This is a genomic window from Rhodococcus koreensis (assembly GCF_900105905.1).
Lineage (GTDB): Bacteria > Actinomycetota > Actinomycetes > Mycobacteriales > Mycobacteriaceae > Rhodococcus_F > Rhodococcus_F koreensis.
This window is the reverse complement of record NZ_FNSV01000005.1, coordinates 4,011,017-4,067,616: the sequence shown is the minus strand read 5'-3', so window position 1 is coordinate 4,067,616 and position 56,600 is coordinate 4,011,017. Positions and strand designations below refer to the sequence as shown.

Sequence of the window (56,600 nt, the reverse complement as noted above, 5' to 3'; positions counted from 1 at the left end):
ACGCAGGACTCGCTGGAGAAGGCGGGTGTCGAGGTGGTTCTCGGCACGATGGTCACCGACATCGACGACCACGGCGCCACCCTGTCGTCGCCGAGCACCGGTTTCGAGAAGCGCCTCACGGCGGACACCATCATCTGGTCGGCGGGGATCCAGGCCAACGACTTCGCGGCAGTGCTCGCGGACCGGACCGGCTGCGAGACCGGCCGCGGCGGCCGGCTGCTGGTCGACGAGGACCTCACGGTGGGCCGCTACGACGACGTCTACGCGATCGGCGACATGGCGTCGCTGAACAACCTGCCCGCGCAGTCGCCGTTCGCGATGCAGGGTGGACGCCACGTCGCGGCCATCATCACCGGGAAACGCGCCCTCGGCACGCCGTTCACGTACCGCGACAAGGGCAGCATGGCGATCATCAACCGGTTCCGCGCGATCACCCGCGTCGGCAAGGTCGAGCTGACCGGTGTGCTCGCCTGGTTCCTGTGGCTCGCCGTGCACCTCGTCTACCTGGTCGGATTCCGCAACCGGTACGTCGCGGTGATGTCGTGGTGCGGTTCGTTCCTCGGACACCGCCGCCCGCACTTCCACTACGCCCAGGAGATCGAAACGATCGAGTTGAGCGACCAGCGGGAGGACGCCGCAGCCTAACGTGGTCCCATGACCGTCACCAGCGCTGGAGTACTCCTGTATCGCACAGACGATGCGGGGGTGCTCCAGTTGTGGATCGTGCACATGGGTGGCCCGTTCTGGGCGCGCAAGGACGACGCCGCGTGGTCGATCCCCAAGGGCGAATACGTCGAGGGCGAGGATCCGTACGCGGCCGCGCTGCGCGAGTACGAGGAAGAGATCGGCGCGCCGCCGCCCGCGGTCGAGTACGAGTTGCTCGGCGAATTCCGGCAGCCCTCACGCAAGGTGATCACCGTGTACGCGGCAGAGGTGAGCGAAGACGTCGCCTTCGTCGAGAGCAACACGTTCGAACTGGAATGGCCGCCGCGGTCCGGGAAGATTCAGCAGTTTCCCGAGGTCGACGACGCCCGCTGGTTCCCGTCGGATGTCGCCGAAACGAAGCTGGTCAAGGGGCAGCGTCCCATCGTCGAGGCACTGCTGCGGCTTCGCCGCCCGTGAGTACTTATTAACGTCGGGCGGTTAACAAGTACTCACGGGCGGCGAAGCCGCACGCCACACGGCGGCGGGGGTCATCGGGAGCCGCCGAAGCCGGGCGCCGGTGGCGTCCGCGATCGCGTTGGCCAGGGCCGGGGCGACCGGGTTGTACGGGGACTCACTCATCGACTTGGCGCCGTGCGGGCCCAGCTCGTCGTAGGTGTCCGCGAAGTAGACCTCGGTGTCCGGCACGTCCACGAGCTGCGGGATGTGATAGTTCCGCAGCTGCGGGTTGAGGACGGTCCCGGCGCCGTCGAGCAGGATCTCCTCGTACAGCGCGCTGCCGATGGCCTGCGCCACGCCGCCCTCGACCTGCCCGCGGCACTGCTGCGGGTTGAGGACCGTGCCGGCATCCGCGGCCTGGATGGACTGCAGGATCCGGACCTCCCCGGTGACGGTGTCGACCGCGACCCGGAAGGCGTGCACGTTGAACACCACCGACCGCGGGGTGCCGTCGTGGTGGCCCTCGGCCCGGAGCGGTCCCTCGGGTACCAGCTTGTCGAGTTCGACGGTCCGCCCGGCGACCACGACCGCGTCGGGTGTGAGCGCGCAGTCGCTGTCCTCGGCGGCGCCGGCGACGCGACGGGCGACCTCGAACAACAGCTCCCGCAGCCGGGTTCCGGCGAGATGTACCGCCTTCCCGGCGACGACCGTGCCTGCCGAACCGAATGCTCCGGTGTCGTGCCCGGCGACGTCGGTGTCGGATTGGATCACGGTGATCCGGTCGGCGGTGGTGCCGAGCGCGGATGCGGCGAGCTGCGCGTGCACGGTGGTGGTGCCGTTCCCGAACTCGGCTGTGCCCACCCGCAGTTCGTACCGGCTGCCCTCGACGAGGGTGCAGGACACGTCCGCGAAGTGCCCCCGCGGCGGGATGGTCGCGATCATGGACGCCGCCATGCCCTCACCGACCCGCCACTGCGGCCCGTCCGGCGGAAGCGCGTCGTTGCCGCGGCGCAGGGCGGCCTCCGCCAGGTCGAGGCACTGGTCCAGTCCGTAACTGCCGTACGTGAGGTCGCCGTGTTCGACTTCGAAATCGACGAAGTCGTCGCCCGGGACGACCACGTTGCGACGACGCAACTCGAACGGGTCGATCCCCAGCTCCGCGGCCAGCTGGTCGAGCGCGGACTCCACCGCGAAGATGATCTGCCCCAGCCCGTAGCCGCGGAACGCCCCGGACGGCAGGTTGTTGGTGTAGACGGCCTGGGCGTCCACCCGCTTGTTCGGCGACCGGTACAGCGCAACGGATTCGCTGCAACCGTGGAACATCACGCCCACCGAATGATTGCCGTACGCACCGGCATCCGACAGCACGTCGACGGCGAGTGCCGTCAGCCTTCCGTCGCCGTCGGCACCGACCTTCACCGACACCCGCATGGGATGCCGGCACGGGGCGATCGTGAACTGGTCGGAACGGGTGAACTCGTACTGCACCGGTCGGCCGGTGCGCAGCACGGCGAGGGCGACGAGGTCCTCCACCAGCATCTCCTGCTTCGCGCCGAAGCCGCCCCCGACGCGGGCCGTGAACACCCGGACCTGCGCGCGGTCGAGTGAGAACAGGTGAGCGAGTTCGTCGCGGACGAGGAAGGGCACCTGGGTGCTGCTGCGGAGGGTGAGGCGACCGTCGGAGTCGAGCCAGCCGATGGCCGAGTGGGTTTCGAGATGCGTGTGCTGCACGCGCTGGGTCTGCCACGTGCCCTCCACCACCGCACCCGTGTCCCGCGCCGCCGCCAGTCCGGCGGCGAGGTCGCCGGTCTCGCCGTGGACCTCGGCCACCAGATTCCGGGCCGGGTCCGCGATCCGGGACTCGGTGCCTTTGTCGCCGTGCAGCAGGGGTGCACCCGGGCGGCGCGCCAGGTCGGGGTCGAAGACCGGTTCGAGGACTTCGTACTCCACCTCGATCAACTGCAGTGCGCGCCGGGCGATGTCGACGGAGTCCGCGACGACCGCGGCGACGCGCTGCCCGCGGAACCGGAGGATCGTGTCGAACACGTAGGTGTCGTCGGGGTCGTCGGTGCGGAACTCGTGACGCGCGGTGGAGAAGGCCACGCCCGGACTGTCGCGGTGGGTGAGCACCGCGTGGACGCCGGGCAGTCGCTCGGCGGCGGACGTGTCGAGGCGGGTAATGCGGGCGTGCGGGTGCGGGCTGCCGAGGATCTGGATGTGGGTCAAACCGTCGACGGCCAGGTCGAGCGTGTACGGTTCCGCGCCGCACACCACCCGGGTGGCCGCGGGTGCGGGAATCGACCGTCCGAACGACTCACCGGCACTGTCCGATTCGGTGGTGCACACGCCGCCGACGGCGTCGCGGACGGAGCGATAACCGGTGCAGCGGCACAGATTCCCCTTCAGTGCGCGCGGCAGGTCGGCGCGTTGCGCGGAGTCGAGCGCGGACGCGGTCACCACCATCCCGGGTGTGCAGAACCCGCACTGGAATCCCGCCGCGTCGACGAATTGCTGCTGCACGGGATGGAGTTCGTCGGGACTGCCGAGACCGGCGGCGGTGGTGACCTCGCGGTTCTCCGCGCGATGCGCCGGCACCACACAGGAGTGCACCGGGGCGCCGTCGAGCAGCACGGAACAGGCGCCGCAATCCCCGGCGTCGCAGCCCTTCTTGACCGCGAACCGCTGCTGTTCCCGCAGGAAGGTGCGCAGACACTGACCGGGCCGTGCGTCGGCGTCCACCGACTGACCGTCGACCGTCAACTTCATTCCAGCTCCCTCCGGATCTCCTCGGCGAGGACGCCCGTGACGTGGCGACGCCAGTCCGCGGCGCCGTGCGCGTCCGTCAGGTAGGCGTCGGGGGAGATCCGTTCGGCCAGAGCGGCGCTCAACGGATCGGTGCCGGGAACGGCAGGGAAGCGCAGGACGAACGGGCGGACGGTCGACGCGGTGACGGTCAGCGTGAATCCGTCCGCGCCGACGCGTCCGGCGAGCAGGGCACCGGACCGTCCGAGCGGCGAGTACGCGATCTTCCGCAGCGACGTGCGGCCCCGCAATGCGGCGGCGGGGAGGTGGATGCTTCGGATCAGTTCACCGGCCTCCAGCGTCGTGCTGCCGGCCCCGGTCACGAACCGGTCCACCGGAACCCGGCGTTCGCCGCCGTCGGCGGTCCAGATCAGGAGTTCGGCGTCGAGCGCGCAGCACAGCGTGATCATCGCGCCGGCAGGCAGCGCCAGTGCGAGGTTGCCGCCGACGGTCGCGGTGTGCCAGATCTTCCACGACGCGACCAGCGACTCGGCGCACGGCCGGAACAGGTTCTTCGCCGACCACTCGGCGGGAAGCGGTGCATTGCAGAGGTTCTCGATGGTGCACGTCGCGGCGAGTTCGAGTTCGTCGTCGTGGACCGTGATCGCAGGCCAGTCGAGGGTGGCCAGGTCGACCAGCCGGGTGACCGTCGGTTGCGGCTCCGAATACAGCCAGGTGCCGCCCGCCAGGTACGCCGTTCCGGGTTCGGGGGCGGGCAGGTCGTCCCGGCTGCGCGGCGCCGAGATCTCCGTCACGAACGACAGATCCATGGTCTCACCCCGCCTTGCGCACCAGGGCCCGGTGGGCCTGCTCGACCTCCGCGGCGACGTCGTCCTCGTTCACGGTGATCACTCTTCCACGCTCGACGACGGCGCGCCCGTTCACCAGAAGCAACTCCAGCGGCGCCGTGGCCCCGAGAACCAAAGCCGCCACCGGGTCGGTGATGCCGGAATGTGCGAGGGTGTCGACCCGCCACAGTGCGAGGTCGGCCAGTTTGCCGGGTTCGACGGAGCCGAGTTCGTCGTCCCGGCCGAGCACCCGGGCCCCGCCGATGGTGGCGAGTTCGAGCGCGGTGCGCACCGTCATCTCGCGCGGGCCGCCGCGTGCCCGGGCGAACAGCACGGCGTGGCGGGCCTCCTCGAGCATGTTGCACGCCTCGTTGCTGGCGGCGCCGTCGACACCGAGTCCCAGCGGGACCCCGGCCGCGTGGAGGTCCCGGGCCCGGGCGATCCCGGCGCCGAGGCGGGCGTTGGACGTGGGGCAGTGGGCGACGCCCGTGCCGGTGCCGGCCAGGGTGGTGATCGCGACGTCGTCGAGGTGGACGGCGTGGGCGTACCAGACGTCGGGACCCACCCAGCCGAGTCGCTCCATGTACTGAACCGGGGTGCAGCCGAACCGGTCGAGGCAGAAGTCCTGCTCGTCAACGGTTTCCGCGAGGTGGGTGTGCAGTCGCACGCCGGCGGACCGGGCGAGGGCCGCGGCCTCGGTCAGCAGGTCGGCGGTGACGGAGAACGGGGAGCAGGGCGCCACCGCGACCCGCAGCATCGAGTCGGGCGCCGGGTCGTGCCAGCGGTCGATGACGTCCTGGGTGCCGGTGAGGACGTCGTCGAGACGCTCCACCACGGAGTCTGGTGGCAACCCGCCCCGGCTGTGGCCGAGGTCCATCGACCCCCGGCTGGGGTGGAACCGCAGCCCGACGGTCCGGGCGGCCTCGATCTCGGCACCGAATACGTCGCCGCCGTCGCGGGGCACGACGTAATGGTGGTCGGTCGTGGTCGTGCACCCGTGTTTCGCCAGCCAGGCGAGACCGCCGGTGGCCGCCGTCCGGACGGCGTCGGCGTCGATGCCCGCCCAGATCGGGTAGAGGGTGGTCAGCCAGCCGAACAGGTTGTCGTCGGCGGCGAGCCCGCGGGTGATCCACTGGTACAGGTGGTGGTGGGTGTTCACCAGTCCGGGTGTCAGCAGGCAGCCGCGTCCGTCGACGACCCGTGCGCCCTCGATCTCCGGCGCGGGACCGGCACCGACGTCGACGATGCGGTTGCCCCGGACGACGACGTAGCCGTCCGGATGCTCGGTGCCCGACGTGTCGACGGTGGCGACGTACGCACCGGAGACGACGACCGTGCCGGGGCCCTCGGACATCAGCTGAGCCACCCCGCGTACGCGGACCATGCGGGTCCGGGGTCCGGGGCGTCGGAACGCTGCACCGTGGCCTGGATCAGGCCGTACGGGCGGTCGGCGGCGTGGAAGACCTCGTTGTCGTTCTCCACGCCGAAACGGGCGAGGTCGTGGGCGAAGTGGTGCTTGTTCGGGGCGGACAGGCGCACCTCCGCGAGCACGGGGTAGCGCTCCAGGATCGCCTTGCCGATCTCGTACAGCGTCTGCTGCAGGGCGAGCGAATGGACGGTCGCGAACGTCGCGACGATCTGTTCCTTGATGCCGGCGTAGACGCTGTTCCAGTCCACGTCGGTGGTGACGAACCGCCACTGCACGACCAGCGACGTCGCCATCACCCGGTCGTGCGTCTCCTCGAGGATCGTGTACTCGTCCTTCAGGAATCCGAAGAATTCGCTGCCCGTGGACTTCAGGATCACCAGATCCTTCAGCCCGCCGACCACCCACGTGCCGTCGGCGTCGACGGTGATCGCCGCGGTGCGCACCTCCTCGCCCTTGCGCACCCAGGTGTGGTCGTGTTCCGCCCCGTCGACCACCGCGCGCTGCCACGCGTACTCCTCGATCTCGATGCGAGCGCCCACGACCGGGGCCACGTCGTCCACGAAGTGCCGTGCCAGCGTCAGCCCGTACTCCTCGATGGAGTCGAGTCCCTTCTCCTTCGCGTAGGAGTACGCCGTCTGCTTCTGGGTGTCGGTGGGCAGCACCGAACTCTGGTCGCCGGCGAGGTGCGCGGCCGAGAAGTCGCCGCGCAGGCACGTCGACACGCTCACGTCCCGGATTTCGTGTCGCGGGGTGTCGCGGTAGATCCGCACGACGCGGTTCTCGGCCTTGCCGTACTGGTGCTCGCCCAGGACGATGGCGCCGGTGAGGTCGGTCATTCTTCAGCTCCCGCGGTAGGTGGAATAGGCGAACGGGGACAACAGCAACGGGACGTGATATCCCCGCTGCGGGTCGTCGAGGACGAACGTGACGGTCACCTCCGGGTAGAACGTCTCCCGGCCGCGGGCGGCGAAGTAGTCGCCGGTGGCGAAGACCAGCGAATAGGTGGCCGCGGTCAGACCGTCCGGCGCGATCTCGGCGATGCGGCCGTCCGAATCGGTCGTCGCGCTCGCGAGGACGTCGCCGGCCGAGGACACCAGCTGCACGTGCACCCCCGTTGCGGGTGTGCCGTCGGTGGCGTCCAGTACGTGGGTGCTCAGGATCTTGGACATCAGGGGACCGTGTCTCCGATCTCGCCGAGAAGGCGTTCCAGGCGCAACCGGTTGATGGCGGCGAGTTCGGTCCGCAGGATCGTGCGTTCCGTCGCGGCGTCGTTGCCGAGACGCGCGTGCAGCACGTCGAGTAGTTCCTGCGCCGACCGACCGGACGCGCACACCAGGTAGACGTGCCCGAACTTCTGCTCGTACTCCTCGTTACCCGCCCGCAGGCGCGCGCGGACGTCGTCGTCGGCGGACGCGACCGCCGACTGTTCGCGCGCCGACGAGGGGTTGTCCGCGCGGTCGCCGATCCGCGGATGACCGGCCAGCGCCGCGTCGACCTCGGACTCGCTCAGGTCGGCCAGCACGTTGTCGGCGGCGGTGTGCAGCGCGTCGGCGGACGGGAACGGCCGCTCGGCGGCCATCCGCTTCGCCCACACCGTCGACGCGCAGCACTGCACCAGCAGGTCGACGGCCCGCGCGTCGCTCAGAGCGTTGAACGCGATCAGGCCGGGCGGTTCGGTCATGACGGCTCCTCGCTCGTGCGCCTTTTCGGTACCTCTGGCTACCACTATGGCGCACAGAGCGCAGCCATTCGGGGTCAGCGACCGAAACCCTCGAGCAGTCCGGTGTACTTCTTGGGCAGGGGAGCCGCGAACTCGCCGCGCGCGCCGGTCCGCAGACCGAGCGTCACGAGGGACTGCACCATGAGGGTCGCCGCCGCCACGCCGTCGACCACCGGCACGCCGAGTTCCGCCGAGATGACCGCGCACAGATCCGCCATGCCCGCGCAGCCCAGCACGATCGCGTCCGAACCGTCCCGGTCGAGGGCGACGCGGCAGGCCTCGGTGATCACCTTCACCGCGTCCGGGTCCCGGTCGAGGTCGAGGACCGCGATCTCGCACGCGTGCACCCCGAGGCAGAAGCGTTGCATGCCATACCGTTCGGCGAGTTCCCACGCCCGCCCCCGGGTGCGTCCCAGTGTGGTGACGACGCTGAACCCGCGGCCCAGGAAGCTCGCGGTGTGCATGGCCGCCTCGGCGATGCCGAGCACGGGGCCGGAGGCCAGTTCCCGGGCCGCGTCGAGGCCCGGATCGCCGAAGCAGGCGATCACGTACCCGTCCACGCCGGCCTCCTCGCCGCGCGCGATCTCCTCGAGAAGCCCGGGGACACTGAGTGCTTCGTCGTAGTGACTCTCGATGGAGGCGGGGCCCATCTGCGGGCTCACCGCCTCGACGAGCGTCCCGGGCCCGGCGACGGAGCGGGCGCAGTCGCCGATCTTGTCGGTCATCGCCCGGGTGGTGTTGGGATTGACGATCTTGATGTGCACGGTCCTCGACCTACGCCTCGGCCGGGGCCGTGCGGTGCGCACGACGCGCGCCGGTGGACAGTGCGAAATAGCAGAGGAATCCGATGCCCATGCCCAGGAACCACGAGTACTGGGCGGCGCCGGCCATGCCCCACACGTCGAGTCCGAACGGCTGGGCCTTGAGGATCACGGGAACCATCGCGACGATCGCGCCGACGACGGTGGAGATGATCGCGGCCGGGTTGTAACCCTTCTTGTACCAGTATGTTCCGTCGTGCGACATGGTGAACATGTCGTCGAGGATGATCCGCTGCCTGCGCACCAGGTAGTAGTCCGCGATGAGGATTCCGAACAGCGGCCCGATGAAGGCGCCGAGCGTCTCGAGCGTGTAGTGGATCACCTCCGGGTTGTTGTACAGGTTCCACGGGGTGATCAGGACCGATCCGACGGCGGCGATCATTCCGCCCGTGCGCCAGCTGATTCGCTGCGGGCTGACGTGCGAGAAGTCGAAGGCCGGGGACACGAAGTTGGCGACGATGTTGATACCGATGGTGGCGACGATGAAGGTGAGCAGGCCGAGGACGACGGCGAACAGGTTGTCCATCTGCGCGACCGTCTCGACCGGATCGGTGATCAGGCGGCCGTACACGGGCAGGGTCGCCGACGCGGTGACGACGGTGAGGATCGAGAAGAACAGGAAGTTCACCGGGAGACCGAGGAAGTTGCCGCGCTTGACCGCGGCGAACGTCTTTCCGTACCGGGAGAAGTCGCCGAAGTTGAGCATCGGGCCCGAGAAGTACGACACGACAAGGGCGATCGCGCCCAGCACCACGGGCACCGCCGACCAGCCGGTGTAGTTCACCTCGCCGAGGTTCAGGCTGATGTTCGACCAGCCGGCCTCGCTGATCAGATAGATGGCGAGCATCAACATCACGACGTAGACGGCGGGGCCGCAGAAGTCGATGAACTTGCGGATGCTTTCCATGCCGCGCCAGAAGACCAGCGCCTGCAGCACCCACATCGTCATGAACCCGGCCCAGCCGAGCGCCGACAGGCCGAGGAATCCGTGCTCGTGCACGTCCGCCCAGGGCGCCAGGCCCGGCCAGATCTTCAGGCCGAGGATCACGAGCGCGTGCGACGCCAGGTAGGTCTGGATTCCGTACCAGGCCACCGCGATGAGGCCGCGGATGACGGCCGGGACGTTCGCGCCCAGGACGCCGAAGGCGCTGCGGCACATGACCGGGTAGGGGACACCGGTGACCTGGCTGGGTTTGGCCACCAGGTTCGCGAACACGTTGACGATCGCGATGCCGACCACGAGGGCGACGAGGACCTGCCAGCTGGTCAGCCCGAGCGCGAACAGGCTGCCCGCGGTGACGTACCCGCCGACGCTGTGCACGTCGGACATCCAGAACGCGAAGATGTTGTACGACGACCACGACTGGGTCTTCAGCGGCGCGAGGTCGTCGTTGGTCAGTCGCGGGTGGTAGCCGGGTTTGATCAGCCCGGCGCCGGCCAGGTGTGCACCGGGGACGGTTTCCCCTTCGGAGGAGGAGGGCGCTGTCTGAGTCATCGTTTTGCTCCCTGGTGCAGTCCGGAGACGACTGCTTCGACGTGAGGGTGCCTCGGTGAAAAGCACACCACCGAAGCGCTGGGAGCAAAAGTAGTTTTCGGATATTTCCTGACTGTGACGGCGAAGATATATTCTCGCGGGCGCCCGATCGGGCCGAGAATATATCTTGCCGCACGGCCTACCCGGGCGTGTCCCGGAAGATCCCGGTGTCCGTGGGCAGGGCGGCGATCACCGTGTCGAGTTGTTCGTTGTGCCGATCGGTGGCCGCCTTCAGCGCCGCGGCGTCCCGGGCGAGGAACGCCGCGAGCATGTCGCGGTGCCCGAGGTGCAGGCGCAGCCGCTCCGGGGTATCGACCTGCGACATCGGCTGCACCGGCTCGGTGATGTTCCACGCCGCCTCGAACATGTGCAGCAGCCGCTGCATCCGGCACGGCGACGCCAGGGCGAGGTGGAAGTTGCGGCTCTCCCGGTGATACGCGGTCAGGTCGTCCTCGAGAACCGAGCGGTCGAGCGCCGCGTACGTCTCCCGGGCCCTCGTGTCGTCGGCCTCGTCGGCCAGGGTGATGGCCACCGAGTGCGCCGCCGACTCGAGGACGCCCCGCACCAGGTAGAGCTCCTCGAGTTCGTCGACGGTCAGCCGGGCAACCGTGTATCCGGCATTGGCCCGGTGATCGACGAGACCCTCGCCGATCAGCGTCTTCAGCGACTCCCGGATCGGGATGCGGCTGACACCGAAGTGCTCGGCCACCTCGTCCACCGGAATCGGGGTGCCCGGCGGGGCGCCGCCGCTGAGGATCACCCGGCGCAGTTCCTCCAGGATCACGGTCTGCGAGCTGCCGGGATCCCGGTTGGCCAGGTTCGTGACCAGCAAGGACGGTCTTCGCGGGGGCATCGGTCCGTCCTCAGGCGGGGTGGACGGCGCGCCAGTGGCGGGCGATCTCGATGCGCCGGGCGACCCACACGTCGTCGTGGGACTGCACGTGGTCGAGGAAACGCTCCAGCGCCGCGGTGCGGGCGGGCCTGCCGACGATGCGGCAGTGCAGACCCACGGACAGCATCTTCGGCGCCCCGGCCGTGCCCTCCGCGTACAGGACGTCGAAGGCGTCCCGCAGGTGCGCGAAGAACTGCTCGCCGCTCGGGAAACCGCCGGGGGACGCGAACCGCATGTCGTTGGTGTCGAGGGTGTACGGCACCACCAGGTGGTCGACGAGGCCCTTCCCGGGGGCGTCGACCTTCACCCAGTAGGGCAGGTCGTCGGCGTACGAGTCGGAGTCGTACTCGAAGCCGCCGTGCTCGACCACCAGTCGCCGGGTGAGCGGGGAGTCGCGGCCGGTGTACCAGCCCAGCGGGGCTTCGCCGGTGAGGTCCCGCAGGATCTCCACCGCCTCGGCCAGGTCCCTGCGTTCGGCGTCCTCGTCGGACAGCTGGTACGACTTCCACCACAGGCCGTGGCAGGCGATCTCGTGACCGAGTTCGCGAAAGGCGCTGACGGCCTCCGGGTTCCGCTGCATGGCCTTGGCCACCGCGAAGATCGTGAGCGGCAGTCCGCGCCGCTCGAACGCCCGGAGCACCCGCCACAGCCCGGCGCGGGAACCGTATTCATAGATCGATTCCATGCTCATGTGCCGATTCGGGAACGGCTGCGCACCGACCATCTCCGACAGGAACGTCTCCGACGCGTCGTCGCCGTGGAGGACGTTGTTCTCGGCGCCCTCCTCGTAGTTGAGGACGAACTGGACAGCGATCTTCGCGCCGCCCGGCCACTGCGGATCGGGCGGGTGCGGCCCGTATCCGACCAGGTCACGGGGATAGCTGTCATCGAAACCGTGAGTCATGCCGTCAACCCTGCCCGACCCGCGTCGGTCAGGGAACCCCACAACCGCAACCGCGCCATGCCGCCATCCGGGAAGATGTCGAGCCGAGCCTCCGTGACGGGCCGGTCGCTGTCGATGACGAAGCGGTGCCTCGTGTCGGGCTGCAGGCGCGTCCGCGGAAGCAGATCCGTCCACTCACCGTCGCCGTCCCGGCCAAGGAGGCTCGCCTCGCCGGGGGCATTGCCGAGGAAGTAGGAGGTGTCGAGTTCGGCCAGCGACACCGTGCCCTGGGCGGCGAGCCGGATCTCGACCCAGTCGTTGCCGTCGTCGCGGCGGCGGGACGTCTCCCAGCCGTCGCCCATCACCCGGGCGAGACCGGGGAGCAGCATGTTCTGCGGCGACCCGTAGAACATGTTGGAACAGGACCTGACTCGGGCGCCGTTCTCGAGCGCCGCGAGATCGACGGGGCCCGCGTCGAGGAAACGGGGGTCGGGACGGCCCTCGCCGTGCACCCGGAGCCGGGCGACACCGCCGTCCGGGTGCATCGTGAGCTTCACGTGCGTCCACCGAGCGCCGGAGTCGACCGCGAACGGATTCTCGGTGTCACCCTGAACGGGGCTGCGCTCGACGATCGTGGTCCAGTCGGCGCCGACCAGTTCGTCGGCGGACGGGTAGCCGTCGACGGACGCGGCCTGCACGGAGACCTCCGGTGGGTAGTTGCCCTTGAACCAGGCGGTGTCGACCACGACGCCGCGCACCACACCGGGAACCCCGAGCCGGACGATCGCCTCGTCCGTCCCCGCCACCCGGCGACGGCGGGTCTCCCAGCCGTCGTACACCTGACCCTTGTGCCCGAACGTCGCCGGCTGGTACACGGCGGCCGTCGGGCGGATGAGGTTCTCCCGCTCGGCGAACAGCTCGTCGTTGGCCCACACGACGGCGCCGCCGAGTGTGCGTACGGCCAGGTCCGGCAGACTCCGGAAGCTGGGCGGGGTCAAGGCGTTCGGGGTCACGGGCGCTGGTACCTCCTGATCGGGCGTGGGCCAAGTGTAGGACCTCGGAGGGGGTGGTGCGGGTGGTCCTCGTGGGCGGGGAGGCGGTCAGCTCTCCGGGACCACCACCCGGGTGAGGAGGTCGCGGAGCGTGTCCACCGTGCATCCGGGGGCCTGCGCGCGGACCGCGTCCTCGTCGAACGCTCCGCACGCCAGCCCCCGCAGCACCACCGTCGCGAGGGCCTGCGCGGTGGCCGGTTCGTCCATCACCCCGCCGCCCTGGCGGTCGAGGTAGGCCTGCAGGCGGGTGGCCGCGGCGGGCAGGGCGTCGCGGTAGAAGTCGAACGTCGCGAGCCAGCGGGTGATCAGATGCCCGGGATGCATATCCCACCCCTGGTAGTACCCGCGTTCGAGCGAACGGGTGACGAGCCGGTAGTGCCGGGCCAGCGCCGCGCGGATCTCCTCGTCGCTGCCCTGCGGGACCACCTGGGTGGATCCGTCGCACACCCACACCCCGGTCTGGGCCGCCGCCACCAGCATCACGGACTTGGCATGGTCGGCCACCGGGTGCTCGAGCGACTGGAACCGGGAGGCGATTCCGCAGGCCGCGCTGTAGTCGTAAGTGCCGTAGTGCAATCCGGTGCAGCGTCCCTCGGCGAGCTGGATCGCCTTCGCGACGGTCACGGTGCCGTCCGGCCCGAGGACGGCCTGCGGGCTCTCGATCTGCAACTCGAAGCGCAGCGACCCGTCAGGAAGCCCGTACGCGCTCTCCAGTTCCTCGCACAACGCGACGACGGCGGTGACCTGCTGGGCTGCACGCAGTTTCGGCACGGTGAACACGAAGCCGTCGGGAACCCCACCCGCGCCTTCGAGGACGAGTTCGAGCGTGCGGATCCCGCGGCGGCGCTCGTGCGGCGCCAGGCCCTTCGCGCGGATCCCCAGCGACCGCGGTCCGGACAGATCGGACGACAGCTGTCGCAGCGTGCGACCCGTCTCCAGTGCGGCCGCGTCCTCGACGTCGTCGCTCCGCCAGCCGAAGCCGTCCTCGAAGTCGATCCGCAGATCCTGGATCGGACTGCGCTCGAGCGTCGCGCGCACGTCGGGAAGTGCACCGGTCGTGCCGATTTCGGACAGTGCCTCGGTGTACCTGTCCAGCAGTTCGACAGCCTGCTCACCCCACACCCTCGGGGTGTCCGGGCCGGCGTCCGCCGCGCTCACGTAGACGGTGTGGATGGGCTGCGGTTGCTGCCGATCACCCGGAAACGCCGCCGCGAGGTCGCTGTCCACGGGCGCGAGGAGTGCGTCGACGCGGTCGAAACCGCTGTCGGGGAGACGGCTGAGGTACTGGGGGTTCACGTCACGATCTTCGCAGAAATGCGGGCTTCTCGTCGCCCCACTTGCCTCCTTCGGGCCGTCGCGCCGCGCAGTCGCCCTCCTCACATCTGCTTGTCGCCCGAGACTCCCCGTTCGTAGTGTCTCCTTCCGTGGATGTAGAGGTTCTGCTGGACGACGCGCAGCGCTCGGCCGCGGCTGTCCTGGACGAGACCGCCGACGGCCTGGCGCAGGGGAGACCCGGGGTTCGCGGCGTGTACCTGTGGGGGCCCGTCGGACGTGGCAAAACCTGGCTGATGGATCGCTTCCACGCGGCTTCCGAGGTCCCGAAACGGCGCGTGCACTTTCACTCGTTCTTCCGCCGCCTCCACGCCGACGCGCACGCGCTGGGGTCCATCGACCTCGCGATCGACGCGGCGCTCGGCGACGTCCGGTTGCTGTGCTTCGACGAGTTCCACCTCCACGACGTCGGGGACGCGATGCTGGTGGCGCGGCTGCTGAAGGCGCTGTTCGCCCGCGGCATCACGCTGGTGGTGACGTCGAACTATCCGCCCGAAGGACTGCTGCCCAACCCGCTATTCCATCACCTGTTCGAGCCGACGATCACCGTGCTGCAGCAGAATCTGACCGTCGTGAGGGTGGCCGGACCCGTCGACTACCGCACCGCGGGAGCGCCGGCTGCCGGATTCGCCGCCGGCCGCTTCGTCAATGCGTCCGAAGTGGAGGTTCCGGCCCTGTGCGAGCGGGTCGCCCTGACCGTCGGCACGCGGACCGTGACGGCAGCGGCGGTACGCGACCGGACGGTCTGGTTCGAGTTCGCGGCGCTGTGCGGTACCCCGACCGCGCCCGCCGACTACCTCGACCTGTCCGAGCGGTACGGCTGCTGGGTGATCACCGGTGTGCCCCGGTTGCGGGAGGCCGGCCCGGACACCGTGCGACGGTTCGCGAACGTCGTCGACGTGCTGTACGACCGCGGCACCGCGCTGACCGTCGTGGCGGACTCGCCGAGGGAGGGCATGTTCAGCGGACTCGCGGGCACCCTCGACGTCGACCGCCTGGTGAGCAGGTTGTCGACGCTGCGCCGGTGACCGCCGAGGCGGACCCGGGGGTCTGCCTCGGCACATCGATCAGACGTACCGGCTGTACGCGGGGAGGTCCAGCTGGCCGTTGCCGGACAGTCCGATGACCACGACCTCCGGTTCGGTGACCGTGCGGGCATGCGCGATGGCCGCGGCCACGCCGTGCGTGGATTCCGGAGCGGGGATGATGCCTTCGGCGCGGGCGAAGAGCAGGCCCGCGGTAAGTGCGTCGTCCTGTTCGATCGCGGTCGCCTCCATCAGTCCGAGGGCGACGGCGTGCGAGACCATCGGCGACATGCCGTGGTACCGCAGACCGCCCGCGTGGATTGCAGGCGGAACGAAGTCGTTGCCCAGCGTGTACATCTTCAACAGCGGAGTCAGACCCGCGACGTCTCCGAAGTCGTAGCGGTACTCGCCCTGTGTGAGCGACGGGCAGGCCGCCGGCTCACACGCGACGAGGCGGGTGGTGGTGCCCTCGCGCAAGTTGCGGCCGAGGAACGGGAACGTCAGGCCGGCAAGGTTGGAACCGCCGCCGGCGCAACCGAATACCGTGTGCGCGACCGGCTCGCCCGCCTCCTCCAGCTGGGCCATCGCTTCCTGGCCGATCACGGTCTGGTGGAGCATGACGTGGTTGAGGACACTGCCCAGTGAGTAGTGTGCGCGCGGGTCTTTGGCGGCAACCTCGACGGCCTCGCTGATCGCCATGCCCAGCGAACCCGTCGTGTCGGGGTGCTCGGCGAGAATCGCCCGTCCCGCCTCGGTGAGGTCGGACGGCGACGGATGGCAGATGCCGCCGTACGCCTCCATCTGGAGTCGGCGGTACGGCTTCGCGTCGTAGGACGCGCGAACCTGCCACACCTCGACGTCGAGACCGAGCAGCGCACCGGCGAACGACAACGACGCGCCCCACTGGCCGGCGCCGGTCTCGGTGGTGAGCTTGGTGGTGCCCTCGAGGGCGTTGTAGTAGGCCTGCGCGACAGCCGTATTCGGCTTGTGCGAGCCGACCGGGCTCACACCCTCGTACTTGTAAAAGATCCGTGCCGGGGTGCCGAGCACCCGCTCGAGCCGATGCGCCCGCACCAGCGGCGACGGGCGCCACATGCCGTAGATCTCCCGAACCGTCTCGGGGATCTCGATGTAGCGGTCGGTCGCGACCTCCTGCTCGATCAGGCTCGCCGGAAACAGCGGCGCCAGGTCCTCCGGTCCCAGCGGCTCGCGGGTGCCCGGATGTAGATGCGGCGGAACGGGTTCCGGAAGATCCGCCGCCAGGTTGTACCAATGCGTGGGAACGGCCGAGGGGACCGCAACCCCCAGAGGCTCCAATGAACGAGCCAGTTCGGCTCCGGTTGCCGGGGACATGGTCAAGTAACTCTCCTTCGTCGATGGGTGCGTCCGGAACGTGCTGCGCTGCAATCGTGCCCCGACGGATGAGCCTGCTGGATCACCGTGCGGGCGCCGGCCGGCACGGTGACGCGGGTGGCCGTCAGCGATAGGGCCACCAGATAGCCGCCGGCAGGTTCACAGACCAGATCGTACCCGTCGATTTGCCGCAGGGGCCGGAATGCTCATCCGGGCACCCGTGTATTCTCCCAGTGCGGCGTGCGCAGTTCCCGTTTGAGGATCTTGCCTGCCCCGGACATCGGTAGTGCGTCGACGAATTCGATGGAGCGGGGCACCTTGTAGCTCGCGATTCGTTCCCGGCAGTGCTCCCGCAATCCGTCCGGGCTCGCCTTTTCGCCGGGGTGAACCACCACGACGGCATGCACCCGCTCGCCCCAGCGGGTGTCGGGCACGCCGATCACCGCACATCCGGCCACCGCGGGGTGCTCGGCCAACGCGTTTTCCACCTCGACCGAGTAGACGTTCTCACCCCCGGTGATGATCATGTCCTTGAGACGGTCGACGACGAAGACGTATCCGCGGTCGTCCATGTATCCGCCGTCGCCGGTGTGCATCCAACCGTCCCGCACAGCGTCGGCGGTGGCCTCGGGTTTGTTCCAGTACCCGCGCATGACGTGGTCGCCGCGCGCGACGACTTCGCCGATCGTTCCCCGGGGCACCTCGTTGCCCTCGGGGTCGACGATGCGTACCTCAGCGTGGGCGACCGCGCGTCCCGTTGCGCGTGTCAAGGCCGGGTCGTCGTGGTCGGACGGTGCGAGCAGGGTGGTGATCGGCGAGAGTTCGGTCATGCCGTATGCCTGGGTGAATCGGGCGGTGGGAAAGAGTGCGCGGGCACCGTCGAGTAGTGCTTCGGAGATCGGTGAGGCGCCGTAGACGAAGTGCTCGACGCTGGTGAGGTCGATGTCGGCCCCGGACGGGTCGTCCACGAGCATCTGGATCATGGTCGGTACCAGTAATGCATCCGTGATGTGGTGTTCGGAGATGGCGTTCAGGGTGGCGGCGGAGGTGAACGTCGGGATGATGACGTGCGTGGAACCGGCGAGATTGCCGATCGTCCACATCGCGATATCGGCCATGTGGAACATCGGGGCGGCGTGCAGTATCCGCCCGCCGTGTGTGACCACCTGGCCGGTCGCCAGGGATCCGAGCCCCGACGTGACGAGGTTGTCGTGGCTCACCATGACGCCCTTCGGGTGCCCGGTTGTTCCGCCCGTGTAGAACAGGCCCAGCAGTGCGTCGCCGCCGGTCCGCGTGTCCTCCACCGCCTCGCTGCCCGCGATCAGGTCCTCGTATCCGAATGCCGTGTCCGGGACTTCGCCCTCCCCGGCGAAGATGGCGATCTGCAAGTGTTCGACCTGATCTCGAAGCGCTGGAACGATTTTCGCGAAAGCCTCGTCGACCAGCAGGACACGTGTGCCCGAGTCGGTCAGGGAGTAGGCGATCTCGGCGGGGCTCCACCGGATGTTGACCGGGTTGACCACGCCCCCGATCCACGGCACCGCGAACAGATACTCGTGGTAGCGATCGGAGTTCAGACCGAGAAATGCGACGCGGTCGCCGGCCTGGACTCCGAGTGACCGCAACGCCCCGCCGAGTCGGGCGATCCGATCGACCGACTCGGCGACCGTGCGGACCCGGTCCCCGAAGATCGTGGCGATGCGGTCGGGCTCCTGCTGAAGCGCGCGGTGCAGTGATTGGGTGAGATACATCGTGGATTCCTTCGAGAAGTGGGCGTCAGGTGTCCGGGTCTCGGCCGCGGCCCCGGCCGTTCCGATCGATCAGCTGGTGGCCGGTGCACACCAGTCCAGCGCGAGCGCCGCATAGGTTCGCGCGGCTGTGTGCACCTCGTCGAGCAGGCAGTACTCGTCGTCCGCGTGCGAGACCCGGAGATCACCGGGGCCGTAGCTGATGGCCGGGACACCTGCGCGGGTGAGGAAGGAGCAGTCCTCCACGGCGCAGAATCCGGTGACCGTCGCCGGGCCGGCGTAGGGGGTGTCGCCCGCGGCGGCGACGTGGGCGGCCGAGACCGCCGCGGTGATGTCGACGGCGGCCTCGCCGGGATCGTTGGCGGGCCAGTTGAGCTTCCACTCGACTGTGGGCGGGTGGTCCCGCAGCCAGCCGTCGGTCTGCGCGATCGCTTCGATCTGGGCTTCGATCTCGCGTTTGACGTCCTCCGGGTCGTCCTGCGGTGGATACCAGACGCAGTACTCGGTGGTCATCGACTCCGACAAGAAGAACGGCACCTGGACACCGTGAGGTCCCCCGGCGACGACTCCCGGATGGATGGTGAAGTGTCCCGGAGCGAACAACGGATGGGTTTTCGTGAACGCCCACTCCTCCTCGAGACGCTGAATGGCCTGGTAGACGAGGAAACCTTTGTCGATGGCGTTCACGCCCACGCTGGACCCGCCGCCGCCCGCGCGGATGGTCTGCCCGCGCATCGAGGAGTGGGTGGTCTTGCCGCCGACCGTGACCGAGAACCACAGCAGACCGGGACTGACCGGAATGACGCCGAGCCGGGTCGGGCCACTCGGTTCCGCGACCACCGCGGCGTCCGCACGGTAGCCACGCTCCAGGGTGGACGAGATTCCGCACTCGTGGTCCATCACCTCCTCCCCGACCACGGCTTGGATGATCAGGTCACCCTGTAATCGAACTCCGGCGCGGGTAAGAGCTTTCACCGCGAAGGCCTGCGCCACCAACCCGGCTTTCATGTCGCTCGCACCGCGGCCCCAGATGCGGTCGTCGTCGATTCGGCCGGAGAACGGCGTTCCCGATTCCCACCGGTCGGAGTTGCCCGGCGGAACGACGTCGACGTGACCGTTGAAAATGAGGGACCGACCGGGGCCGCCGCTGCCGGAGATCGTGCCGACCGCATTCGTCCGCCCCGGCTCGACCGCCCATCTTTCGACGTCCGCACCGGCATCCTGGTAGATCTCGGCGAGCACCTCACTGACATGCCCCTCTTCACCGACGACGGCGTCATACACCTGACCGGGATATTTGGGATTGACGCTGGGAATCGCGATCACGTCGGACAGCACGGAGACCATGTCGTCGCGCAGAGCATCGACCGCATCGAAGACGGCGTTCAGCTGTGTTCTTCCTGTCGGTTGCCGGGACATTGCGATCTCCCTCATTCCGCGATCGGTGTGCGCGCCGGAGCAGGTGGCAGCACGATCGCCACCCCACTCGCGATGAAGGCAAGAATCCCGATCAGTACGAGTGCTGCCCCGAGGCGGAGATCGGCGAAGCCCCCCAGGGCACAGGCGAAGGCGCCGGCCTCCGCACTCGTCGGTTCGGCACAGATTGCGTTCATCGCGTGAAACCTCTCTGGTTGGGTGTGCTTCGGCGTCTCAGCGTGCCGACGACGAACCCCGAGGGGAATCCGTCATCGTGCGGATCGCATGCGGAGTTCGGAGTTCGGCGCACATGTATCCGGCGGTCCGAGCGCGCGAATCCGTAGCCGGATACGTACAACGACCGATGGCAGACCGGCGGCGGCGTCCGAGGATGTGAAGTGCCAGCCTGAACCGATCCCACGGGAGTGCATCGCCATGACGACGATCTCCGAGCCATTCGACCAACGGACCCTGCGAACCTTCTTCGGACGGATCCCGAGCGGGGTTCTCGCGCTCGGTGCCATGGTGGACGGTGAACCCGTCGGCATGGCGGTGAGTTCATTCACCAACGTCTCGCTCGACCCGCCGCTGATGGTCGTGTCCATCCGCAACGAATCTGCCACCTGGCCGCTGATCGCCCGGGCGGAGGCGATCGGCGCGAGCATCCTGGCCGAGTCTCAGGGCGCGTGCGGGGTGCAACTGTCCGCGAAGGAGGCGGACCGGCGCTTCGACTCGGTCGGTTACCGCGTGACCGCCTCGGGGGCGGTCGTCATCGACGATGCGTCCGCATGGTTCGAGGCCACGGTGTCGGAGGCCATCCCCGCCGGCGACCACTTCCTCGTACTGCTGGCGCTGCGCCGTATCTCGAACGGTGTCGACCGGTCGCCCCTGTTGTTCTTTCGCAGCACATTCGCGGCGGTGCGCCATGCCTAGTCAGGTGTCCGCTGCGCGTCGAATCGCAGTGTTCGTCGTGGGCCGCCACACCGATCCGGTGTTCACCTCGACCGGTGCGGTCTGCGACCGCTATCCGCACCTCCTGGACGCGGACAACCTGCGTGAGGCGGCGCTGGAAACCGGCAGGCTCGAGCCCGACGAGGCGGGGAGAACCCCGCTGCCGCTTCTGCGCATCGACACGACGGCTTCGGTACCGACCGGCCCGTACCGTCCCCTCGACGGCCGGGCGGTTCCCTTCCCGAATTCGCCGCGGCTGCTGGCCGGCCTGATCGCGGACGCGAGACGGGTGGGTGTGGCGTCCGGCGCGCTGATCGCGGTGGACGGCCCGCCGGCTCTGCGTCACCGACTGCGGGGCGCCGTCGTCGAGTACCTCCGCCACGCGGGCTTCGACGTCGTGCTCTACCTGCCCGGCTGGGTCCTCGACGAGGGGCTCCTCGCGCGGACGAGCTGAACTGACCGGCGCCGATATCGAATCCAGTCGATCGTTCCCGAGCAGGAATAAACTCGAATGACCGGGATCGCCGACCGATGCACACCTTCGCCGAGCAGGGGACGGATATGGCCAATGGATGACGTCGACCCGCTGGCCACTCAGCGCGGATCGGCGGTCGATATCGCCGCCGAACTCGCTGCCGACGGTTTCTGCAATGCGCGGGAGATCGCACGTGGCGGCTTCGGAGTCGTCTACCGCTGTGAGCAGACGCCACTCGAACGCACAGTTGCAGTAAAGATTCTGACCGCGGATCTCGACGAAGAAAGTTTCGAACGGTTCATCGAGGAACAGCACGCGATGGGTCGACTGTCCGGACACCCGAATATCGTCACGATCCTCCACGCGGGAGCAACCGAAAGCGGCCGGCCCTACCTCGTGATGCCCTATCACCAGCAGGAATCGCTGGAGACACACATCCGCAGGCACGGCCCGATCGGATGGACCGACGCGCTCCGGCTGGGCGTGAAGATTGCGGGTGCGCTCACCGCCGCACACCGCATCGACATTCTGCATCGCGACGTCAAGCCGGGGAATATCCTGCTGACCGAGTACGGCGAACCTGAGCTGACCGACTTCGGGATCGCACGGATCACCGGCGGATTCCGGACCGCCGCCGGCGTCGTTCTCGGGTCACCGGCATTCGCCGCGCCTGAAGTGCTCCGCGGGCAGCCGGCCAGTGCCGCATCCGATGTCTACGGTCTCGGAGCGACGCTCTTCAGCGCGGTAACCGGCCATGCCGCGTTCGAACGACGCAGCGGAGAGGACCTCGTCGCGCAGTTCCTGCGTATTACGAATGAACCGATTCCGCCCCTGCGCGAGTACGACATACCCCCCGACGTCGCCGCCGTGATCGAGCGTGCCATGGCGCAGAAACCGGAGGATCGTCCCGCGTCGGCGACGGAGTTCGGTGACGAACTGCGGAATATTCAACGGCGCCACGGACTGCCGGTCGACGAGATGGCGACGCCCAGCATGCTCGGCGTCACACCACGGCCCGCCGCGGCGCCGTCCCGCGACACCCGTAAGAAAGACGCCGGGAAATCACCGCTGCGCCGACACAACATCTCCGCCGACGTGACGAGCTTCGTCGGCCGGAATCACGAACTTCGCGAGATTCGAGAACTGTTGCGGCGGGCACGATTGCTGACGTTGACCGGTATCGGGGGCGTGGGCAAGTCACGGCTCGTGAAATCCGCGGCCCTCGGATTGCAGCGGGCGTTCCGCGACGGGGTGTGGCTGACCGACTTCAACTACGTCCAGGACGGCAGATTCGTCCAACAGGCGATCCAGGACTCGATACCGGGGCCCGGCACGGTATTGTCCCTGGCCGAGCAACTCGGCGACAAGAACACCCTGCTGATATTCGACAACTGCGACACCCTCACTACCGAGATCGGGGACATCTCGGCGAGCGTGCTGGCACAGTGCCCCAACGTGAAGATCCTCGCGACATCGCGAACCTCCCTGGACATCAGCGCCGAATTCGTATTGACGGTCCCGCCGTTCGCCCATTCCGGTAACTCGGACGCCGAGAACGACGCCGTCGTGCTGTTCCGGGAACGCGCGCAGGCGGTAGGCGGGTGTGGGCAGGGAACCCTCGATGAAAGCTCCGTCGTCGAGCTGTGCAACAGACTGGACGGCCTGCCCCTGGCCATCGAGCTGGCCGCACTGCGGACACGGACGATGTCGATCGAGGACATCGGCACCCGGCTGGTCGATCGATTCGGGCTTCTCCGTGGCGGTCCCCGCGACGTGCACCCGCGCCATCGCAGTCTGTGGACGCTACTCGAGTGGACCTGGGATCAGTGCAGTACCGCCGAGAGATCCCTGTGGGCCCAGTTCTCCGTCTTCGTCGGTTCGGCCTCGCTGGACGCGGTGCACAGCGTCTGCACACTGAGCGGTGACGGTGACATCGCCGATGCCGTCGACGGTCTCGTGCAGCAGTCCATTCTGTCGCGGAGGCAGGCGGGGCACCTTCTCCGATTTCAGATGCTCGACACCATCCGTGAATTCGGCCAGTTGATGCTCGAGCGGGAGGCGGCGTCCCTCGGACTCGCTGCGCCACAAGCGGATCTGCGTGACCGACACATGCGGTTCTATTCGGCGTTGGCGAAGAGTTCGGAACACGACTGGTTCGGCCCGGAGCAACACCGCGCCAGTTCGACTGTGTCCGAAGAGATTGCGAACATGCGTGCCGCCTTCGAGTGGGCGCTCGAAACCAGCGAACACTGTGGGACAGGCGCCGCGATGGTCGCCGATCTGTGGTTCTACTGGCTCGGTTGCGGGCATTTGAAGGAGGGCCGGCTGTGGTCGGAGCATGCGTGGGACCGCGTGCACCGCCTCGGCATACCGCACGAGGCCAGGTCACTGTGGACGCTGGGATGGAATCTGCTGATCACCGGGGAAATCGATCGTGCGGAACAGCACCTGCGGGAGTGCCTCGCGCAGGCCCGGCAGCAGGACGACGCACGAGCGGCCTCCTTCGGCAGAGCGATGCTGGGTGCGGTGTACTTCTTCCGAGACGATTTCGACGGGGGCGTCGAGCTGTACCGGACCGCGATTTCGGAAGCGCGGCAACGCGGCGACGGACTCGCCACCGCCATGTTCTCGTATCAGCTGGGGGAGGCGTACTGCCTGTACCGAGAGTTCGATCTCGCGGAGGAGTGCTGCCGGGACTGCATCGCGGTCTGCGAGAAGAACGGTGACCACTGGTGCATCTCGTACGCCCGATGGGTTCAGGCCCTCGCCGCCTACCTGCAGGGATCGTACGAACACGCCGCGTCGATCGCGAAACACGCGCTGGCGGCAATGGCGACCATCGACGACCAACTCGGGATGGCGCTGATCGGCGAACTGCTCGCCTGGCTGGCCGCGGAGGACGGCAGATACCTCGAGGCGGCACGAATTCTCGGTGCGACGCAGGCGTACTGGTCTGCAAGCGGTTCCTCCGTGATGGGATTGCACCGGTTGATGCAGCACCGCGACGCCTGTGCCGCGAAAGTCCGGGCTCATCTCGCCGAGCGCGACGTCGCAGACGCCACCGCGAGCGGTGCCGCACTCGGGATCGAATGGATCGCTACACTGCCCGGTGCGGACGTCGCCGACTCCGCGGCGGCCCATCGCGGCGGCCGGGTTCCGGAGGTGGATGCGAGATCTGCGGTCCTGCAGCACTTGACGAACCGGGAGCGGGAGATCGCCGGCCTCGTGGCGCGCGGGATGACGAACAAGGAAATTGCGGCCCAGTTGATCATCGGAAAGCGCACCGTGGATACCCACGTCGCGCATGTCCTCGCGAAATGCGGTCTGCGCCGGCGGTCGGAGATTGCCTCTCTGGTGACCGCGAATCCGGAAATGCCGTGATCCACTGCCACCGGTGAGGCAATCTCCCACCTGACCACTCACTTCCAGTGGATGTGGGCGCGCACCCGGCCGCTGCCGGAGTCGGTCCACCCTTTTCCCGCGGCATAATCGACCATCGCTGCGAGAGCGGTGTTCCACTCGTCGGTTCCGCGCCCACGGCCGCGGAGAAAGTCGACGTCGATCCAGAGATGATCGCCGTCCACGGCGCCCGCTCCCGTCGACACGGCGACTGCGGTCACCGCTTCCCGCGTCAGCCCGACCGCGTCGACCGCCAACTCCGTGAAGTTGTCCCTGTCGTCGAGTCGGATCACTCCGTCTCGACGTGCATCATCGGTGGTGACGACGACGATCATGACCCCTCGCTCAGATTCGTCACGTGCAGCGCCGGTCGACGCTCGGCCCATGGTCGCGCCTGCTCCAGTTGCGCCGCGAGACCGAGCAAGAGGTCTTCCCGGTACACGTCGGCGCCGAATTGCACGCCGACAGGCAAGCCGTCGCTCGTGGTGCCGAGCGGGAGGCTGATCGCCGGCGCACCCGTGACGTTGTACAAGGCGCACATCGGATGCGGTGTGATGACGTGACGCACCCACTCCTGCGCGGAGAACGATGCGTCGTTCGCGTCGAACGTCCCGAGATCGACCGGCGGCGTGATCGCGGTCGGTGTGACCAGGATGTCCCAGTCCGCCATGAACGCCGCCACCTGCCTGCTCACCCGGTTGTTCGTCGCGAACGCGCGGGCGAGGTCGACCGGTGTCAACGCGCGGCCGGCCTCGGCGCACGCGATCGTCGTCGCCTCGAAGTGGTCCGGGCTCAACCCGACACCGATCGCCTCGCCGAGCGGTATTACGTCCGCTGCGGTTCCCGCGCAGAACGTGGTGGTCAGCGCGTCGAGGAACTCCTCCCACTTCAACGCGGGCGTGACGACGTCCACCTCGTGGCCGAGGTCGGACAGCAACTCGATCGTCGACATCAACACGCGCCGGACATCCCCGTGTACCGGGCGGTCGCTCCACGAATCGAGGCACACCGCGATGCGTAGCGGCGATTGTGGTCCTCGCATCTCGTCGCGGTACGGCCGGGCCGGACCGGGCGCGCCGTACTTTTCCCCGGGAAGGTTCCCGTGCACGGCATCGAGCAACGCCGCCGCATCCCGCACCGACCGGGTGAGGGCGAACTCCACCACGTTGCCGTAGAAGGCCTCCTGCATGCCGGGACCGATCGGGATCCGCCCACGACTCGGTTTGAGGCCGACGGTGCCGGTGTGACAGGCCGGAATGCGGATCGACCCGGCACCGTCGTTGGCGTGCGCGATCGGGACCGCTCCCGCCGCCACCAGCGCTGCGGATCCGCCACTGGATCCGCCGGGGCTCTTGGTCGGATCCCACGGGTTGTGGACCGCACCACCGAACAGGGGCTCGGTGGTGGGGCACAACGCGAACTCGGGAATCTTCGTGCTTCCGACGGCGGCGAGTCCGGCGCGACGGAACCGGGCCATCAGTTCGGAGTCGTGATCGAGCACGATCCCCGCCGCGAGCGCCCGGCTGCCCAGGTGGAGCGGTACCCCGGCGGCGTGGCAGCAGAGGTCCTTGAGCACGAAGGGAACTCCGGCGAACACGCCCTCGGTGCTGGCGTCCAGCGGCGAATCCCACGGCCCTTCCACGGTGGCATGCAGCCGCTCGTTCGCGAGTTCGACTGCCTTGATCCCCGCCTCGTGAATCTCCGCCGGCTTGACCTCACCCGAACGCACCAGGCCCGCCAGCCCGGTGGCGTCGTAGGACGCGTATTCCTCGATCGTCACCATCAGTACGACACCTCCGCCGGCGCATCTGCTTCGACGTGAGTCCAGATGTCGCGGTGCATCAACCACGATCCGTCGTCCTGCCGGACGTGGACGACGAGGTAGTTGCTGTGCACCTCGGATCCGGCGGCGAACTCGCCGATCGCGCGGCCTTCCTCGACAGCGACGGTGTCGCCGATGGTCAGTTGGACGTTCTCGACGGCCTGCGTGACGAGCCCCGCCCTCAGCCAGTTGCCGAACTCCTCGGCGATTGCGTCGCGCCCGTGTACAGATCGCCCGTCGGGCGTCAGCAACCTGCCGTCGCTGGTGTACAGCGACGCGAACAACGCCGGGTCGCGATCCTCGATGGCACGGACCACGCTGCAATGGAGGTCGGCCAATTGCTCACGATCGAACGTCGACATGCTCACCCCGCCAGTTCTTCGGCGGTGTCGATCTCGTAGCTCGGACGCTGCCGCGGGTCGCCGGGAAGCAGACCGACCGGCCCCGTGCGGACCACACCCGCGGGATTGCCGAAGTACGGAATCACGTACCTGCCGAAGTTCTCGATCGACTGCATCCGCTCGTCGTGGGTGCCTCCGTCGATGCGCAGCACGATCTCGTCCGCCCCCATGTCGGCGGTGCGCTGAACCTGCTCGACGCAGTGCTGCGGATCGCCGACCAGAACGGTCGGGCCGCAGGTACGCAGCCAGTCCGCGTCGTCGGCGTGCTTGCGCAGCAACCCGATCCGGGAGAATTCGCCGTACTGCTCCGGTGACCGTTCGGCGAGTTGCACGTAGACGTCGTTGATGATCATCTGCGCAAACTTCAGCAGATCGGCCTCCGCGTGTGCGAGTGCCTCGTCGTTTGTCTTGGCGCATCGCGCCGACATGACGCTGCTGGCCGCCGACTTGATCGCGTAGCGGCCGACGGGCGAGACCTCGTCCTCGGACACCGCGTTGTAGGCGTCGAGGTTCGCTTGCAGGACCTCCCAGCCCAGGTAGGCGTCGGAGGTGATCATGCCAAGGCCCTTGCGCCGGGCGTCGGCGGCAGACTCCACACTCTGGACGATCTTGTACAGCGGCGGGTGCGGCTCCTGCAGAGACTTGGGGCTCAACCGGCGCTCCGGGATCGTGCCCCAGTGCGGGCCGTCGTGGCTGAATGTGTCATCGCTCAACGCCCGGACGATGAGGTCGAGTGCCTCCTCGGACCGGTCGCGGGTTTCCTCCAGGGAGACGCCGAACGCGTCCAACTGCAGCAACGTATTTCCCCGGGCGGTGGTCAGCTCGACGCGGCCGTCCGACAGCAGGTCGGTGGTCGCGGTCTGCTCCGCGACGAGGATCGGATGAATCACGGAGGTCAGCCGGCTCATGTACCGCAGACGAATCCGGTTCGTGCGCATCGCGACAGCGGTGAACAGACATTCCGGCGCGGATGTGACGCACATGTCGTTGAAGAAGTGGTGCTCGGAGGTGCCCCAGCCGTAGAAGCCCATCTCCTCGGCGAAGACGGCTTCGTCCACCATGTCCCGATAGCGCCGGTGGTGCGTGGTGCCGGGCTCGGTTGCACATTCGCTCATCATGATGAATCTCATCGCGACTTCCTTCGGTTCGGGGGAGTGCCTCTGTCGGCACGTTCCAGCGTCCGCCATCGAGTCCCGCCGCAAATCCGTCATCATGCGGAGGAGATACCGAACTTTGCTGCGGATACGGAGTCGTGACATCGAACCGGGAGGTACGTGTCGCTGCGCTGTTCACGGGGGTGAACGAGTGATTTTCCCGGTCCCCGCGTGTCACGATGGAGGGGCAACTCGGGAGTGAGGATGCCGGACCGTCGGGTGATGAGCAGGGTCGTCCACACGGTCGCCCTGCTGGCGGCCGTCGTGACGGTCACCCTTGTGGTCAGGGCGGTCCCCGCGCCCGACACCCCTGCCACGGCGGAGCCGGGTGCGGGGGCGACGCGCGCGTTGGTCGTGCTCTCGGCGATCGCCGTCGTCGTCGCGGCCGTGGCGCTCGCGTCGGCCGTGCGCGGCGGCCGGCCACGGGTCGCCCCGGACCCGCCGACGGTCGGGCCGACCGGGAACACCGGGTCCTCGGTCTCGCGCCGGCACGTGGTCGGGTGGGCGGTGTTCGCCTCCCTTCTCGTGGCCGCGGCGTTCCTCCTCGGATCCGTCCGTGGCGACGAACCCCCGGGCCGTCAGCGGCCGACGACGACCCACGCCGCCGACGAGGGGGCCGACCGCACCGACCAGGTGGTCCCCGGCGAGACGGTCCCGCCGCCCGACACGGTTGCCGAGGCCCGCGAGGACCTGGCGGAATTATGGACCGCGGCAGCGATTGTCGGGCCGATGCTGGTGACGTTGCTGATCCTCGGCGCCGTGGCCAGGCGCCCCCTCCGGGCTCGGGTCGGCGCCTGGACCGCGGCGAGTTCCCCCGACGCTCCGGCAGGCGCGCAGTCGCTGGCCCGGGCCGCGGAGGAAGGTCTCGCCGTGGTCGTGGCCCCCAGTCTGCCGCCGCGCGAGGCCATCATCGCCAGTTACGCGGCCATGGAGGACGCATTGCGGACGGCGCCGGGCGCCGAGCCGCGGGATTCGGACACACCGTCCGAAGTACTGGCTCGCGCAGTCCAACTCGGAGCGCTGCGCTTCGAGGCGGCGGCGCCGCTGGTGCGGCTGTTCTCGGAGGCGCGGTTCAGCCTGCATCCGATGGGCGAACAGCACCGTGACGAGGCCGCGGACCTGCTCCGGCGCGTGCTCGCCGACCTGGGGAGCGATGCGTGCTCGCCGTCGCGGTAATCGGGGTCGGAGTGGTACTGGCCGTCGAGGTCCCGCTGGTGGCCGCGGGCCGGTACGGCGCCGCCGTGCTGATTGCGGGAGCGGTGACGGCGCTGGTGCTCTTCGAGATTCGGCGACGGATGGCACCCGCAGACGTCGACGGCGACACGTCGGGTCTGGAAGCGGAACGGGCCGAGGCGACGGCCCGCTGGATGGCGCGGACGGAATCGTTGATCAGCTGGGCGGACGGTACCCGCGGCGACTGGGATCACCATCTGCGTCCGTTGCTGGCGCGCGAATTCCAGCAGTCCACCGGACAGCGGCAGGGACTCGACCCCGCCGACACCGCCGCCGCGGGTGAAGTGTTCTTCGGCGACCTGTGGCGGTGGGTCGATCCCGACGGCGTCCAGCGCGTCGACAGGACGGAGCCCGGTCCGGGCCGGGACGTCCTCGACCGGATCCTGCAACGACTGGAGCAGCTGTGACGATGCCCGCCGAGGTCACCACCGCGCGCGCCCACGCCGTGCTGGCGGAGGTCGAACGGGCGGTGGTCGGCAAGCACGACGAACTCACGTCGATTCTGCTCGCTGTGCTCGCGGGCGGACACGTGCTCATCGAGGATCTGCCCGGACTCGGAAAGACTTTGGTGGCACGCTCTTTCGCCGCCGCGCTCGGACTCGACTTCACACGCGTCCAGTTCACCCCCGACCTGCTGCCCGCCGACCTGCTCGGCGCCACCATCTACGACATGCCGTCGGGACGCTTCGAGTTTCGTCCGGGCCCGATCTTCACCAACCTGCTCCTGGCCGACGAGATCAACCGCACCCCGCCCAAGACCCAGGCCGCTCTGCTCGAGGCCATGGCCGAGGGGCAGGTCAGCGTGGACGGCACCACCCGGATCCTGCCGCGACCCTTCGTCGTGCTCGCCACCGACAACCCCATCGAATACGAGGGCACCTACCCGCTGCCCGAGGCGCAGCTGGACCGGTTCACGCTCCGCCTGAGACTGGGGTACCTCACCGAGACCGACGAGCACGAGATGCTGCGCCGCCGGCTCGACAGGGGATCCGCCGCCGTCGTCGTCGAGCAGGTGGTCGATGCCGCCGACCTCCTGGCGATGCGGGAGTCGCTCGAACAGGTCAGTGTTCATCACGACGTCCTCGGGTACGTCGTCGCACTCGCGAACGCCACCCGGCACCACCCGCAGGTCGAGGTCGGGGCCAGTCCCCGCGCCGAACTCGACCTCGTCCAACTGGCGCGGGCACGCGCCCTCCTCTCCGGCCGGGACTTCGTCATTCCCGAGGACATCAAAGCGCTGGCCGTTCCCGCCGTCGCGCATCGCATCAGCCTGCGGCCGGAGATGTGGGTGCGCCGCATCCGCAGCGACGACGTCCTCGCCGAACTGTTGCGCCGCCTCCCCGCGCCGAGGGCACGATGACGCCGAGGGAACGATGACAGAGCACCCGCTGACGTGGCGGGCGTCGCCGGCGGCCCTCGCCCTGACGACCTGCGCGGCCGTGGCACTGACCGTGGGCGTCGTGGGGCGGTGGTGGGAACTGATGGTGTTCGCCGCCCCGATGCTGGGCGCGCTCGGTGCGCTGACGTGGTTGCCGCGACCTGCCACCGGAGTGCGGGTCGACAGTTCGGGCGGCACCGTGCGGTGCTTCGAATCCGAATCCGTGCAGTTCTCGGTGGACGTGACGACGTGCGGCGGCGCGGCGGAACTGACGGTGACACCGGCGCCGTCCGACAGCTACCGGGTCGAGCAGACCGGCGACGGCGAGTACCTGCTGTCCGCGGACCGGTGGGGTCGATACGAACCCGCACTGATCGTCACGGCGCGCGCGGGCGGCGGCCTGCTGACCGCGACGGCGCGGGTTCCCGCCACGGAACTGCGGATCTTTCCGCTGGCACCGCCGACGCCGACGCCACTCCCGCACTCCCCGCTTCCGGACCGGATCGGCGCACACAGCACCCGACGATTCGGTTCGGGAGTCGAATTCGGCGACATCCGGCCGCACGCCCCGGGAGATCCGCTGCGCAGCGTCAACTGGCCCGTCAGTGCACGGCGCGGCAGGCTGCACGTGACCGAACGGATCATGGACCGCGCCGCCGACGTCGTCGCCGTACTCGACACCACCCCGCAGGCGCCCGGCCCGGCGTCGGAGAGTCTGCACCGCACCGTCCGCGGGGCGACGCAGGTGGTGCAGACAGCCCTGCAACGCGGCGATCGGGCCGGGGTCGTCGCCCACGGTCTCCGGCTGCGGTGGCTCGGCGCCGACATCGGGCGCAGGCAGTTCTACCGGATCCTCGACACCGTCCTCGACGCCGGCGGCGCGGCTGAGGGCACGCTGGTCCCGCGGGTCGCGTTGCCGCCGCGGGCGGTGGTCATCGCGTTCTCCACCATGCTGGACACCGGGTTCGCGCTGTCGCTGCTGGAGTTGCGGAGGCGCGGTCACGTCGTCGTGGCCGTCGACGTCCTCCGCGGTCCGCCGTTCGAGCACGAACTCGATCCGATGACCGGCCGGATGTGGCGGCTCGAGCGCCGGAACATGTACCGGAACATGGGTGTCCTCGGGGTCCCGGTGGTGGCGTGGGAGGACGATTCGGCACTGGATCTGGCGCTGGCCCTCGCGGACCGGGCCCGCAGGCTGTCGGGAGCGCACCGATGAGATGGGTTGCGGTGCTCGCGGTGCAGGGGGCGCTCATCGCGCTCGTCCTGGGCGACGCGTCCGCGCCCGCGGCGGCCGCTGCCGGCGTCGCGGCGACGGCACTGCTGCTCGTCGCCTACGTCGGCCCCGCCCGGGGAATCCCGACGCTCCTGCTGGGAGCGGTCGCCGCCGGCGCCGTGGCCGTGCTGGCGGCGGCACTGCCGGACGCGCCCGCGTGGGCGGCCCTGCTCGGACCGGTCGCGGTGGTGGTGCTGTTCGTCGTCGCGGTGTGGCCGTACGTCGGCGACCGTCAGAACCGCCGGATGTCGTAGATGTGGAACTGCGACAGCGGCGCCAGACCCACCGGCACGCCGCGCCCGTACGCATTGAAGACCTGACCGAAGCCCGCGTAGATACCGATGTGCGACGCGTCGTCGTTGAGCACCACGATGTCGCCGGGAGCCAGCGCCCACAGCGGAATGTGGGCACCGACCTCGGCCTGCTCCCAGGTAGTGCGCGGCAGGTTCACCCCGGCCTGCCGGAATGCCCATTGCACCAGACCCGAGCAGTCCCACGCGTCCGGACCCGTCCCACCCCACAGATAGGGCTTGCCCGTCTGGGTCGTCGCGGCCGCGAGCGCGGCCAGCCCCGTCGGAGTGGGAATGGGCGTCGGGAGAACGGACGAACCCATCGAACTGCCGCCGGTGCTGCCGCTGTCGGAACTGCCCGCCACCGGTGCGGCATTCGCGGGAAGAGCGACGAGAGCGGTCGCACAGAACGCGAGAGCACCGGCAACGGCGGCACGGCGCACGGGACGGAGAGGTCTGCGCTGGGACACGAGGTCCCCCCTTTGTTCGCTACTGCTCGTGAAGAGCCGTGGAACCGCCCCGACCATCGGTTGACACGTCTCGATGAGGTCACGGACAGCGTACAAAGTGTTGCGGCGTCGTGCCTGGCAATTGCGAATATCCGCCGGAACTGGGCGAATTCGGTCAAATTTCGGTAACTGTCACCCCTCGGTCAGGGTCAGGACCACGTCGGCCAGGGCTGGGGCGTGATCGCGCTGGGGGACCGTCGCCGAGATGAGGAAGCTTCCCTGTTCCTTCCAGATCCGCGTGTGCAGTGTCTCGCCGGGGAACACGACGCCGGCGAACCGGACCCGGAATCCTGCGACCTGCGCTGCGTCCGAGTCGAGGACCGCGTCCACGGCCGCCTTGCACACCATTCCGTACGTGCACAGGCCGTGCAGGATGGGGGCGGGAAACCCTGCGGCGGAAGCGAACTTCGGGTCGGAATGCAGGGGGTTGCGGTCACCGCACATCCGGTACATCAGTGCCTGCTGCGGGAGGACGGGGGTGTCGACCTCGACGTCGGCGGGCCGGTCGGGCAACTCCACGGACTGGGACGGTCCGCGCTCACCGCCGAAACCGCCTTCGCCGCGGGCGAAGATGGACGACCGCCCGGTCCACAGGGGAGTGCCGTCGAGGTCGGTGGTCACCGATTCCTGCACGATGACGGCGGCCTTGCCCTTGTCCCACACCTCGGCGATGCGGGTGGTGGTGCGGGCCTTGCCCTCCGGGGGAATCGGCCGGTGCACGGTCACTTCCTGGGTGCCGTGGACGACCTTGGCGAGGTCGATCTCGACTCCCGGGAACGACACGCTCGGCGCCTCGGTGGCGTGGAAGTTCGCGGCGACCGTGGCGAACGTCGGAAGCACCTGCGGTGTCCCGTCGGTCAGGTAGCGCAACTCCCTCTCGTCGAGCGGGCGCGACCCGGCGCCGAGAGCGAGGTGGTAGTGCTGGACGTCGGAACTGGTCCAGGAGAACTCCTGGGTGGGCAGTTCGGCCCCGATGGCGATGTTCGGATCAATGGGCATTGGTGGCGTCTCCGGTCAGTGACGTCGGCGAGTCGGACTGGGCGGACTTCTCGAGGATATCGAGAACCGCGAGGTAGCCGAACGTCATCGCCGGACCGATGGTCGCGCCGGGGCCGGCGTAGGTGTGGCCCATCACCGGACCGCTGGCATTGCCCACCGCGTAGAGGTTCTCGATGGTGCTGCCGTCCGCCCGGAGCACGCGGGCGTTGCGGTCGGTGCGGAGCCCGCCCTTGGTGCCGAGGTCGCCCGGAACCATCTTGACGGCGAAGAACGGCGCCTTCTCGAGCGCGCCGAGGCTCGGGTTCGGCTTGTTGCGGGGATCCCCGTAGTAATGGTCGTATCCGCTCTCGCCGCGGCCGAAGTCCTCGTCCTTGCCGTTCCGGGCGAAAGTGTTGAAGCGCGAGACCGTTTCGGTGAGTGCGTCGACGGGCACGCCGATCTTCCCGGCCAGTTCGGCGACGGCGCCGGCCTTGACGATGACACCGGCCTTCAGCCAGCGACCGGGGAACGGGGACCGCGGGGTGACGCCGGCGAACGCGTACCGGTCGCGGTACCGCTGGTCGAGGACGAGCCAGCACGGGACGTTCTCGCCCGGCCCGTCGCCCTGGCCGTGCGTGCCGCCGTACATCGCGTGCGTCGCCTCGACGTACGGTGCCGATTCGTTGACGAAGCGCTTGCCGGATTCGTTGATCATGATGCAGCCGGGCAGGCTCCGCTCGGACAGCGCGAACCACGGTCCGCCGGTGAGCGGGATGGACGGCCCCCACCACGCGTCCTCCATCAGATCGAGCGCGGCACCGAGCTTTTCGCCGGCCCAGATGCCGTCGCCCGTGTTGGCTTTCGCGCCGACGGTCCACTCGGTGCCGATCGGCGCCCGCTGGTACTTCTTGCGGGCCTCGTCGTTGTGCTCGAAGCCGCCCGACGCGATCACCACGCCGCGGCGCGCCCGGAACACCTGCGGCTGTCCGTCGACCGTGGCGTTGACGCCCTTGACCACACCGTCTTCCACGTACAGGTCGGTGAGCGGGGTGTCGAGCAGGATCGGGACGCCGGCGGCCTTCAGTCCGGCCTGCAATCCGGCGACGAGGGCCTGACCGCGGACGAGCAGGCGTTTGCCGGTGAGTTTGGCGCCGAGGAACCGGAGCCCGACCCGGGCGGCCCGCAGCGGACCGCGCGGGTTGCGCATCAGCAGGTTCAGCCAGCGGTAATCCGCCTGGGTGATCACGAAATTCGACGGGGCCTTGACGTAATCGGGTTCGAGCTTCGCAAGGTCGGCGCCGAGTTTCCGGCCGTCGAACGGGGTCGGCTCGACGGACCGTCCGCCGAGCCGACCGCCGGGCGCCTCCGGATAGTAGTCGGAGTATTCGGGCACCCACTGCAGTTTCAGCGGGCTGTTCTTCAGCACGAACGACAGCATCTCGGGGCCGCGGTCGATGTAGGCGTCGATCCGGTCCTTCGGGACGACGTCGCCGATGATGCTGTGGAGGTAGGTCCGCGCGGCGTCGGTGGTGTCCTCGACGCCCGCGGCGATCAGCGCCTCGTTGTTCGGGATCCAGACGCCACCGCCGGAGCGCGCGGTGGAGCCACCGAAGTGCGCTGCCTTTTCGAGGATGACGACGCTGAGTCCCTTGTGGGCCGCGGTCAGGGCCGCGGTCATTCCACCGGCACCGCTACCGACGACCACGATGTCGTATTCGTGCTTGCTCATGTAGAACACGTTATAGAATGATGGGGTTGTCAGTCCATCGTTTCTGCCAGGAAGTATTACTGACGCCAACGAAGAAGAACGAAACACGTTGCAGTGGAAACCGGTGGGCGTGCGCACGCACACGAACTTCAGGGAAGGCCTCACACCATGCTCTCGACGCAACTACGCACCGAGTTGGCGGATCAGCTCGACACCGCGGAACGCGGCCGCGCCCCCATCGGCCCCCTGACCGCGGACCACCCCGACATCGACGTCGTCGACGCCTACGAGATCCAGCTCATCAACATCCGCCGCCGGCTGCAGGACGGCGCGAAGGTCGTCGGGCACAAGGTGGGGCTGTCGTCCCTCGCCATGCAGCAGATGATGGGCGTCGACGAACCCGACTACGGCCACCTGCTCGCCGACATGGAAGTGTTCGAGGACCAGCCCGTCGACACCGCCCGGTTCTGTTTCCCGCGCGTCGAGGTGGAGGTCGCGTTCGTGCTGGGCGCCGACCTTCCCGGCGCAGGCTGCACCGAACAGGACGTCCTCGACGCCACCGTGGCGTTCGCGCCGTCCATCGAACTGATCGACAGCCGGATCACCGACTGGAAGATCACCCTGCCGGACACGATCGCCGACAACGCGTCGTCCGCCGGCTTCGTGCTCGGCAAGAACCGGGTGCGGCCGGCGGACATCGACATCAAGGCGATCGACGCGGTCCTGACGAGCAACGGCGAGATCAAGGCCGAGGGCCGCAGCGACGCGGTGCTCGGCAACCCGGTGACCGCCGTCGCCTGGCTCGCGCAGAAGGTCGAGAGCTTCGGCGTGCGGTTGAAGGCCGGCGATATCGTGCTGCCCGGCTCCTGCACCCGCGCCATCGACGCGCACCCGGGCGATCACTTCCGCGCCGAGTTCAGTGGGCTCGGCACCGTATCCCTGCAGTTCAAGTAGGAGTTTGTTCATGACCAAGGCAAGTGTGGCGATCGTCGGCTCGGGCAACATCAGCACCGACCTGCTCTACAAGCTGCAGCGATCCGAGTGGCTCGAACCCCGCTGGATGATCGGGATCGACCCCGAGAGCGAGGGTCTGGCACGGGCCCGCACGATGGGGCTGGAGACGTCCGCGGACGGCGTCGACTGGTTGCTGAACCAGCCGGAGAAACCCGACCTCGTCTTCGAGGCCACGTCGGCGTACGTGCACCGTGAGGCCGCACCACGGTATGAGGCCGCGGGAATCCGCGCCATCGATCTCACCCCCGCCGCCGTCGGACCGGCCGTGGTCCCGCCCGCCAACCTGCGCGAACACCTCGGCGCACCCAACGTCAACATGATCACGTGCGGCGGGCAGGCCACGATCCCGATCGTGTACGCCGTCTCCCGCGTCGTCGACGTGCCCTACGCCGAGATCGTCGCTTCGGTGGCGTCCGTCTCCGCGGGCCCGGGCACCCGCGCCAACATCGACGAGTTCACCAAGACCACCAGCCGCGGCATCGAGACCATCGGCGGAGCGCAGCGCGGCAAGGCCATCATCATCCTCAACCCCGCCGACCCGCCGATGATCATGCGCGACACGATCTTCTGCGCGATCCCCGAGGACGCCGACCGCGCCGCCATCACCGATTCCATCCACCGCGTCGTCGCGGACATCCAGCAGTACGTCCCCGGCTACCGGCTACTGAACGAACCCCAGTTCGACGACCCGAGCGTCGTGTCGGGCGGGCAGGCGACGGTCACGACGTTCGTCGAGGTCGAGGGTGCAGGCGACTTCCTGCCGCCGTACGCGGGCAACCTCGACATCATGACCGCGGCGGCAACCAAGGTGGGCGAGGAGATCGCCCAGAAGCTCCTGAGTGTGGAGGCATGAGCACGATGGTCCATTTCGACCCCAGCTGGGACATCCGCGTCACCGACACCTCCCTGCGGGACGGTTCGCACCACAAGCGGCACCAGTTCACCGGTGACGAGGTCCGGGCCATCGTCGGTGCCCTCGATGGCGCCGGGGTCCCCGTCATCGAGGTGACCCACGGCGACGGACTCGGTGGGTCCTCGTTCAACTACGGGTTCTCCAAGGTGCCCGAGCAGGAACTCATCTCGATTGCCGTCGAGACGGCGAAGAACGCGAAGATCGCGTTCCTGATGCTGCCCGGGCTCGGCATCAAGGACGACATCATCGTCGCCCAGGACAACGGCGCGTCGATCTGCCGCATCGCCACGCACTGCACCGAGGCCGACGTGTCCGTCCAGCACTTCGGGCTGGCCCGCGACCGCGGACTCGAGACCGTCGGCTTCCTGATGATGGCGCATTCCATCCCACCGGAGAAGCTCGCCGAGCAGGCCCGCATCATGGCCGACGCCGGCTGCCAGTGCGTGTATGTCGTCGACTCCGCGGGCGCCCTCGTGCTCGAGCAGGTGTCGGACCGCGTCGAGGCGCTGGTGCAGGAACTCGGCTCCGACGCACAGGTCGGCTTTCACGGTCACGAGAACCTCGGCCTCGGCGTGGCCAACTCGATCGCCGCGATCAGGGCGGGCGCCAAGCAGATCGACGGCAGCACAAGACGATTCGGTGCCGGCGCCGGAAACGCGCCGGTCGAGGCGATCGTCGGGGTGTGCGACAAGATCGGTGTCAAGACGGGCATCGACTTCTTCGCCATCGCCGACGCCGCCGAGGACGTGGTGCGTCCCGCGATGCCCGCCGAATGCCTCCTCGACCGGCAGGCCCTGATGATGGGGTACGCGGGCGTCTATTCGAGCTTCCTCAAGCACGCCGAACGCCAGGCCGAGCGGTACGGCGTCTCGTCCGCCGAACTCCTCGTCCGCGCGGGCAAACGCAAACTCGTCGGCGGCCAGGAAGACCAGCTCATCGACATTGCGCTCGAACTGCAGCGCGAGAATGCGGCTGCGCCGCCCGTGAGTACTTCTTAACGTCCGGCGGTTAACAAGTACTCACGGGTCAGCGGGCGGTCTCCCACAGCCCGACGACGTTGCCCTCGGAATCGGTGAAGTACGCGGCGAAACCCATGTTCCCGACGGGTGTTCTGCCGGTGACGGTCTTCCCTCCGAGGGATTCGATCCGTTCGAGGGCGGATTCGATGCTCTCGACGTCGACGGTGACCACGGGGGAAGTCACCTCCCCGCGCTGCATCATGCCGCCGTTGATGTAGCCGGGCTCGTCGGGCATGCCGCTCTCGCCGACGGGTCCGGTGGTGACCATGCTGTATTCCATGTCAGGGATCTCGGCGATGACCCACCCGAATGCGTCCCGATAGAACGCTCGTGCGCGGTCACCGTCGTCGAAGGGGATCTCGAAGTGCACGATTCGGCCTGTCATGGCACGCCTCCGCGGTTCGGCTGACGCCGCCGCGTCCGACGGCACATTCCAGCGTAAGCGCCCGATGTGACATTCGTGCAGCTCCTGACTGCACGAATGTCACATCGGGCGATCTACCCGGGCGCGCAGGCGCCGGCGACTATTCGACTCGATCTCGCACGTCGATGAACCCCTCCATCACCGCGTGATCGATGCTGTCCCACAGCCGCGGGCACCCTTCCCGGAGCGCGGTGGACTTTCCCTCGCCGGCGGCGTCCCGGAAGGTCGGGCACGTCTTCGCGGGGTCGTCCGTCCACTGGACGCTCGTGTGCTCGAGGCTGTTCTTGCGCACCAGCACACAGGTTCCGCACGTACGGCACTCGACTTCGTTCATGCCGTCGTCGAGGTAGCTGGCCTTGTCGGCCACCGTCTGCGCATGAATGGCCTCGAGCCGGGCAGGCTGCCCGGCGAAGTCGGGAGCTTTGGCCCATTCGGTCGAGGCACTCATGATCAGACCTGCGCTTCCCTGCTGTCGGACCCCTCGGCAGTCGTCTTCTCGGACCCCTCGGCAGTCGTATTCTCGGACCCCTCGGCAGTCGTCTTCTCGGACCCCTCGGAGGCCTCACGTTCGGCCTTCTGCCGGGCCAGGTTCTCGTCGACCTCGTGCTGCCAGGCCTCGTTGGCCTTGGTGGTGTCGACCTCGAACTCGAAGCGCTGCGTCATCTTGTCGGTGACGTCGGCGACGTCGACGTAGAACTGGTCGTACCAGCGTCGCAGCTGGTAGACCGGACCGTCTTCGTCGCAGAGCAGGGGATTGTCGATCTTGGTCTTGTTCTTCCAGATCTCGACGTCCTGCAGGAAGCCCTCGGCGATGCCCTCGGTGAACTTCGCGGCCAGTTTGTCGGCCGTCACGTCGTCGATGCCGGCGGGTTTCTTGACGGTGACGCCGTACTGGAGCACGAACGAATTGTTCGTCACCGGATAGTGGCAGTTGATGAGAACGCTCTCGACCTCGTACCCGCCGTAGCTGTTCCACAGTGGATTGATCATGTAGGACGGGCCGTAGTACGCGGCCTCGGAGCGCAGCAGCGATTCCATGCCGTATTGCGTCGCCATCCCGACGTCGGGACGGCCCTTCGTGTTGAGGTACTGCGTCGCGACGTGGCCTTCGAAGACGTTCTTGAAATACGTCGGGAACGCGTAGTGGATGTAGAAGAAGTGCGCCATGTCGACCACGTTGTCGATGATCTCGCGGCAGTTGGAGCCCTCGATCAGCATTGAGTTCCAGGTCCAGTCGGTCCAGTCGTCGCTGTAGGCGCCCTCGATGCGGGGGATGGTGACGTTCTCCGGCGGGGGGTTGCCCTCCGGGTCGTTCCAGACGAACAGCTGACCGTTCTGCTCGAGCGTGATCCATGCCCGGGTGCGGGCGATCGGGGGAACCCGGCGTGCGTAGGGAATGCTGGTGCACTTGCCGTTGCCGCCCCAGCGCCAGTCGTGGAACGGGCAGGCCACGGAATCGCCCTTCACGGTGCCCTGCGACAGGTCTCCGCCCATGTGCCGGCAGTACGCGTCCAGAACCTTCAGTTCGCCCTTGCTGTCGGCGAAGACGACGAGCTTGGTGCCGAATGCCTCGATCGAATGCGGTTTGCCGTCCTTGAACGTCTTGGTCAAACCGAGGCAGTGCCAACCACGCGCGAAGCGCGTCTGGACCGTGCCCACATCGATCTCGCGAATCTGCGCCATTGTGCCCTCACATCCCTTCATGCTGTTAGTAGAACACGTTATAGAACTTCGACACGATCCGCCAGATTTTCGGGGGCTTTCTTCCAGACCTGGGCCCTCAAGCAGCGCCTTTGCCGGTATCTCGACATAAATGGGAACGTGTTCTAATCTCAGAAGACAAGTGAACCATCGAACGAGACAGGAGCGTCCTGTGGGTGACCATGACAGTCACGAGGTGATGCAGCGGCTCGACGCACTACTGCCGACGCTGCGAGAGCGGGCGCAGGAGACCGAGGATCTCCGTCGTATCCCCGACGATTCCATGAAGGCGCTCCAGGAGACCGGATTCTTCCGGTTGCTCCAGCCCGAACAGTGGGGTGGTTACCAGGCGGATCCGGTGCTGTTCTACTCCGCGGTGCGGAAGATCGCGAGCGCGTGCGGTTCCACCGGCTGGGTCTCGTCGATCATCGGTGTCCACAACTGGCACCTCGCGCTGTTCTCTCAGCAGGCGCAGGAGGACGTGTGGGGCAACGACACCGACGTTCGCATCTCGTCGTCGTACGCGCCGATGGGCGCAGGCCAGGTCGTCGACGGCGGATACACGGTCAACGGCGCGTGGGCCTGGTCGTCCGGCTGTGATCACGCCACCTGGGCGGTGCTCGGCGGTCCCGTCATCAAGGACGGCCGCCCCGTCGACTTCGTCAGCTTCCTGATCCCCCGCGAGGACTACCGGATCGACGACGTGTGGAACGTGGTCGGGCTCCGCGGAACCGGCAGCAACACGGTGGTGGTCGAGGACGTGTTCGTCCCGCGGCACCGCGTCCTCAGCTTCAAGGCGATGAGCACTCTCACCGCGCCCGGGCTCGAGCGTAACACCGCGCCCGTTTACAAGATGCCCTGGGGAACAATCCATCCCACCACCATCTCCGCGCCGATCGTCGGGATGGCCTACGGCGCCTACGACGCCCACGTCGAGCACCAGGGCAAGCGCGTCCGAGCAGCGTTCGCCGGCGAGAAGGCGAAGGACGACCCGTTCGCGAAGGTCCGCATCGCCGAGGCCTCGAGTGACATCGACGCCGCGTGGCGCCAGTTGTCGGGCAACGTCGCCGACGAGTACGCGCTGCTCGTCGCCGGTGAGGAAGTGCCGTTCGAGCTGCGACTGCGGGCGCGCCGCGACCAGGTGCGCGCCACCGGCCGCGCCATTTCGTCCATCGACAAACTGTTCGAGAGCTCGGGGGCCACCGCGCTGGCCAACGGTACACCGCTGCAACGGTTCTGGCGGGATGCGCACGCCGGACGCGTCCACGCGGCCAACGATCCCGAGCGTGCCTACGTCATGTACGGCACAGGCGAATTCGGTTTGCCCATCACCGACACGATGGTCTAGGAGAACACGTGACGACGACCGAAGAAGCCCTCACGTTCGAGTCCACCTCGAAGTTCGCCCAGGTGCGGCCTGACCTGACGTTGCACTACCACGAGGCCGGCGTCGGCAACGACACCACGATCGTGCTGCTGCACGGTGGCGGTCCGGGTGCGTCGTCGTGGTCGAACTTCGCCAGGAACATCCCGGTTCTCGCCGAGAAGTTCCATGTGCTCGCCGTCGATCAGCCGGGGTATGGGTTGTCGGACAAGCCGACCGAGCACCCGCAGTACTTCGTGCACAGTGCGTCCGCGCTGAAGGACCTGCTCGACACCCTCGGCATCGGCGGACGCGTCCACCTGCTCGGGAACTCCCTCGGTGGCGGTGCCGCAGTGCGTTTCGCGCTGGACTACCCGGACCGCGCAGGCCGGCTGGTGCTCATGGGGCCGGGCGGGCTGAGCGTCAACCTGTTCGCCCCGGATCCGACCGAGGGCGTGAAGAACCTCGGCAGGTTCGGCTACCAGCCCACCCGCGAGAACCTCGAGGCGTTCCTGCGCATCATGGTGTTCGATCAGAAGCTGATCACCGACGAGCTGATCGACGAACGGTTCGCGGCCGCGAGCACCCCCGAGTCGCTCGCCGCGGCGAAGGCGATGGGAAAGTCGTTCTCCTCGGCCGATTTCGAACTGGGCATGCTCTGGCGCGACGCCTACAAGCTGCGCCAACGGGTGCTGCTGATCTGGGGCCGTGAAGACCGGGTCAACCCGCTCGACGGTGCGCTGGTGGCGCTGAAGATGATCCCGCGGGCGCAGTTGCACGTCTTCGGCGGGTGCGGACACTGGGCGCAGCTGGAGAAGTTCGACGAGTTCAACCGTCTGGCAACCGATTTCCTCCTGGACGGGGGTAAGTGATGAGTATTCGTTCACTGGCGTACATGCGCATCGAGGCCACCGACATGGCCGCGTGGCGCGAATACGGCCTCAAGGTGCTCGGCATGGTCGAGGGCAAGGGCTCCGACCCGGACGCCCTGTATCTGCGGATGGACGACTTCCCGGCTCGTCTCGTGATCTTCCCAGGGGAGCACGACCGGCTGTCGGTGTCGGGCTGGGAGACGGCGAATGCGGCGGAGCTGCAGGAGGTTCGCGACAACCTGTCGGCGGCCGGCGTCGCGTTCAAGGAGGGCACGGCAGAACAACTGCAGGACCGCAGGGTCGACGAGCTGATCACGTTCGAGGACCCGTCCGGCAACACGCTCGAGGCGTTCCACGGCGCGGCCCTCGAACATCGGCGGGTGGTCAGCCCGTACGGGCACAAGTTCGTCACCGGAGAGCAGGGTCTCGGGCACGTCGTCCTCTCGACGACGGACGACGAGGCGTCGCTGCACTTCTACCGCGACGTGCTCGGCTTCCGCCTGCGCGACTCGATGCGGCTGCCCCCGCAGATGGTCGGGCGGCCCGCGGACGGCAAACCGGCGTGGTTGCGGTTCTTCGGCTGCAATCCGCGGCACCACAGCCTCGCGTTCCTGCCGATGCCCACGCCCAGTGGCATCGTGCACCTCATGATCGAGGTCGAGAACTCCGACGACGTCGGGCTGTGCCTCGACCGCGCACTCCGCAAGAAGGTCAAGATGTCGGCCACGCTCGGCCGTCACGTCAACGACCTGATGCTGTCCTTCTACATGAAGACCCCCGGCGGCTTCGACGTCGAATTCGGTTGCGAGGGACGTCAGGTGGAGGACGAGAGCTGGATCGCGAGGGAGAGCACGGCCGTCAGCCTGTGGGGTCACGACTTCAGCGTCGGAATGCAGCCGTGAGCGAGGTGACCGGGGACGGGGCCGTCGCGGCCGAGGCGATCGATCCGCGACGGTTCCGGACGGTGCTCGGCCAGTTCTGCACCGGCGTCACCGTCATCACGACGATCGACGACGGCGTGCCGGTGGGGTTCGCGTGCCAGTCGTTCGCCGCGCTGTCGCTCGAACCCCCGCTCGTGTTGTTCTGCCCAACGAAGACGTCGCGGTCGTGGGCGTCGATCGAGCGCAGTGGCATCTTCTGCGTCAACGTGCTTGCAGAAGAACAACAGTCGACGTGCGCCCGCTTCGGTTCCCGCGATCCGGACAAGTTCGCCGGGATCGACTGGACGGCGTCGCCGCTGGGCTCACCGATCCTCACCGGTTCGCTCGCCCACATCGACTGCTCGCTCGAGAGCGTGCACGACGGCGGCGACCACTGGGTCGCGTTCGGCCGGGTCTCCTCCCTGAGCGAGATCAGGGAGGAGCGACCGCTGCTGTTCTACCGCGGGCAGTACACCGGCATCGAACCGGACAAGACGGTGCCTGCGCCGTGGCGCGACGACCTCGAGGCGTTCCTCACGACGTCCTCGGAAGACACCTGGCTCTAGATTTCTAGATGGCGACACCGATGTATTTGGTCTCGAGGAATTCGTCGATGCCGGTGGTCCCGCCCTCGCGCCCGAGCCCGGATTCCTTGACGCCACCGAACGGCGCGGCCGGGTTCGACACCACACCCTGGTTGAGCCCGACCATGCCCGACTCCAGCGCCTCGCACACGCGGATGCCGCGCTTGAGGCTCTCGGTGTACACGTAGGCCACCAGCCCGTACGGAGTGTCGTTGGCCCGCTCGACGGCCTCGGCCTCAGTCTCGAACGTACTGATCGCGGCGACCGGGCCGAAGATCTCGTTGTGGCACATCTCGGCGTCGTCGGGCACGCCCGTCAGCACCGTCGCCGGGTAGAAGTTGCCCGGGCGGTCGAGTGCCTCGCCTCCGGTGAGTACGGTGGCGCCGCGGTCGATCGCATCCGCGACGAGGCTGCTCACCTTGGCGACGGCGGCCTCGTCGATCAGCGGTCCGACGACGACGCCGTCTTCGGTGCCACGCCCGACGGGCAGCGCCTCCATCCGCGGCGTGAGCTTGCGGGTGAATTCCTCGGCGACCGAACTGTGCACGAGGATACGGTTGGCGGCCGTGCAGGCCTGGCCGATGTTGCGCATCTTCGCGGCCATCGCCCCGTCGACGGCGTCGTCGAGATTCGCGTCGTCGAACACGAGGAACGGCGCATTGCCGCCGAGTTCCATGGACGTGCGCATGACCGTGCGGGCGCACAGTTCGAGTAGATGCTTCCCGACCTTGGTCGAACCGGTGAACGACAGCTTGCGGGCCCGGCCGTCGAGGATGAGGGGAGTGATGACCTCGTCGGGGCTGGACGTGGTGACGACGTTGACGACGCCGTCCGGCAGCCCGGCCTCGGTGAGGATGTCGGCGAGCGCCAGGATCGACAGCGGCGTCTGGGCGGCCGGTTTGATGACGGACGTGCATCCGGCGGCGATCGCGGGCCCGATCTTGCGGGTGCCCATCGCCATCGGGAAGTTCCACGGGGTGATGAGCAGGCTCGGCCCGACGGGCTGTTTGGTGATGAGGAATCGCGATCCGCCGCCCGGCGCCGTCGTGTAGCCGCCGTCGATGCGGACGGCTTCCTCGGCGAACCAGCGGAAGAACTCTGCGGCATAGGCGATTTCACCACGGGCCTCGGTGAGCGGCTTGCCCATCTCGAGTGTCATGACGAGCGCGAGCCGGTCGACGTTCTCGAGCAGCAGACGGTGCGCGTTCATGAGGATGGTGCTGCGTTCGCGGGGCGTGGTGGCCGCCCACGACGGTTGCGCGGCCACCGCGGCGTCGAGTGCCTCGCGGGCCTCCGCGGCGTCGGCGTCGGCGACCGTGCACAGGAGTTGTCCGGTGGATGGGTCGTGGACCGGCATGGTGTGCGCACTGTCGCGCCACTTGCCGCCGATGAACAGGCCGGTCTGCACCGATCCGATTGCTGCGTCCTCGAGCATGATTTTTCCCCGTTCTCCGTTGCCGTAGGGACGGTCCCCATGTTATACAGATTGTCAACAATCTGACAATGCACTTGCCGACATTCGAAGGCATCAACGCGTGGGAGGGTTACCCGTGACTCGGCTATCTCCACTGCTCGCTCAGGCCACACCCGTGACGGTCGATCACGGTGAAGGTTGTTACCTCTACGGCACCGACGGCCGCCGCTATCTCGACTTCACCGCGGGCATCGGCGTCACCAGTACCGGGCACTGCCACCCGCACGTCGTCGAGGCCGCCCGCAGGCAGGTCGGCTCCCTGATCCACGGCCAATACACCACGGTCATGCACCAGCCGATGCTCGAACTGGTCGACCGCCTGGGGTCGGTGCTGCCCGAAGGACTCGACTCGCTGTTCTTCGCGAACTCCGGAAGCGAGGCCGTGGAGGCGTCGCTGCGACTGTCGCGGCAGGCGACCGGCAGGCCCAACGTGATCGTCTTCCACGGCGGATTCCACGGACGCACCGTCGCGACGGCGACGATGACCACGTCCGGCACCCGGTTCTCGGCCGGCTTCAGCCCGCTGATGGGCGGCGTGCACGTGGCACCGTTCCCCAACGCGTACCGCTACGGCTGGTCCGAGGAGGAAGCCACCGCGTTCGCGCTCAAGGAACTCGACTACATCTTCGCGACGCTCACCGCGCCGAACGAGACGGCCGCGTTCGTCGTCGAACCGGTGCTCGGCGAGGGCGGGTACGTGCCCGGCAACACCGCGTTCTTCCAGGGGCTCCGTGAGCGCGCGGACCGCTACGGCATCCTGCTCGTCATCGACGAGATCCAGACCGGGTTCGGTCGCACCGGCAAGTTCTTCGGGCACCAGCACTTCGACGTCCGCCCCGACATCATCACCATCGCCAAGGGTCTGGCCAGCGGCTTCCCGCTGTCGGGCATCGCGGCGTCCGAGGAGCTGATGTCCAAGGGCTGGCCGGGGTCGCAGGGCGGAACGTACGGCGGCAACGCGGTGTCCTGCGCGGCCGCGATCGCGACACTCGAGGTCATCGAGAAGGAAGACCTCGTCGCCAACGCCGCCGCCCGAGGCGCGCAGTTGCTCGACGGTGCCCGCCGGAAGGCCATCGACGCGATCGGCGACGTCCGCGGCCTCGGGCTGCTCGTGGGCAGCGAGTTCACTGCCGGCGACGGCACCGCAGACCGTGCGAAAGCGGCTGCGGCGCAGCAACTGGCAGCGAAGAAGGGGTTGCTGCTGTTGACCTGCGGCGCCCACATGAACGTGGTACGGATGATTCCACCGCTCATCGTGACGGCAGACCAGATCGAGGACGCCCTGAAGATCTGGTCCGAGGTACTCGACGAAGTGTGACCAGCACCCGTGAGTACTTGTTAACCGCGGGCGGTTAAGAAGTACTCACGGGCTCCGAAGGAGGACCTGTGGCTCGCTACATCACCATCACCCTGGACAAGCGCGGCGTGACGTGCCGCGCCCGGCTTCTCGACGAGGACGCACCACTCACGTGCGACGCCGTCTGGGACGTCCTTCCACAGAGCGGCGACGCGTATCACGCCAAGTACGCGCGCAACGAGGTGTACACGCTGATCCCGCGGATCACGGCGGCACCGCGGCGGGAAAATCCCACCGTCACACCGATTCCCGGTGACGTATGCCTGTTCGACTTCGAGCCGTGGGAGATCGGCAACTCCGCCTACGGGTACGAACCGGGCTCCGAGGCGCACGCCGCGCAGGGCGCCACCGACCTCGCGATCTTCTACGGCCGCAACAACCTGCTGCTCAACGGCGACGTCGGCTGGGTGCCCGGCAATGTGTTCGCCGCCATCGAGGAGGGTCTGCCGGAGCTGGCGGCCGCGTGCAACGACCTGTGGATGCGCGGCGTCGAGGGCGAGACGATGAGCTTCGCGCGGGCCTGACGTCGGGGGACCGCTCGAGGCGGGGACCGGTCCAGAGTGTCCGGGATGGCCCTCGACGACCGTCGGGGCATCCGCCACCATCGGACGTTATGAAGCTGGACATCCATCAGATCGACGCATTCGCCGCCGGACCGTTCGAGGGCAACCCGGCGGCGATCATGCCGCTGACCGACTGGCTGGACGATGCGGTTCTCCAGCAACTGGCCGAAGAGAACAATCTGTCCGAGACGGCGTTCTACACCGCCCGCCTTCCCTCGGACGCGACGCCTCAGGACCCGGCACATCCGGCGTATCACCTGCGGTGGTTCACTCCGGCCGTCGAGGTGGACCTGTGCGGCCACGCGACGCTCGCCGCCGCCGCGCAGATCTTCGAGGACGTGCACGCGGACGCCGATCGCATCCAGTTCTGGACGCGCAGCGGCTGGCTGCACGTCGACCGCGGACCGGACGCGACCCTGGTGATGGATTTCCCCGCCGAGGCGCCGGTGCAGACCGCCGCCGATCCCCGGGTCGTCGCAGCGCTCGGCATCCCGGTGCGGGAGTGCCTGAAGGCCACCGATCTCGTGTTCGTCGCGGAATCCGAACACGACATCGCGTCGATGACCCCCGACTTCGCCGTGATCAGTCCGCTGAAGGTGCGCGGCGTCGTCGTCACCGCATCATCGGACGCGGACGGGGTCGATTTCGTGTCGCGATGGTTCGGTGCCGCGGCCGGCGTGAAGGAAGACCCGGTGACCGGGTCCGCGCACTCGCAGATCGCGCCGTACTGGGCTGCCACGCTGGGGCGTGGCAGCCTCGTCGGACGGCAACTGTCGGCGCGCGGCGGAACCGTTCACTGCGACGTGCGCGGCGACCGCGTCCACCTGTCCGGGGCCTACCGGCGGTACCTCAGGGGCACCGTCGAGTTCTAGCGCTGGCTGAAGACCTCCGAATACAGTGTCTCGATCTGCTCGGCGGTGGGCGCGACCGGGTTGTTGCCGGGTGACCCGGACGCCAGCGCCTGCTCTGCCATCAACGGAATGAGGCCGTCCCAGGCGTCGCGATCGATCCCGTATTCGAGCGGGGTCGGCACCTTCAGATCGTGACAGAGCGTGCTCAGTGTCTCGACGAGGAACTGCGCGGCCACGGAATCGCCGGCCGATTCCGACGCGGCGCCGAACGCCCGCGCGCAGTCGGCGTAGCGGCTCTCCGCGCCCTGCACGGAGAACGCCGTGATCGCGGGAAGCAGCATCGCGTTCGACAGTCCGTGTGCGACATGGAAATGCGCACCGATCGGCCTGCTCATCCCGTGGACCAGCGCCACGCTCGAGTTGGAGAACGCCATGCCGGCCTGCATGGACGCGACCATCATCGCTTCCCGCGCGGTGCGGTCTTCGCCGTCCGCGTAGGCCGTGCCGATGTGCTTGCCGATGGTGCGGATCGCGGCGAGAGCGAGTCCGTCGGTGAACGGCTGGGCCTTCTTACTGACGTACGCCTCGATCGCATGGGTGAGCGCGTCGATTCCGGTGTCGGCGGTCAGTCGCGGCGGCATCGACATCGTGAGTTCGAAATCCACGATCGCGGCGATCGGCAGGAACGACAGCCCCGGACACAGCATCTTCTCGTCGGAGGCGCTATCGCTGATGACGGTGAACTGTGTCGCTTCGGAGCCGCTGCCTGCGGTGGTCGGGATCGCGATGATCGGCAGCGCCTTCCCGGTGTACACGTGCGGTGCCTTGTACGAGCGCATCTCGCCGCCGTTCGCGGACAGCACGGCCAGCGCCTTTGCGGTGTCCATCGGACTGCCGCCGCCGAATCCGATCACCGAATCCGCCCGGTGTTCGGCGACGATCCTCAGCCCGTCCGCCAGGGAATCGGTGGTGGGGTCGGGCACCGTGCCGTCGAACAGGGCGGGGTCCTTGCCTGCCGACCTGAGGAGGGCCATCACCCGGTCGGCCGCGCCGGTGCCGACGAGGTAGGAGTCGGTGACGAGAACCGGTCTCTGCAGACCCAATTGGTCGACGACCGAGCCGATCTCGTCGACTGCTCCGGCCCCGATCCGGGCGAACCGGGGGAGTGAGAGGTGTGCGCTCATGGGAGAGGTTCCTTATGCGTTCTGGGGGAATCCGAGGTTGAGGCCGCCGTGGCTGGGGTCGAGCCAGCGGGTGGTGACGACCTTGCCGCGGGTGAAGAAGTGGACGCCTTCGGTGCCGTGGGCGTGGGTGTCGCCGAACAGGGAGTTCTTCCAGCCCCCGAAGCTGTAGTAGGCCATCGGGACGGGGATGGGGACGTTGATGCCGACCATGCCGACCTCGACCTCGTTCTGGAATCGGCGGGCGGCGCCGCCGTCGTTGGTGAAGATGGCGGTGCCGTTGCCGAACGGGCTGGAGTTCACCAGTTCGAGGGCTTCGTCGTAGGAGTCGACGCGGATGACGGACAGGACGGGTCCGAAGATTTCGTCGGTGTAGACGGACATGTCGGTGGTGACGTGGTCGATGAGGGTGGGGCCGAGCCAGAATCCGTCCTCGCCGCCGTCGGGCTGCACCTGCCGGCCGTCGACGACGATGGTGGCCCCGTCGTTTTCGCCGGCGTCGATGTAGGAGGCGACCTTGTCGCGGTGCACCTTCGTCACCAGCGGTCCCATGTCGGAATCGCGGGTGCCGTCACCGGTCTTGAGGGTGTTGGTGCGTTCGGTGATTTTCGCGACCAGTTCGTCGGCGATGTCGCCGACGGCGACGAGGGCGGAGATGGCCATGCACCGTTCGCCGGCGGATCCGAAGCCGGCGTTGACCATGGCGTCGGCGGCGAGGTCGAGGTCGGCGTCCGGGAGGACGATGGCGTGGTTCTTCGCGCCACCCAAGGCTTGGACGCGTTTGCCGTGGGCGGTGCCGGTGGCGTAGACGTACTGGGCGATGGGGGTGGAGCCGACGAAGCTGATGGCCTTGATTGCGGGGTTGGTGAGGAGTTCGTCGACGGAGGTCTTGTCGCCCTGCAGGACGTTGAAGACCCCGGCGGGGAGTCCGGCTTCGGCCCAGAGTTCGGCCATCCAGATGGCGGCGGTGGGGTCCTTCTCGGACGGCTTCAACACCACCGTGTTACCGGCGGCGATGGCGATGGGGAAGAACCACATCGGGACCATGGCGGGGAAGTTGAAGGGGGAGATGATGCCGACGGGGCCGACGGGTTGGCGGAGGGAGGAGACGTCGACGTTGGTGGAGGCGTTTTCGGTCATGCCGCCTTTGAGCAGGTGGGCGATGCCGCAGGCGAATTCGACGACCTCCTGGCCGCGGGAGACTTCGCCGAGGGCGTCGGAGACGACCTTGCCGTGTTCGGAGGTGATGATCTCGGCGAGTTCGCCCTTGCGCTGGTTGAGTAGTTCGCGGAATGTGAAGATGATCTGGGTGCGCTTGGCCAGGGAGGTGTCGCGCCAGGCGGGGAAGGCGGCGGCTGCGGCGTCGATGACGGCGCGGGCGTCCTCGACGCTGGCGAGGGCGACCTGTCCGGTGACGGCGCCGGTGGCCGGGTTGGTGACGGGGGCGGTGTTACCGCTGGTGCCGGGGAAGGTCTTGTTGTCGAACCAATGGGAGATGACGGCCATGGGATGTACTCCTGGAAAGGTGGGGTGACCACGAGTCTGCTGGGCAACAATGCCTGCGTCAACGAGTAAAATGGCACTTCGGACTGCAGATTTGCACGAGGGTGAGGGTGATGTTTACCGCAGACAACATGCGTTACCTCCTGGAGTTGTCGAGAACCGGCCGCCTCGCCGACGCGGCGAAGCGACTCGGTGTCGATCACACGACCGTCTCGCGGAAAATCACCCGACTCGAGAAGGACACGGGCACCAGGCTTTTCGACCGCGGGGTGTCGGGATGGCAGCTCACCGAAGCGGGCAGGCGGCTGGTTCCCCACGCCGAGGCGGTGGAGACCGCGGTCCTCGCCGCACTCGACGAGACGTCGTCGCGGGGCGGGCTGACCGGCACCGTCCGGATCATCACGCCCGACGGTTTCGGGTCGTTCGTGCTGGTGCCGGGTCTCGCGGCGGTGCGGTCCGAGCACCCCGATCTGTTCACCGAACTCGTCACGTCGACCACCCACGACCTACTGACCGGGCGCGACTTCGACATCGCCGTCACCCTCGAACGACCGTCGCCGCGGTCCGTCGTGGTCCGCAAACTGGCGGAGTACGACCTCCGCCTGTACGCGTCACGGCACTACCTGAGCGAGCACGACCCCATCACGGCCCTCGAGGATTTACGCCATCACACGCTGATCTGGTACGTGGACGCGTTCCTCGACGTCGAACCGCTGCGCATCCTCGACGCGCTGATCCCGGATTTCCAAGCGCAGATCCAGACCAACAACATCGCCGGCCACTACCAGGCGGTGAAGCACGGCGTCGGGATCGCGCCACTGCCGAGTTACATCGGGGCGCTCGACGAGGACCTCGTGCCGATCCTCACCGACGACTTCATCGCCCACCGCACCTACTGGCTGGTCGTGCCGCGGGAACTGACCCGCCTGGCCCGGGTCAAGGCGATCACCGAGGCACTCTACTCCATCGTCGACGACAATCCCGAACTACGCGGCGCAACAGGTTAACTCATTGATCGGTGGGCGGGGGGCCGGCGCTCTCGCGGACGACGAGTTCGGTGGGCAGCGTGATTTCCCGACCCGCGCCGCCGCCGATGATGTCGAGCAGCAGTTGGGCGGCCTCGCGGCCCTTGTCGACGAGGGGTTGCCGAACCGTCGTGAGTCCCGCGGTGCGGGCCGCGGGAATGTCGTCGAAACCGACCACCGACAGATCCTCGGGCACCCGGAGGCCGCGTGCCTGGGCGACGTCGATCGCGGCAAGGGCCAGCAGGTCGGACGCTGCGACGACCGCGGTCACGGGTCCGGCGTCGAGCAGCGTCTCGACGGCGGTGCGGGACAACTCGTAGTCGAACCCGCCTGCTTCGACGACCACGGCAGACGACCACGGCACCCTGTGTTTCCGGCAGGCGGACGCGTAGCCGGCGAGTCGTTCCTTCATCACGTGGTCGCGGGCTGCCCGGGTGCGGGCGGCGTCGACACGCCCGCCCTTGCCGTCGGGCACGAGGCGGTCGACGAGAAACCCGACACGGCGGTGCCCGAGGGAGAGCACGTGCTCCGCGATTTCCTTGGCGGCCTGCCGATCCTGGATTCCGACCCGGGGCAGCCCGCCAGGATTCGGACCGTCGATCACGACGATCGGCAGCCGGCGGCTCATCGCCGTCTGCATTCCGGGGTGGCCCTCCGGCATCGCGTACGCGAGGAAGCCGTCCACCGCGCCGCGCACGAGTACCCCGGAGCCCTCCGCTACCCGGGTGGACTCGAGGGGGCAGGGCAGCAGCGTCAGCGCGACCTCGGCGAGTTCACCGACCTCCGAGATGCCCTTCAGCAGCTGTGAGGTGGCGGGATCGTCGAAGGCGTAGCGCAACGAGTCGGTGATCATCAGCCCCAGCGCACCGACCTGCCCGGTCCGGAGGTTGCGGCCCGCGGGGTTAGGGCCGGCGTAGCCGAGTTCCGCGGCCACCTGGAAGATGTGGGCGCGCCGCGCCGCGGACAGCTTGTGGGGCTGGTTGTACGCATACGAGACCGCGGCCTGGGACACGCCTGCCGCCCGGGCAACGTCGTGCATCGTGGTCACGAATGCCGATCCTCTCCGTCACGCGGTTACCCGGCCCAGCTTATCGGCCGGACCGCGCGCGTCTTCGGGGTGTCAGCTCGCCCTGGTGACGACGAGGTCACGTCGTCGTGCCCTGGATGAGACAACGCTCCGCGGCGCTGGTGAGCCCATCACCGCGTCCGGGTGACGGATCTGTTCGCGAAGTGATCACATATGTGGCCGGCGCGCTGCGGGCTCATCCGCGAAAACCGGACAACGCGGTCGGTACCCATGTCGACCGGACTGGATCACCGCCGCGCTGCCTGGTCAGGTGTCGCGTGAGAAGACCTGTTCAGCCGGCCAGTTGGTCGCGCAATGTTCGGGCGATGATGTGTTGTGCGTCTGTGAGGATCGAGTCGACTACCTCCTCGCAGCTGCCGATATCGTGAATCAGGCCCTGGGCCTGGCTTGCCCACCAGAGCCCGCCTTCGACGTCACCGTTGCCGTACACCTGCTCGCGGCCGCGGACACCGCTGGCGAGATGGGCGATGTCGCCGAAGCCGGCACCTGGGCGCCGGGACAGGTCGAGGATCTCTTCGGAGACCGAGTTGCGGGCAACGCGTGCGGAGTTGTGGAACTCGCGGAACACAATTCGGGTGTCGCGTTCGGTGTTCTGAACAATCTGCTGCTTGACGTTGTCGTGAATCGGGGCCTCGGTGGTCGCCATGAACCGGGTGCCCATGTTGACGGCGGAGGCGCCGAGCGCGAGGGCGGCGACGAGTCCGGCGCCGGTGGCGATTCCGCCGCTCGCGATGATCGGGATGGTCAGTGCCCGGGCCGCAGCGGGGATCAGCACGAGCCCGGGAACGTCGTCCTCACCGGGGTGCCCGGCGCACTCGAAGCCGTCGATGCTGATCGCGTCGACGCCGAGTTGCTCGGCCTTGACGGCGTGCCTCACCGAGACCGCCTTGTGGATCACCTTGACACCCGCGGCTTTGAAGGTGGGCAGGTGTGGGGTCGGGTTGCCCCCGGCGGTTTCGACGATGGTGATGCCGCTGTCGACGATGGCGTCGCGGTATTCGTCGTAGGGCACCGGCTGGATGGTCGGCAGGATGGTGAGGTTGACGCCGAACGGCTTGTCGGTGAGGTCGCGGCAGCGGGCGATCTCCTTGACCAGCGCCTCAGGGGTCGGTTGGGTCAGGGCGGTGAGGAATCCGAGCGCCCCGGCGTTGGCCACCGCGCTGATGAGGTCTGCGGTGCCGACGGCGGTCATGCCGCCGCACACGATGGGGTGCTCGATCCCGAAGGTCTCGGTGAAGGTGTTGGTGAACAAAGTGGTTCCTCGATGTGGGTTTGGTGGTCAGGACGGGAGGTCAAATGCGCGGATTGCGTTCTCGCGCAGAAACGCTGCACGCGTCTTTTCATCGAGCTCGAGCTTGTCCAACCCGGACAGGCAGTCGGGGGCCGGCCAGGCCGGGTGGTTGGAGCCGAACAGCACCTTGTTCCGGCCGTGCCCGCGGAGGTAGTCGACGATCTCCGCCGGGTAGCGGGAGGTCTTGTACGCGGAGGTGTCGATGTAGACGTTCGGGTACTTCGTGGCCAGCGAAATGGCTTCACCCGTCCACGGAACTCCGATGTGGCCGGCGATGATCCGTAGTTCGGGGAACTCGAGGGCCACGTGGTCGAGGTACGGGATCGGGCGGCCGGGTTCGGAGGGGCACAGCGGGCCGGTGTGCCCGATCTGCGTGCAGAAGGCGATGTCGAGGTCGCAGCACGCCGCGTACAGCGGGTAGTACCGGCGGTCGTCCGGAGGCAGGTCCCACAGCCACGGCAGGACCCGCAGGGCGCAGGCGCCGTACCCCTCGACGCATCGGCGCAGTTCTCGTACCGCCTCCATCGGCTGGTGGAGGTTGACGGAGGCGACCATCAGGAAGCGGTCCGGGTGGCGTTTGACGATGTCCCCGACCTCGTCGTTGCTGATCAGCGGTCCCGCGGGGGCGTGCCAGGCGCTGAGCAGGCCCAGTTCGACGCCGGCCTCGTCCATCCGGTCGATCGTCCACGACACCGGCGGTTCGGTTTCGGGGATGGTTCCCTTCGACCAGTGGCGCAGGGAGTCCAGGAACGGCATGTCGAGCCATCGCTGGGTCGGGTGCTGCATCCAAGTGTCGATTGTGTTGGTCAACATGCTGCCTCTCGAAGTGATTCCTTCTCAGGCGGTTTCGGGAATAGGGCGAGCCGCCCGACTGTTGCCGGTTCCGGTGTCCTCCATGGCGCGGTGCCGGGTTTCGGGCAGGGCGAGGGCACAGGCGAAGCTGAGGAGGCCGAACCCGGCGAGCATCCACCCGACGGCGGTGCTGCCGTATCGAGAGGTCAGTTCCGCGGCGAGCATGGGTGCGGTGCCGCCGCCGATGACGCCGGCGATCGCGTACGCCATACCGGCGCCGGTGTAGCGGTATTCGGTGTGGAACATCTCCGGGAGCAGTGCCCCCGCGGGACCGTAGGAGACGCCCATGATGACCAGGGCGAGGGCCAGGCCGGCGAGGAACGCGAGCGGGGAGCCGGTGTCGAGGAGGGGGAAGAGCACCAATCCTCCGGGGATGGCCACGATGCAGGAGGCGAGCACCAACTTGCGGCGGCCGATTCGGTCGGAGTAGATGGCGGACAGGATGATTGCCGCGCAGAAGACGGCGGCGGCCAGGAGTCCGAGGGACAGAACTGTGGTGCGGCTCAGGCCGAGGGTGGCGGTGCCGTACGAGGTGAGGTATGCGGTGCCGATGTAGAAGAACGCGAACATCATCGCCAGGGATCCGGCGGCAACGAGCAGCTCACGGGGCTGGTTCTTGAAGACCCCGAGGAGCGGGCCCGCGCCGGTGTGGCGAGTCTGGGTGGCCTGACGGGCGAACATCGGTGTCTCCTCCACCTTCAACCGGACATAAAGGCCGATGAGCACTAGGAGTGCGCTGGCGATAAAGGGGATCCGCCAGCCGTAGTCGAGGAACGCCTGCGAGGTTTCGCCGACGAAGACGTTGACCGCCAGGAAGGTGCCGTTGGACAGAGCGAAGGCCAGTGACGGTCCCAGCTGCGGGAATACCGCGTACAGGCCCCGTTTGCCGGTGGGGGCGTATTCGGTGGCCAGCAGGGTTGCCCCGGCCCATTCACCGCCGACGGCGAGGCCCTGCGCAATCCGCAGCGCAATCAGCGCGATCGGTGCGGCCACACCGATGGTGGCGGCACCGGGGAGCAGTCCGATGAGGACGGTGCTGATCCCCATCAGCAGCAGTGTGCTGACCAGAGTCTTCTTGCGGCCGATCCGGTCACCGAAGTGGCCGAAGATCGCGGCGCCGAGTGGCCGGGCGACGAACG

At 68.1% G+C, this 56,600-nt stretch carries 55 protein-coding genes (2 of these 55 running past the window's edge); 22 read left to right on the top strand and 33 right to left on the bottom strand.

All coding sequences use genetic code 11. The features are described 5' to 3' along the window. On the top strand, positions 1–645 hold the 3' portion of the coding sequence (locus BLV94_RS23045) for an NAD(P)/FAD-dependent oxidoreductase (protein WP_072939443.1). Its footprint begins 660 nt before the window's first position; 645 of the gene's 1,305 nt are visible here — the last part of the coding sequence; the start codon falls outside the window, past its left edge; the stop codon is at positions 643–645. Positions 646–654: 9 nt separating this feature from the next. After that, a complete protein-coding gene (locus BLV94_RS23040) occupies positions 655–1,122 on the top strand; it encodes an NUDIX hydrolase (protein WP_072939440.1) in 468 nt (155 codons plus the stop codon). 21 nt (positions 1,123–1,143) lie between these two features. Here the strand turns inward: BLV94_RS23040 and BLV94_RS23035 are convergent, their stop codons facing one another. The 12 genes from BLV94_RS23035 to BLV94_RS22980 form a co-directional block, all read right to left on the bottom strand. Then, on the bottom strand, positions 1,144–3,867 hold the full coding sequence (locus tag BLV94_RS23035; RefSeq protein WP_072939437.1) for a molybdopterin-dependent oxidoreductase: 2,724 nt from the start codon (positions 3,865–3,867) through the stop codon (positions 1,144–1,146). Further along, complete coding sequence (locus BLV94_RS23030) at positions 3,864–4,673, bottom strand: FAD binding domain-containing protein (protein ID WP_072939435.1); 810 nt, start codon at positions 4,671–4,673, stop codon at positions 3,864–3,866. The genes BLV94_RS23035 and BLV94_RS23030 overlap by 4 nt, the downstream gene beginning before the upstream one ends. Positions 4,674–4,677: 4 nt before the next feature. After that, the gene (locus BLV94_RS23025; RefSeq protein ID WP_072939582.1) at positions 4,678–6,045 is read right to left on the bottom strand and encodes an 8-oxoguanine deaminase; all 1,368 of its coding nucleotides are present in this window, start codon (positions 6,043–6,045) and stop codon (positions 4,678–4,680) included. Further along, on the bottom strand, positions 6,045–6,956 hold the full coding sequence (gene pucL / locus BLV94_RS23020) for a factor-independent urate hydroxylase (protein ID WP_072939432.1): 912 nt from the start codon (positions 6,954–6,956) through the stop codon (positions 6,045–6,047). Before pucL ends, BLV94_RS23025 begins: the two co-directional genes overlap by 1 nt. 3 nt (positions 6,957–6,959) lie before the next feature. After that, complete coding sequence (gene uraH, locus BLV94_RS23015) at positions 6,960–7,289, bottom strand: hydroxyisourate hydrolase (RefSeq protein ID WP_072939430.1); 330 nt, start codon at positions 7,287–7,289, stop codon at positions 6,960–6,962. Then, entirely contained in the window at positions 7,289–7,801 is a 513-nt protein-coding gene (uraD, locus tag BLV94_RS23010; RefSeq protein WP_072939428.1) for a 2-oxo-4-hydroxy-4-carboxy-5-ureidoimidazoline decarboxylase, read from the bottom strand. The genes uraH and uraD overlap by 1 nt, the downstream gene beginning before the upstream one ends. A gap of 74 nt (positions 7,802–7,875) precedes the next feature. Further along, complete coding sequence (locus BLV94_RS23005) at positions 7,876–8,604, bottom strand: aspartate/glutamate racemase family protein (RefSeq protein WP_072939425.1); 729 nt, start codon at positions 8,602–8,604, stop codon at positions 7,876–7,878. Between the two features lie 10 nt (positions 8,605–8,614). Then, positions 8,615–10,156 carry an NCS1 family nucleobase:cation symporter-1 gene (locus BLV94_RS23000; RefSeq protein WP_072939421.1) on the bottom strand — a complete coding sequence of 514 codons (1,542 nt, stop codon included), beginning with the start codon at positions 10,154–10,156 and terminating at the stop codon, positions 8,615–8,617. A gap of 178 nt (positions 10,157–10,334) precedes the next feature. Beyond that, positions 10,335–11,048, bottom strand: coding sequence for a GntR family transcriptional regulator (locus tag BLV94_RS22995; RefSeq protein ID WP_072939418.1), 714 nt, complete (start codon positions 11,046–11,048; stop codon positions 10,335–10,337). A gap of 10 nt (positions 11,049–11,058) precedes the next feature. Next, a complete protein-coding gene (puuE, locus tag BLV94_RS22990; protein ID WP_072939415.1) occupies positions 11,059–11,991 on the bottom strand; it encodes an allantoinase PuuE in 933 nt (310 codons plus the stop codon). Further along, positions 11,988–12,983: an allantoicase gene (gene alc, locus BLV94_RS22985; RefSeq protein WP_072939413.1), complete on the bottom strand. Its 996-nt coding sequence runs from the start codon at positions 12,981–12,983 to the stop codon at positions 11,988–11,990. Before alc ends, puuE begins: the two co-directional genes overlap by 4 nt. Positions 12,984–13,070: 87 nt before the next feature. Beyond that, positions 13,071–14,318: a DUF6986 family protein gene (locus BLV94_RS22980; protein WP_072939411.1), complete on the bottom strand. Its 1,248-nt coding sequence runs from the start codon at positions 14,316–14,318 to the stop codon at positions 13,071–13,073. Positions 14,319–14,464: 146 nt separating this feature from the next. On the opposite strand from BLV94_RS22980, the gene zapE reads away from it, so the two are divergent. Beyond that, a complete protein-coding gene (gene zapE / locus BLV94_RS22975; RefSeq protein WP_072939579.1) occupies positions 14,465–15,382 on the top strand; it encodes a cell division protein ZapE in 918 nt (305 codons plus the stop codon). A 39-nt stretch (positions 15,383–15,421) separates the two neighbouring features. On the opposite strand, the gene BLV94_RS22970 is transcribed toward zapE, so the two are convergent. From BLV94_RS22970 to BLV94_RS22955, 4 genes are all read right to left on the bottom strand, one after another. Next, a complete protein-coding gene (locus tag BLV94_RS22970) occupies positions 15,422–16,738 on the bottom strand; it encodes a TrpB-like pyridoxal phosphate-dependent enzyme (protein WP_072939409.1) in 1,317 nt (438 codons plus the stop codon). A 200-nt stretch (positions 16,739–16,938) separates the two neighbouring features. Beyond that, positions 16,939–18,483 carry a long-chain-fatty-acid--CoA ligase gene (locus tag BLV94_RS22965; RefSeq protein WP_072939406.1) on the bottom strand — a complete coding sequence of 515 codons (1,545 nt, stop codon included), beginning with the start codon at positions 18,481–18,483 and terminating at the stop codon, positions 16,939–16,941. A gap of 69 nt (positions 18,484–18,552) precedes the next feature. Further along, on the bottom strand, positions 18,553–19,899 hold the full coding sequence (locus BLV94_RS22960; protein WP_072939576.1) for an ArgE/DapE family deacylase: 1,347 nt from the start codon (positions 19,897–19,899) through the stop codon (positions 18,553–18,555). 11 nt (positions 19,900–19,910) lie between these two features. Then, positions 19,911–20,093: a hypothetical protein gene (locus BLV94_RS22955; protein ID WP_072939404.1), complete on the bottom strand. Its 183-nt coding sequence runs from the start codon at positions 20,091–20,093 to the stop codon at positions 19,911–19,913. 238 nt (positions 20,094–20,331) lie between these two features. Between BLV94_RS22955 and BLV94_RS22950 the strand changes: the two genes are divergently transcribed. The 3 genes from BLV94_RS22950 to BLV94_RS22940 all read left to right on the top strand — a co-directional run bounded on the left by BLV94_RS22950 (position 20,332) and on the right by BLV94_RS22940 (position 24,703). Further along, the gene (locus tag BLV94_RS22950; RefSeq protein ID WP_072939401.1) at positions 20,332–20,829 is read left to right on the top strand and encodes a flavin reductase family protein; all 498 of its coding nucleotides are present in this window, start codon (positions 20,332–20,334) and stop codon (positions 20,827–20,829) included. Then, positions 20,822–21,301 (top strand): hypothetical protein, encoded by a 480-nt coding sequence (locus BLV94_RS22945; RefSeq protein ID WP_143051415.1) that lies wholly within the window; start codon positions 20,822–20,824, stop codon positions 21,299–21,301. The genes BLV94_RS22950 and BLV94_RS22945 overlap by 8 nt, the downstream gene beginning before the upstream one ends. Positions 21,302–21,415: 114 nt before the next feature. Then, positions 21,416–24,703: a protein kinase domain-containing protein gene (locus tag BLV94_RS22940; protein WP_072939396.1), complete on the top strand. Its 3,288-nt coding sequence runs from the start codon at positions 21,416–21,418 to the stop codon at positions 24,701–24,703. Between the two features lie 38 nt (positions 24,704–24,741). Here the strand turns inward: BLV94_RS22940 and BLV94_RS22935 are convergent, their stop codons facing one another. Genes BLV94_RS22935 through BLV94_RS22920 form a run of 4 tightly spaced genes read right to left on the bottom strand, consistent with a single transcriptional unit; the run spans position 24,742 to position 28,074 of the window. Further along, positions 24,742–25,056, bottom strand: coding sequence for a hypothetical protein (locus tag BLV94_RS22935; RefSeq protein WP_072939394.1), 315 nt, complete (start codon positions 25,054–25,056; stop codon positions 24,742–24,744). After that, a complete protein-coding gene (locus BLV94_RS22930) occupies positions 25,053–26,504 on the bottom strand; it encodes an amidase (RefSeq protein ID WP_083395650.1) in 1,452 nt (483 codons plus the stop codon). Before BLV94_RS22930 ends, BLV94_RS22935 begins: the two co-directional genes overlap by 4 nt. Beyond that, complete coding sequence (locus BLV94_RS22925) at positions 26,504–26,905, bottom strand: YybH family protein (protein ID WP_072939391.1); 402 nt, start codon at positions 26,903–26,905, stop codon at positions 26,504–26,506. The genes BLV94_RS22930 and BLV94_RS22925 overlap by 1 nt, the downstream gene beginning before the upstream one ends. 2 nt (positions 26,906–26,907) lie before the next feature. Then, the gene (locus BLV94_RS22920) at positions 26,908–28,074 is read right to left on the bottom strand and encodes an LLM class flavin-dependent oxidoreductase (RefSeq protein ID WP_072939388.1); all 1,167 of its coding nucleotides are present in this window, start codon (positions 28,072–28,074) and stop codon (positions 26,908–26,910) included. Between the two features lie 228 nt (positions 28,075–28,302). Between BLV94_RS22920 and BLV94_RS22915 the strand changes: the two genes are divergently transcribed. Genes BLV94_RS22915 through BLV94_RS22895 form a run of 5 tightly spaced genes read left to right on the top strand, consistent with a single transcriptional unit; the run spans position 28,303 to position 32,236 of the window. Continuing rightward, positions 28,303–29,274 (top strand): DUF4129 domain-containing protein, encoded by a 972-nt coding sequence (locus BLV94_RS22915; protein WP_072939387.1) that lies wholly within the window; start codon positions 28,303–28,305, stop codon positions 29,272–29,274. Further along, complete coding sequence (locus BLV94_RS22910) at positions 29,256–29,738, top strand: hypothetical protein (RefSeq protein ID WP_072939384.1); 483 nt, start codon at positions 29,256–29,258, stop codon at positions 29,736–29,738. The genes BLV94_RS22915 and BLV94_RS22910 overlap by 19 nt, the downstream gene beginning before the upstream one ends. After that, a complete protein-coding gene (locus BLV94_RS22905) occupies positions 29,735–30,691 on the top strand; it encodes an AAA family ATPase (protein ID WP_072939382.1) in 957 nt (318 codons plus the stop codon). Before BLV94_RS22910 ends, BLV94_RS22905 begins: the two co-directional genes overlap by 4 nt. A 13-nt stretch (positions 30,692–30,704) precedes the next feature. Further along, complete coding sequence (locus BLV94_RS22900; RefSeq protein ID WP_072939379.1) at positions 30,705–31,925, top strand: DUF58 domain-containing protein; 1,221 nt, start codon at positions 30,705–30,707, stop codon at positions 31,923–31,925. Continuing rightward, complete coding sequence (locus BLV94_RS22895) at positions 31,922–32,236, top strand: hypothetical protein (RefSeq protein ID WP_072939376.1); 315 nt, start codon at positions 31,922–31,924, stop codon at positions 32,234–32,236. Before BLV94_RS22900 ends, BLV94_RS22895 begins: the two co-directional genes overlap by 4 nt. Here the strand turns inward: BLV94_RS22895 and BLV94_RS22890 are convergent. From BLV94_RS22890 to kstD, 3 genes are all read right to left on the bottom strand, one after another. Then, the gene (locus BLV94_RS22890; protein ID WP_244163854.1) at positions 32,215–32,715 is read right to left on the bottom strand and encodes a C40 family peptidase; all 501 of its coding nucleotides are present in this window, start codon (positions 32,713–32,715) and stop codon (positions 32,215–32,217) included. The genes BLV94_RS22895 and BLV94_RS22890 overlap by 22 nt on opposite strands. 198 nt (positions 32,716–32,913) lie before the next feature. Continuing rightward, complete coding sequence (locus tag BLV94_RS22885) at positions 32,914–33,780, bottom strand: MaoC/PaaZ C-terminal domain-containing protein (RefSeq protein ID WP_072939372.1); 867 nt, start codon at positions 33,778–33,780, stop codon at positions 32,914–32,916. After that, on the bottom strand, positions 33,770–35,488 hold the full coding sequence (gene kstD / locus BLV94_RS22880) for a 3-oxosteroid 1-dehydrogenase (RefSeq protein WP_083395929.1): 1,719 nt from the start codon (positions 35,486–35,488) through the stop codon (positions 33,770–33,772). The genes BLV94_RS22885 and kstD overlap by 11 nt, the downstream gene beginning before the upstream one ends. A 147-nt stretch (positions 35,489–35,635) precedes the next feature. Between kstD and BLV94_RS22875 the strand changes: the two genes are divergently transcribed. The 3 genes from BLV94_RS22875 to dmpG are packed head-to-tail and all read left to right on the top strand — an operon-like array spanning position 35,636 to position 38,392. Next, positions 35,636–36,421, top strand: a complete 786-nt coding sequence (locus tag BLV94_RS22875; RefSeq protein WP_072939366.1) for a 2-keto-4-pentenoate hydratase — start codon at positions 35,636–35,638, stop codon at positions 36,419–36,421. Between the two features lie 10 nt (positions 36,422–36,431). Then, positions 36,432–37,334, top strand: coding sequence for an acetaldehyde dehydrogenase (acetylating) (locus BLV94_RS22870; protein ID WP_072939364.1), 903 nt, complete (start codon positions 36,432–36,434; stop codon positions 37,332–37,334). Continuing rightward, positions 37,331–38,392, top strand: a complete 1,062-nt coding sequence (dmpG, locus tag BLV94_RS22865) for a 4-hydroxy-2-oxovalerate aldolase (protein WP_072939362.1) — start codon at positions 37,331–37,333, stop codon at positions 38,390–38,392. The genes BLV94_RS22870 and dmpG overlap by 4 nt, the downstream gene beginning before the upstream one ends. A 28-nt stretch (positions 38,393–38,420) precedes the next feature. Here dmpG and BLV94_RS22860 read toward each other — a convergent pair whose 3' ends face one another. From BLV94_RS22860 to BLV94_RS22850, 3 genes are all read right to left on the bottom strand, one after another. After that, the gene (locus BLV94_RS22860) at positions 38,421–38,798 is read right to left on the bottom strand and encodes a VOC family protein (RefSeq protein ID WP_072939361.1); all 378 of its coding nucleotides are present in this window, start codon (positions 38,796–38,798) and stop codon (positions 38,421–38,423) included. 139 nt (positions 38,799–38,937) lie between these two features. After that, positions 38,938–39,285 (bottom strand): hypothetical protein, encoded by a 348-nt coding sequence (locus BLV94_RS22855; RefSeq protein WP_072939359.1) that lies wholly within the window; start codon positions 39,283–39,285, stop codon positions 38,938–38,940. A gap of 2 nt (positions 39,286–39,287) precedes the next feature. Continuing rightward, positions 39,288–40,520 (bottom strand): 3-ketosteroid-9-alpha-monooxygenase, oxygenase component, encoded by a 1,233-nt coding sequence (locus tag BLV94_RS22850; RefSeq protein ID WP_072939357.1) that lies wholly within the window; start codon positions 40,518–40,520, stop codon positions 39,288–39,290. A gap of 190 nt (positions 40,521–40,710) precedes the next feature. On the opposite strand from BLV94_RS22850, the gene hsaA reads away from it, so the two are divergent. From hsaA to hsaB, 4 genes are read left to right on the top strand one after another with little or no spacing between them, the layout of a single operon-like run. After that, positions 40,711–41,886: a 3-hydroxy-9,10-secoandrosta-1,3,5(10)-triene-9,17-dione monooxygenase oxygenase subunit gene (gene hsaA, locus BLV94_RS22845; RefSeq protein WP_072939355.1), complete on the top strand. Its 1,176-nt coding sequence runs from the start codon at positions 40,711–40,713 to the stop codon at positions 41,884–41,886. Positions 41,887–41,894: 8 nt separating this feature from the next. Next, on the top strand, positions 41,895–42,773 hold the full coding sequence (gene hsaD, locus BLV94_RS22840) for a 4,5:9,10-diseco-3-hydroxy-5,9,17-trioxoandrosta-1(10),2-diene-4-oate hydrolase (protein ID WP_072939353.1): 879 nt from the start codon (positions 41,895–41,897) through the stop codon (positions 42,771–42,773). Beyond that, entirely contained in the window at positions 42,773–43,675 is a 903-nt protein-coding gene (gene hsaC, locus BLV94_RS22835; RefSeq protein ID WP_072939352.1) for an iron-dependent extradiol dioxygenase HsaC, read from the top strand. The genes hsaD and hsaC overlap by 1 nt, the downstream gene beginning before the upstream one ends. After that, entirely contained in the window at positions 43,672–44,259 is a 588-nt protein-coding gene (gene hsaB, locus BLV94_RS22830; protein WP_072939349.1) for a 3-hydroxy-9,10-secoandrosta-1,3,5(10)-triene-9,17-dione monooxygenase reductase subunit, read from the top strand. The genes hsaC and hsaB overlap by 4 nt, the downstream gene beginning before the upstream one ends. A gap of 4 nt (positions 44,260–44,263) precedes the next feature. On the opposite strand, the gene BLV94_RS22825 is transcribed toward hsaB, so the two are convergent. Continuing rightward, positions 44,264–45,712: an NAD-dependent succinate-semialdehyde dehydrogenase gene (locus BLV94_RS22825; RefSeq protein ID WP_072939346.1), complete on the bottom strand. Its 1,449-nt coding sequence runs from the start codon at positions 45,710–45,712 to the stop codon at positions 44,264–44,266. 115 nt (positions 45,713–45,827) lie between these two features. Between BLV94_RS22825 and BLV94_RS22820 the strand changes: the two genes are divergently transcribed. The 3 genes from BLV94_RS22820 to BLV94_RS22810 all read left to right on the top strand — a co-directional run bounded on the left by BLV94_RS22820 (position 45,828) and on the right by BLV94_RS22810 (position 48,543). Next, positions 45,828–47,069 (top strand): aspartate aminotransferase family protein, encoded by a 1,242-nt coding sequence (locus BLV94_RS22820; RefSeq protein ID WP_072939343.1) that lies wholly within the window; start codon positions 45,828–45,830, stop codon positions 47,067–47,069. A 68-nt stretch (positions 47,070–47,137) separates the two neighbouring features. Then, a complete protein-coding gene (locus BLV94_RS22815) occupies positions 47,138–47,632 on the top strand; it encodes a DUF3830 family protein (protein WP_012691631.1) in 495 nt (164 codons plus the stop codon). An 89-nt stretch (positions 47,633–47,721) separates the two neighbouring features. Further along, entirely contained in the window at positions 47,722–48,543 is an 822-nt protein-coding gene (locus BLV94_RS22810) for a PhzF family phenazine biosynthesis protein (protein WP_072939340.1), read from the top strand. On the opposite strand, the gene BLV94_RS22805 is transcribed toward BLV94_RS22810, so the two are convergent. Both BLV94_RS22805 and BLV94_RS22800 read right to left on the bottom strand, forming a co-directional pair. Next, a complete protein-coding gene (locus BLV94_RS22805) occupies positions 48,540–49,706 on the bottom strand; it encodes an iron-containing alcohol dehydrogenase (RefSeq protein WP_072939337.1) in 1,167 nt (388 codons plus the stop codon). The genes BLV94_RS22810 and BLV94_RS22805 overlap by 4 nt on opposite strands. Positions 49,707–49,718: 12 nt before the next feature. Continuing rightward, positions 49,719–51,209 (bottom strand): CoA-acylating methylmalonate-semialdehyde dehydrogenase, encoded by a 1,491-nt coding sequence (locus tag BLV94_RS22800; protein ID WP_072939335.1) that lies wholly within the window; start codon positions 51,207–51,209, stop codon positions 49,719–49,721. A gap of 110 nt (positions 51,210–51,319) precedes the next feature. On the opposite strand from BLV94_RS22800, the gene BLV94_RS22795 reads away from it, so the two are divergent. Beyond that, a complete protein-coding gene (locus BLV94_RS22795; protein ID WP_072939332.1) occupies positions 51,320–52,213 on the top strand; it encodes a LysR family transcriptional regulator in 894 nt (297 codons plus the stop codon). A 1-nt stretch (position 52,214) separates the two neighbouring features. Here BLV94_RS22795 and BLV94_RS22790 read toward each other — a convergent pair whose 3' ends face one another. From BLV94_RS22790 to BLV94_RS22775, 4 genes are all read right to left on the bottom strand, one after another. Then, positions 52,215–53,279 carry a LacI family DNA-binding transcriptional regulator gene (locus tag BLV94_RS22790; protein WP_072939329.1) on the bottom strand — a complete coding sequence of 355 codons (1,065 nt, stop codon included), beginning with the start codon at positions 53,277–53,279 and terminating at the stop codon, positions 52,215–52,217. A 310-nt stretch (positions 53,280–53,589) separates the two neighbouring features. Further along, on the bottom strand, positions 53,590–54,570 hold the full coding sequence (locus BLV94_RS22785; protein WP_072939327.1) for an NAD(P)H-dependent flavin oxidoreductase: 981 nt from the start codon (positions 54,568–54,570) through the stop codon (positions 53,590–53,592). A gap of 27 nt (positions 54,571–54,597) precedes the next feature. Further along, on the bottom strand, positions 54,598–55,395 hold the full coding sequence (locus BLV94_RS22780; RefSeq protein WP_244163647.1) for an amidohydrolase family protein: 798 nt from the start codon (positions 55,393–55,395) through the stop codon (positions 54,598–54,600). Positions 55,396–55,446: 51 nt separating this feature from the next. Next, positions 55,447–56,600 carry the 3' portion of an MFS transporter gene (locus BLV94_RS22775; RefSeq protein ID WP_072939324.1) on the bottom strand. Its footprint extends 205 nt past the window's final position, so 1,154 of the gene's 1,359 nt are visible here — the last part of the coding sequence; its start codon lies off the right edge, out of view — the gene reads right to left on this strand; it ends in the stop codon at positions 55,447–55,449.

Excerpts from the sequence above, each read along its gene's own strand:
- BLV94_RS23040 (WP_072939440.1), top strand. The coding sequence starts at position 655 with ATGACCGTCACCAGCGCTGGAGTACTCCTGTATCGCACAGACGATGCG.
- BLV94_RS23035 (WP_072939437.1), bottom strand. The coding sequence starts at position 3,867 with ATGAAGTTGACGGTCGACGGTCAGTCGGTGGACGCCGACGCACGGCCC.
- BLV94_RS23030 (WP_072939435.1), bottom strand. The coding sequence starts at position 4,673 with ATGGATCTGTCGTTCGTGACGGAGATCTCGGCGCCGCGCAGCCGGGAC.
- BLV94_RS23025 (WP_072939582.1), bottom strand. The coding sequence starts at position 6,045 with ATGTCCGAGGGCCCCGGCACGGTCGTCGTCTCCGGTGCGTACGTCGCC.
- pucL (WP_072939432.1), bottom strand. The coding sequence starts at position 6,956 with ATGACCGACCTCACCGGCGCCATCGTCCTGGGCGAGCACCAGTACGGC.
- uraH (WP_072939430.1), bottom strand. The coding sequence starts at position 7,289 with ATGTCCAAGATCCTGAGCACCCACGTACTGGACGCCACCGACGGCACA.
- uraD (WP_072939428.1), bottom strand. The coding sequence starts at position 7,801 with ATGACCGAACCGCCCGGCCTGATCGCGTTCAACGCTCTGAGCGACGCG.
- BLV94_RS23000 (WP_072939421.1), bottom strand. The coding sequence starts at position 10,156 with ATGACTCAGACAGCGCCCTCCTCCTCCGAAGGGGAAACCGTCCCCGGT.
- BLV94_RS22995 (WP_072939418.1), bottom strand. The coding sequence starts at position 11,048 with ATGCCCCCGCGAAGACCGTCCTTGCTGGTCACGAACCTGGCCAACCGG.
- puuE (WP_072939415.1), bottom strand. The coding sequence starts at position 11,991 with ATGACTCACGGTTTCGATGACAGCTATCCCCGTGACCTGGTCGGATAC.
- BLV94_RS22965 (WP_072939406.1), bottom strand. The coding sequence starts at position 18,483 with ATGTATCTCACCCAATCACTGCACCGCGCGCTTCAGCAGGAGCCCGAC.
- BLV94_RS22960 (WP_072939576.1), bottom strand. The coding sequence starts at position 19,899 with ATGTCCCGGCAACCGACAGGAAGAACACAGCTGAACGCCGTCTTCGAT.
- BLV94_RS22955 (WP_072939404.1), bottom strand. The coding sequence starts at position 20,093 with ATGAACGCAATCTGTGCCGAACCGACGAGTGCGGAGGCCGGCGCCTTC.
- BLV94_RS22950 (WP_072939401.1), top strand. The coding sequence starts at position 20,332 with ATGACGACGATCTCCGAGCCATTCGACCAACGGACCCTGCGAACCTTC.
- BLV94_RS22945 (WP_143051415.1), top strand. The coding sequence starts at position 20,822 with ATGCCTAGTCAGGTGTCCGCTGCGCGTCGAATCGCAGTGTTCGTCGTG.
- BLV94_RS22940 (WP_072939396.1), top strand. The coding sequence starts at position 21,416 with ATGGATGACGTCGACCCGCTGGCCACTCAGCGCGGATCGGCGGTCGAT.
- BLV94_RS22935 (WP_072939394.1), bottom strand. The coding sequence starts at position 25,056 with ATGATCGTCGTCGTCACCACCGATGATGCACGTCGAGACGGAGTGATC.
- BLV94_RS22930 (WP_083395650.1), bottom strand. The coding sequence starts at position 26,504 with ATGGTGACGATCGAGGAATACGCGTCCTACGACGCCACCGGGCTGGCG.
- BLV94_RS22925 (WP_072939391.1), bottom strand. The coding sequence starts at position 26,905 with ATGTCGACGTTCGATCGTGAGCAATTGGCCGACCTCCATTGCAGCGTG.
- BLV94_RS22920 (WP_072939388.1), bottom strand. The coding sequence starts at position 28,074 with ATGAGATTCATCATGATGAGCGAATGTGCAACCGAGCCCGGCACCACG.
- BLV94_RS22915 (WP_072939387.1), top strand. The coding sequence starts at position 28,303 with ATGCCGGACCGTCGGGTGATGAGCAGGGTCGTCCACACGGTCGCCCTG.
- BLV94_RS22900 (WP_072939379.1), top strand. The coding sequence starts at position 30,705 with ATGACAGAGCACCCGCTGACGTGGCGGGCGTCGCCGGCGGCCCTCGCC.
- BLV94_RS22895 (WP_072939376.1), top strand. The coding sequence starts at position 31,922 with ATGAGATGGGTTGCGGTGCTCGCGGTGCAGGGGGCGCTCATCGCGCTC.
- BLV94_RS22885 (WP_072939372.1), bottom strand. The coding sequence starts at position 33,780 with ATGCCCATTGATCCGAACATCGCCATCGGGGCCGAACTGCCCACCCAG.
- kstD (WP_083395929.1), bottom strand. The coding sequence starts at position 35,488 with ATGAGCAAGCACGAATACGACATCGTGGTCGTCGGTAGCGGTGCCGGT.
- BLV94_RS22875 (WP_072939366.1), top strand. The coding sequence starts at position 35,636 with ATGCTCTCGACGCAACTACGCACCGAGTTGGCGGATCAGCTCGACACC.
- BLV94_RS22870 (WP_072939364.1), top strand. The coding sequence starts at position 36,432 with ATGACCAAGGCAAGTGTGGCGATCGTCGGCTCGGGCAACATCAGCACC.
- dmpG (WP_072939362.1), top strand. The coding sequence starts at position 37,331 with ATGAGCACGATGGTCCATTTCGACCCCAGCTGGGACATCCGCGTCACC.
- BLV94_RS22860 (WP_072939361.1), bottom strand. The coding sequence starts at position 38,798 with ATGACAGGCCGAATCGTGCACTTCGAGATCCCCTTCGACGACGGTGAC.
- BLV94_RS22855 (WP_072939359.1), bottom strand. The coding sequence starts at position 39,285 with ATGAGTGCCTCGACCGAATGGGCCAAAGCTCCCGACTTCGCCGGGCAG.
- BLV94_RS22850 (WP_072939357.1), bottom strand. The coding sequence starts at position 40,520 with ATGGCGCAGATTCGCGAGATCGATGTGGGCACGGTCCAGACGCGCTTC.
- hsaC (WP_072939352.1), top strand. The coding sequence starts at position 42,773 with ATGAGTATTCGTTCACTGGCGTACATGCGCATCGAGGCCACCGACATG.
- BLV94_RS22825 (WP_072939346.1), bottom strand. The coding sequence starts at position 45,712 with ATGCTCGAGGACGCAGCAATCGGATCGGTGCAGACCGGCCTGTTCATC.
- BLV94_RS22810 (WP_072939340.1), top strand. The coding sequence starts at position 47,722 with ATGAAGCTGGACATCCATCAGATCGACGCATTCGCCGCCGGACCGTTC.
- BLV94_RS22805 (WP_072939337.1), bottom strand. The coding sequence starts at position 49,706 with ATGAGCGCACACCTCTCACTCCCCCGGTTCGCCCGGATCGGGGCCGGA.
- BLV94_RS22800 (WP_072939335.1), bottom strand. The coding sequence starts at position 51,209 with ATGGCCGTCATCTCCCATTGGTTCGACAACAAGACCTTCCCCGGCACC.
- BLV94_RS22795 (WP_072939332.1), top strand. The coding sequence starts at position 51,320 with ATGTTTACCGCAGACAACATGCGTTACCTCCTGGAGTTGTCGAGAACC.
- BLV94_RS22780 (WP_244163647.1), bottom strand. The coding sequence starts at position 55,395 with ATGCAGCACCCGACCCAGCGATGGCTCGACATGCCGTTCCTGGACTCC.